Genomic DNA, 57,671 nt, shown 5'->3' with positions numbered 1-57,671 from the left:
AGAAATTCTGCAAAAAAATCATGAAGTAGCACAGATGAGTCCGTTTCAGCCTCCCCGGATTTACCAGCATATTTATTGCAGAATTGAGACATGAGCCGAACCTAAAAAATTTTCTCTAATACGACAGCGGGTAATGCACTGTTACGCGGCGCCAGAACGCGACGCCGAAGCAATGGTATCACTGATGGCGATGGAATTGCCGATGTATTTGCGAGGCATAGCCACAGTCGGTCGCAGCGCTTCCAGCCACGTGTCAATCTTGACAAGATGCTCTTCCCAAGTCGGCGCACGAAAGCTGTGCATGGCCTTGAGCTGGCGCCGGCGTTCCGGGCAATCCTTCATGAAATCCGTGACCATGTTCGCCCAGCCGCGAGCGTCGAGCGGGTCGATCAAAGTCGGGATTCCCTGTCCAATTTCGCGAAAGGTGGGGATGTCGCTGGCAATAACCGGCGTGCCCAGTTCAAGGGCTTCTACAAGAGGCAAGCCGAAGCCTTCTGCGAAAGACGGAAACAGCAGTGCGCGGGCACCGGCTACCCAATCTCCCAATTCAACATCCGGGCAGCGCGGCACAACAGCCACGCGCGACCTGATGACGTCGCACTGCTCGAGCATGTTCTGCACATGCCAGGATTGCGCGCCCTTTTGGCCAATGATCTTGAGATGCGGCGCAGCAGCCCCCATGCGCTCGACCAGTTGCCGCCATATCTGGAGCAGCATGAAGTGGTTTTTACGCCCCTCCATAGTACTGACAAACACAAAGTAGTTTTCGGGCCGAGATATATTGGAGGCACCCTTGATCAGTTTCGCGCCCGCTAGCCAGTTGCCCATTACCGACGGCAGTCGATGCCCGCCTTCCTTCGCATAGGTTTGAATTTCGTGTGCGGTGCTGTCTGAATTGGCGATGATGCCCATTGCATGACCCAAGGCATTCTTGAGTCGGCGGGCGTGCCGCTTGCTGGCATAAGGGGTGCAATATTCAGCGTGGCTTATAGGGATAAGATCATGGATCATGTAAATCGGGTTCAGCTCGCAATCGCGAACCCAATCCGCAAGGTCTGCGCGATCCAGATCCGTATGGGCGAGGTTGAGGTAAAACGCTCCGTTGCACTTGGTTCGCCGCGCGCCAGGCGGGATCGCTCGGAGCGCGAGCCAGAGTGCTTTCCGGCGATAATCCTTTCCAGGATTAAGCAATAAATTAAATAATTCTTGTGAATGCCGCGCAGAGAAAATGCGACGCACACCCATAAATTGAACTACTGCTCGGGCTTCATGGCGATAGCGAAGAAGATAAGCGTAACAAACCCTGTCGATACCTGTGGCAGGAAGGCCACTCCAGCGATGTGCGACAAGTCGGGTCACGTCCAGTGCAATGCGGAAAGATACATAAGAATCCGACACTGCTTCACCTTCCGTCGAAACTGATTCTGAAAAAAAATTCGTTTGCAGCATCGAAATCGCCCAACGACATTGCAGCTCGCACCCTTCTTTTTGAGCACATTCAACGCATATGAAACACCCATAAGGTAACTTATGCTACCGCACAATAGCCCGCTGCTTTCAATCGCATTTCTGAAAATACAATCGTTACAGCGCGTAAACCCTGTGTCTTTTGTTAGACAAATGGGGTTACTTTGGTACGCGAACCATCCAGGTTATTCCGGAACTTCCATGTCTGAGAGGCCGGAGCCGGGATGAGCCAAATGAGGGAAAATCTGCGCCATTCCCCCTTGACCTTCCCATGATGGCAAGCCCCATCTTCACGCCAGAACCTGTTTTTCAGCGTGAGCTATCCGTCATGAACCAGCCTTCGAGCCAACCCGCTGCCGATACCACACGGCGCCATATTGCCATTGAGGGCATGAATTGCGCCTCCTGCGTGGGGCGGGTGGAAAGGGCGCTGGGCAAGGTTGCCGGGGTGCGTTCGGTCAGCGTCAATCTGGCGACGGCGGGGGCTGATATTGTGGCCGATGCCGGAGTGGGCCATGGCCTCATCGCCCGTGCGGTCGAGGAGGCGGGCTATCACATTCCCTCCGTCTCGCTGGAACTGGCCATTGAGGGCATGAGCTGCGCCTCCTGCGTGGGCCGGGTCGAGCGAGCGCTGCTGGCGGTGCCGGGGGTTGCGGCGGCGGCGGTCAATCTGGCCAACGGGCGGGCGCATGTGCGCGCCAGCGCCCCGGTCGAGGATCTGATCGCGGCGGTGGCCGGGGCGGGCTATCAGGCGCGCGAATATCGCGGCGCGGCCGCGCGCGACGAGGCGCAGGACCGCCGCGAGGCCGAGGCGCAGGAATTAAAACGCGATTTCCTGCTGGCTCTGGTGCTGGCCCTGCCGGTGTTCGTGCTGGAAATGGGGTCGCATCTGATCCCGGGCGTGCATGATCTGATCCACCGCACCATCGGTATGCAGAACAATTGGTATCTCCAATGCGCGCTGACCACGCTGGTACTGGTTTTTCCGGGGCGGCGTTTCTATCGCCATGGCATTCCGGCGCTGCTGCGGATGGCGCCTGATATGCATTCGCTGGTCGCGGTGGGCACGCTGGCGGCTTATGCCTTTTCGCTGGTGGCCACTTTCGCGCCCGCGCTGCTGCCGCCGGGCACGGTCAATGTCTATTACGAGGCCGCCTCGGTCATTGTTGCGCTGATCCTGCTGGGCCGGATGCTGGAGGCGCGGGCCAAGGGGCGTACGTCCGAGGCCATCCAAAGGCTGGTGCGGCTTCAGCCCCGAACCGTGCGGGTGCGCGGCGGCGGAGAAGTCGCCATCGATGATGTCATCGCGGGCGACATCATCGAGATCCGCCCTGGTGAGCGCATCCCCGTCGATGGCGAGGTGATCGAGGGCGAGAGTTTCGTTGACGAGGCAATGATCACCGGCGAACCGATCCCTGTCGCCAAGACCATCGGCAGCTTGCTTGTGGGCGGCACGGTCAACCAGCAGGGCGCGCTGGCTTTTCGCGCGACGGCGGTGGGGGGCGATACGGTGCTTGCCCAGATCATCGCCATGGTCGAGGCGGCGCAGGGGTCCAAACTGCCAATTCAGGCGGTGGTGGACCGGATCACCCTGTGGTTCGTTCCGGCGGTGATGGCGGCGGCCGCGCTGACCTTTGCGGGCTGGCTGGCGTTTGGGCCGTCCCATGCTCTGGGTCTGGCGCTGGTCAATGCGGTGGCGGTGCTGATCATCGCCTGCCCCTGCGCGATGGGGTTGGCCACGCCCACGGCGATCATGGTCGGCACCGGGCGCGCGGCGGAAATGGGCGTCCTGTTTCGCCGGGGCGAGGCGCTGCAAATGCTGCGCGAGGCCAAGGTGATCGCGCTGGACAAGACCGGCACGCTGACGCTGGGGCATCCGGTGCTGACCGATCTGCATCTGGCTGAAGGGTTCGAGAGGGGCGCGGTGCTTGGCGCCATTGCGGCGGTTGAGGAACGTTCCGAACACCCCATCGCCCGCGCGATTGTTGCTGCGGCGCAGGACGAAGGGCTGAACTCGGGCGCGGCGGGCGATTTTACCGCCATCCCTGGTATGGGCGCGCGCGGGGTGGTCGATGGTCATGATGTGGCCGTTGGCGCGGATCGCTATATGGAAAGTCTGGGGCTGAACACCGCGCCCTTTGCCGAAACGGCGGCGCGGCTGGGCGCGGAGGGCAAGACCCCGCTCTACGCCGCCATCGACGGCACGCTGGCGGCGGTGATCGCGGTGTCCGATCCGGTCAAGCCGGGGACGCCCGAGGCGATTGCGGGTTTTCATGCGCTGGGGTTGAAAGTGGCGATGATTACCGGCGACCATCAGGCCACCGCCGATGCCATCGCTGCTCGTCTGGGCATTGAGGAGGTGGTGGCGCAGGTCATGCCCGAGGGCAAAGTGGAGGCGGTGCGCCGGTTGCAGGGGCAATATGGCCGCCTTGCCTATGTGGGCGACGGGATCAACGATGCGCCCGCGCTGGCGCAGGCCGATGTGGGCGTGGCGGTGGGCACGGGCACCGATATCGCCATCGAGGCGGCCGATGTTGTGCTGATGTCGGGCCATCTGGGCGCGGTGGGCGATGGCATCGCGCTGTCCCGCGCGACGATGGGGGTGATCGGGCAGAACCTGTTCTGGGCCTTTGCCTATAATGTCGCGCTGATCCCGGTGGCGGCAGGCGTGCTTTATCCCGTGCTGCTCTCGCCGGTGTTTGCGGCGGGCGCGATGGCGATGTCCTCGGTCTTTGTGCTGGGCAATTCGCTGCGCTTGCGGCAATTTCGCGCGAAGGGAGGCGCACGATGAATATTGGCGAGGCGGCAAAGGCATCGGGCGTTTCGGCCAAGATGATCCGTTACTATGAGGCGACCGGACTGATCCCCAAGGCCGAGCGGCGCACATCGGGATACCGCGATTACTCGCCCGCCGATGTCCACAACCTGCGCTTTATCCGCCGCGCGCGCGACATGGGCTTTGCCGTGGCGGAGATCCACGAATTGCTGGGCCTGTGGCGGGACCGTTCGCGCCACAGCGCGGACGTCAAACGCATCGCGGCGGCCCATGTCGAGGAATTGAGCGTGCGCATCGCCGCGATGGAGGAAATGCGCAGCACGCTTCAGACCCTGATCGGGTGCTGCGCGGGGGATGATCGGCCCGATTGCCCGATTCTGGCCGATCTGGAGGAGCCGGGGGTTGCGGTTCGCCCCGATGCTCAGGCCCGGCTGCGCGAGAGGGCGATTGCCAACCGGCGCGGATAGGGCGATTTCCTTTTCCCCTTGCTACCGCTACCATAGTTTAATAGAACTATGGTTCTAAAATAGACCGAGGGGATGACATGGTTACGCGACGTTCTGCATTGGAAAGCCTTGCCGCCGGCCCGCTTGGGGTCGCCATGGGGGCCGCGCTGCCCGCCGTTCCCGTGCTGGCCGCCCCGTCGATGACCAAACTGCGCCCCGCCACCCGCGCCACCGGCCCCGAGGGCGAACGCCGCGCCGATCTGGGCAATGGCTGGTATCGCAATCCGATCATGCCGGGCGATTATGCCGATCCCGCGATCCTCAAGGACGGCGAGGATTATTACATGACCCATTCCAGCTTTGACGCGGCCCCCGGCCTCATCATCTGGCATTCGCGCGATCTGGTGAACTGGCGCCCGGTCGGTCCCGCGCTGGAAAAGCCGCTGGGCACGGTCTTTGCCGTGGACATCGCCAAGCATAATGGCCGCTACTATATCTACATCCCCTTCATGAAGGCCCCGTGGGCCAAGGATCTGCACAGTTTCGCCAATATCTATGTCATTCATGCCGACAGCATGGCCGGGCCGTGGAGCGATCCGGTTGATCTGAAAATCTATGGCCTGATCGATCCGGGCCATGTGGTGGGCGAGGATGGCAAGCGTTACCTTTACCTTTCGGGGGTGAACCGGGTGGCGCTGGCTGACGATGGCCTGTCCACCATCGGCCCGGTCGAGCCGGCCTATGATGGCTGGCATTACCCCGATGAATGGGTGACCGAGGGCTATTCGCTGGAGGGGCCGAAATTGTTTCGGCGGGGCGAATGGTTCTATCTGGTCTCGGCGGTGGGCGGCACGGCGGGCCCGGCCACCAGCCATATGGTCATCATCGCCCGCTCGAAATCGGCCAAGGGGCCTTGGGTCAATTGCCCGCATAACCCCATTGTCCGCACGCATAGCGACAAGGAGGCATGGTGGTCGCGCGGTCATGCCACGATGATAGAGGGGCCAAAAGGCGCATGGTACATGGTCTATCACGGCTATGAGAAGGACTACCGCTCGCTGGGCCGTCAGACCTTGCTGGAGCCTTTGGCATGGGACGCCGATGGCTGGCCGCGCGCGTTGGGAGGCGATCTGTCGCTGGCCATGCCGATGCCGACGGGCCGGGCGGGCGCGCATGGCGGTTTTACCCGCAGCGATGATTTCACGCGGCCTGCCTTTGGCACGCGCTGGAGCTTTTACGGCGCCGCGCCGGGGGAGCAGCGCCGGGCGAAAGTGGGCGCCAATAGTTCAGGGCAGGGCGTGTTGACGCTGGAGGCCAAGGGCACCGGCCCGGCCGATTGCTCGCCGCTGACCCAGACGGTGGGCGACCATGCCTATGAGATCAGCGTGATCGTGGATGTGGCACCCGGCGCGCAGGGCGGCCTGCTGCTGTTCTATGATGACCGGCTGTTTCTGGGCATGGGCATTGATGGGCAAAGTATGATCTCGTGGCGCGGCGGGCGCGCCAGCTATTGGCAGGAACCGGCGCCCAAGGTGAGCAAGCTGCATCTCAAAATCGTCAATGATCGCCAGATCGTCACGTTCTATTACAGCGTGGATGGCAAGAACTGGACCCGCCACGGCGTCCGCAGCGAAGTGTCGGGCTATCAGGCCAATACGGTTGATGATCTTTCATCGCTGCGCCCGGCGCTCTATGCCAGCGGCAAGGGGGCGGTGCGGTTTACGGATTATCGCTTCCGCGCCATGGGCTAGGAGGGCAACTCCGCCCTAGGCCCTCTAATTCCTCCGCAGGCAAGGATCTGGTGCAGCGCCAGCCAGCGACCGCTGGCGCTTTGCCCTCTAATCCCCATAGACGCAAAAGAAGCGTGATGCGGGAGAAGAGAATGAAACGGAGCCTGTTTGGCGCGATGGTCAGCGTGTTGGCCATTACCGCGGCCAATGCTCTTGCTCAAACGGGCGAGGACTGGATCGCGCGCCTGCCGCAGGGGCCGGGCCGCGCCGAATTTGCCGCCAATTGCAGCAAATGCCACGCCATCGGCACCGTGACCGCCAAGCCGAAATCGGCTGCTGATTGGGACGAAACGCTGGCCAAGATGAAGAAGCAGGGGCTGATCATCACCCCTGCGGACGAGACGGCGGTGCGCTCCTATCTGCTGGCCCATTATCAGGCCAAGGAGGGCGGCATGGGCGCCCCTATGCCCGTGGCGACTGGCGAGGCCAAAGTGCTTTATCCCCGGCCCACCGGGGCCAACCAATGGCCTGCCTATGGCGGCGGCGGGGACAATGGCAATTTCTCGGCTCTTGCCCAGATCAACACGAAGAATGTGGGCAAGCTGCAACCGGCATGGACCTTCCGCTATGGCACCGGCCCCAGCAAGGCGGGCGATCAGGGGCTGGATTCGCGGTTCGAGGTGACGCCGCTGCTGATCGGCGGGGTGATGTATATTTCGACGCCCGCCACGCCCTTGAAGCCCGACCTCAAGGCCAGCATCACCGCCATCCGCCCCGAAACCGGCGAGGTGATCTGGAAATATGAAAGCCCCAAGGGCATCCACGGGCGCGGCATCGCCTATTGGCCCGGCGACGCCAAGACCGCCCCGCGCCTGATCTTCGGCACCGATGAGGGCTATCTGATGGCGGTGGACGTCACCACCGGTCAGAGCGCGAAGGGCTTTGGCCGGAGCGGGGTGATCGACGCCTATATTGGTGTCGCCTCGGAAATCGTGGGCGAATCGCGCCGGTCCACCTTCACCATTCCCAATCCCGTCACGATCTGGCGCGACCTCATCATCACCGGCGCGCGTCCGGGCGAGGGCGGCCCGCCCCAGCCGCGCGGCGACATCCGCGCCTTTGACGCGCGCACCGGGCGTCAGGTCTGGGCGTTCCATGTCATCCCCGAACCGGGCGAGGCCAATCACGAGACTTGGGTTGGGGATGAATGGCGCGACACATCGGGGGCCAATGTATGGTCCACCATGGCGATCGACGAGGAGCGCGGCATTCTTTACGCGCCCACAGGCGATGCCAATTCGGGCGCGAAGGGGCCTCAGCTTTATTCCGACACGCTGCTGGCGCTGGACGCGGCCACGGGCAAGCTGCTGTGGCATCACCAATTGACCCATCACGACATCTGGGACTGGGATTCGCCCACGCCGCCGCTGCTGGCCGATGTGATGCAGGGGGGCAAGAAGGTGCCCGCCGTGATGCTGACGGGCAAGCATGGGCTGTTCTACATGTTCGACCGGGTGACGGGCGAGCCGCTCAACGGCTTTACCGAAAAACCTACGCCCCGCGCGGATGAGCCGACCGATGAAGTCTGGCCGACCCAGCCTTTCCCCGATGCGCCCGGCCCGATTGCGCGGATCACGATGAAGCGTGAGGAGATCCCCGACCTGCTCCCCGGCATGAAGGCCGCCTGCACCGATTTCTGGGACAAGAACGGCATCGTGGTGGGCGACCTCTATGCCCCGCGCCAGAGCAGCGCGCATGCCACGCTGACCTATCCCAGCCCGGTGGGCGGGCCGAATTGGGGCGGGGGCAGCTATTCGGCGCCGCTGGGCTATTATTTCGTCAATGTGCAGAACCGTCCCGTTTATCGCCCCAAGGTTGCGGCCGGGGCCGGTGTGGCGATGATGAACCGCAATGTGCCCGCCGGCCCTCCCCCGCCACGCCCCACCGGCCCGCGCCCGCCTCAGGGTTTCACCTATACGGCCAATGGCGTGAACCTGACCTGCGGCGCAACGCCTTGGGGTGAATTGGTGGCGGTTGATGTGGCCAAACGCAGCATCGCATGGCGCGTGCCTTTGGGCATCACCGAGGCGCTGGGCAAGGCGGGGCTGAACACGGGCGCGCCCAACATTGGCGGCAATATCGTCACGGCGGGCGGGGTGGTCTTTATCGGCGCCACCAATGACCACCGTTTCCGCGCCTTCGACGCCAAAACCGGCAAGCTGCTGTGGCAGACTGTGCTGGAGGCCTCGGCCCATTCGACGCCGATCACCTATATGGGCGCGGATGGAAAGCAATATGTCGTGGTGGCCGCGGGAGGCGGCACAGCGGTGGGCGGGCCGGAAATGTCCGACACGCTGGTGGCGTATCGGTTGCCGTAAGGGGGCCAAGAAGGGAAGAATCGATGATGCGTAAGATGTTGTTGCTGGCGGGTTTGCTTCCCGCCGTGGCGCTGGCCCAAACGCCGATGCCCGCGCCTGCCCCGCCGCCGATGATGCCGCCCTCCTCGACGGTCAACGATCCTTGGCCGGGGATGAAGAAGCTGCTGATCATCGCGGACGTTCAGACCGGGTGGCATCACGATTCGATCAACCACGCGATGGGCGTGATCGAGCAGATGGGGCGCGAGCATGGCGAATGGGCCACCGTGATCCGCACCGACAGCCAGCTCATCACCAAATCCCCGATTGTCGGGCAAGGCACGCGCTATGCGGGCAAATTCGTCAACGCCCGCAATCTCGATCAATTCGACGCGGTGTTCTATCTGGGCAGCGGGGCAGGAGCGCTGAGCGATCAGCAGAAGGCCGATCTGCTGTCTTTCGTGAAGCAGGACGGCAAGGGCTTTATCGCAGGCCATGCCGCCACGGTCGCTTATTACGAATGGCCCGAATTCACCCAGATGATCGGCGCCTTCATGGAAAGCGAGTTTCGCGTCGATACGATGCAGATCATCAATGAGGACCCCGCCTTCCCCGGCGCGGGCGTTTTTCCCAAGAGCTTTGCCTATACCGATCAGTTCCCGGTGATGCGAATGCCCTTCACCAGCAAGGACGCGCATGTGATCCTGCGGCTGGACCCGGCCAAGATGACGCCGCAGCAGCGCAAGACGCGGAGCGACGATGATTTCCCGCTGGTCTGGGCCAAGTCCTATGGCAAGGGCCGCGTCTATAATCTGACCATCGGCCATCAGGAACAGGTTTGGGACGACCCCAAATTCCGCGAGATGGCGCATCAGGGCATCCGCTGGGCGCTGGGGCTGGTGGATGCGAAAGTGGACCCGCCTGCGCCGCCAGCGATTAAACCCAAAGGCAAATAATCTCCTCCTCTCACCCGCGCCCGGCTCCCCAAAGCCGGGCGTTTTGCTGTCCGCTGCCCGGTCCTTGCCTGTGCAGTCTCAGTCCAGAGATTGGGGCCTTCGCAGCTAGGGGCGGGGCGGACGGGCGGGCGTATGCCGGGATCATAATCCGGCAAAGCAACCGGACATCAACAAGGGGGACAGGATGAAGATCGGGCAATTAGGCCGCGTGGCCTTTGGCGTTTCATGCATCGCTCTGGCAACCGCCGGCGCGGCTCACGCTCAGGATATCAGCGGCAGGGGCGGCGCTGAATCCTCGGTCAAGCAGGATGCCGAAATCATCGTGACCGGCACCGCGATCAAGGGCGTGGCCCCGGTGGGGTCCGCCACGGTGACGATGGACCGCGCGAGCCTTGTGGCCGGCGGGGTGCGCGACACCGCGCAATTGATTGCCCAATTGCCGCAAGGTTCCAGCCTTGGCACCAGCCAGAATTCGACCGGCGGGCGGCAACAGGGCGTCAACCTGCGCGGCCTTGGCAACAATGCCACGCTTCTGCTGTTCGATGGCCATCGCTGGGCGCCGCAGGGGGTGATTTCGCAGATCCCCGATCCTTCGGTCATCCCCTTTGCCGCGATCGAGCGGGTGGAAGTCGTCACCGACGGCGCCTCGGCCATTTACGGGTCGGACGCGGTGGCGGGCGTGGTCAATTATGTGCTGCGCAAGGATTATGAAGGGCTGGAGATCACGGGCCGCTATAATCACACGCTCTATGACCAGCGCGCATTTGAAGGCGTGCTGGGCCACCGCTGGAGCGAGGGTGGCTTTATGCTGGGCTTCAGCTATACCGACCGCGACCCGGTGAAGCGCGCCGCGCGCGATTACCTGCGCAATGATCTGCGCAGCTTTGGCGGCAATAACAACAATCTGATCGGCACCACGGTTTTCCCCGGCACGCCGGGCGCGCTGATTATCGGCAGCACGGTCTATGGCCTGCCCGCCACCAATGGCGCGGTGCCCACCGCCGCGCAGGTCACGGCGCTGAAAGGCAATCCCACACTGGCCGATCCGGCCGACATGTATGATTACTTTTCCAGCCGCAAACAGATCAGCGTGCTGCTCAAGGCCCATCAGACCATCGGGGCCGGGGAATTGAGCGGCACGGTCAATTACAACCGCCGCGAAAATTCGGCGCGCGCGCAGGAAGCCCTGCCCAACATCTCGATCAACCTGACCCCCAGCAGCCCCTGGTACATTCCCGGCCTGACCACGGGCAATGAGACGCTGGTCTATAATCTTGGCCTCAATTACGCCAATTATGACCTTACCCAGCGCAACAAGGAAGAGACGTTCAACTCCACGCTGGAATATAAGACCCGCGTGTTCAAGAGCTTCGACTGGACGACCTATGCCTCCTATGGCTTCTCGTCCGGGTGCAACGTGTGTCAGCCGCAGGCCAACACCACCATCGCCGCCGTCATCGCCAACAATCCCAGCTATTATTCCAGCTTCAACCCCTATCAGGCGGGCCAGCAAAGCGGGGCCGACATGCTGATCGGCGGCTTCCTGCAAGAGGCCAAGTTCCGCACCGCCGATTTCGGCACCAAGATCAGCGGTGCGCTGTTCGATCTGCCCGCCGGCTCGGTCAAGGTGGCCGTGGGCGGGGAATATACCGAATATTGGTTCTGGCTCTTGGCGCAAAACAAGCTCAACCTGCAAAACGCGTGGCAGGTTTCGCGCAGCACCAAGAGCGGGCGCCATGTTTCCTCGGCCTATGGCGAGGCGTTCATTCCGGTGTTCGGTTCGGCCAACCGCATCCCCGGCTTTGACCGGCTGGATCTGAGCGCGGCGGTGCGTTGGGACAAATATTCCGATTTCGGCACCACGGCCAATCCCAAATTCGGCCTGACATGGCAGCCGACCGGCGGCGTCAAGCTGCGCGGCAGTTGGGGCACATCCTTCCGCGCGCCCACGCTGATCGAGAGCAATCCGGCCACGGTGGGCCAGACCAACCGCGTCTATATCGCCAATGGTGCCAATGATCCCGCCGTGCCCGTAACGCTGTCCAGCACGGGCCAGAGCGCGGTCTTGAACCGTACGGGCAATACGGCGGGCCTGCGGCCTGAATCGGCGACGGTCTGGTCATTGGGGCTGGATCTGACGCCTTCCTTCACGCCCAATCTGAAATTCGGCGTCACCTATTACAACGTCAATTACAAGAACCGCATCGAAAGCCTGCCCAACCAGACGGCCACCAATGCGCTGGTGCTCTCCAGCCCGGCCAACCGTGAATTGTTCAAGGATTACTTCATCGTCGCGCCCCAGCCCAGCACCTGCGTCAACGGCAATTATGCGACCTATAATCCGGCCTATCTGCCCTTCCTGAACGACAAGAACGCGGTGTTCACCCCCAGCACGATCAATGACTGCACACTGACCGGCATCGTCAATGGCGGCACACAGAACCTTGGCAATGTGAAGCAGAGCGGGCTGGACTTTACGCTCAACTATCGTCTGGAGACCAAGGCGGGCGTGTTTGCCTTTGACGGCAGCTTTACCAAGATCCTGAACCTCCAAAAGAGCCTGACGCCGACGGGGGCGCTGTTCAACGCGCTCGATACGTTTGGTTTTCAGGTGTCCTCGCGCGGGCGGGCATCGGTGTCCTGGCGCAAGGACGGGTTTAACGCCAATGTCGCAGCCACCTATGTCGGGGCCTATCTCAACAATGCCACGATCACCGTGGCGGGCGTGAAATTGCCCGATACGCCGATCCCGGCATGGACCACCTTTGACGGCAATCTGGGCTATGAATTTGGCGAAGGTCATCGCTGGCTGAGCGGCACGCGATTGGCGCTGGGGGTGCAGAACCTGACCGACAAGGCCCCGCCCATCGTGCTGTCGGGCACCAATGCGGTCGACACCAACAATCACAATGTCTGGGGCCGGATCTGGACCTTTGAAATCAGCCACAAGTTCTGAGTCCGGCAATAATCCACCCTTGGCCCCGGCAGCATGTCTGTCGGGGTCATTTTGTGTACCAATGTGAACATATATTGTCAGAAGATCCGGCCTGCGTTAGGCTCGGTCGTAGAGGATAGAGGCAAAAATGCCGGAAAATTGCGGGAGAAATGCCATGCGTTCATGGTCCACCGACACCCATGCCGAAGTGAACCATCTGGTTTACTGGCGCGAGGCGATCTGTGAGGCGATCTTTGAGCTGGACTTTACCAGCAAGGACGAGGGCGTGGCCGCCAGCATGCAGCAGCATGATCTTGGCCCGCTCAAACTCAGCACAATTTCCATCGGCAGCGCCCATAGCGTGGTGCGTTCGCAAGGGGCGGCGGCGCGTGAACGCCAGCCCCATCTCAACCTCAACTGGATACGCAGCGGTGCGTGGCAGGTCGATCATTATGGCCGCCGGGTCGATCTGGGGCCGGGCGACATGGTGCTGCTCGACAATCGCCAGCCCTACAGCGTGACGGCCGAGCATGGGTCCGAGCATATCGTCGCGCGCCTACCGATCGAATGGGTGCGCTGCTGGCTGCCCTCGCCAGAGGCGGCGGTGGCGCGGCCGGTGCGGGCGGGCGATCCGTGGCACGGCGTGCTGGAGGCGACCTTGACCGAGGCGATCCGCGATGAACGCGGCGATGAGGCATGGCGCAGGCTCTGCACGCAACAGATCGGCGGGGCGCTGGCGCTGATGCTGGGGGCCAATGAAAGCCGCCTGTCGAACCACACGCGCCAGCTTTATCGCCGCATCCGCACCGCGATCCAGAACCGCTTTTTTGAACATGAACTCGACGCCGCCTGTGTTGCGGCCGAGGTGGCGATCTCGCCGCGATATCTGCACAAGATTCTGGCGCAGGAGGGCACGACCTATGTGCAGGAACTCTTCGCCGTGCGCCTGCAACACGCCTGCGCCTTGCTGAAGGACCCGCGCTTTGCCGAATTGTCAGTGTCGGAAATCGGGTGGCGTTCGGGCTTTTGCGACCCCAGCCATTTTTCCCGCCGTTTCAAGGCCCATGTCGGCCAGACGCCCGGCCAATGGCGTCTCGGCCTCGAACAGCCTTTGCACTGACAGCCAAGCATTTGTTCGCCCCCAAACAGCGTCGAGGAGCCGCCTTGCTGATAGAGCGGAAAACAACAAGGCAAGCATAACGGGGGAGACTATGGCGCTTAAAGGTCGCGCATTCATCATCATGTGGCATGACATCGCGGCGCAGGGCGATGATGATTACCACCAGTGGCACACGCACCAGCATATGCCCGAGCGGTTGGACCACGCCGGGTTTCGCCGGTCGCGCCGGGGGGTGAACCGGGGGCTGGAGCGCCAGACCTATTTCACCCTGTATGAAGGCGCCGATCTGGCCGGTTTCGTGGCCGAGGATTATGCCCATAGCCTGAATTTCCCGACGCCGTGGACCCAGTCCATCGCGCCCCATTTCCGCAATTTCCTGCGCATGGCGTGCGAAGTGCTTGAAACCGGCGGGCGCGGGGTGGGCGGCGCGCTGGTTTCGCTGCGCCTGCGCCTGCCCGCCGGGATGGAAGAGGGCGAGGGGCATCGCGCGCTGGCCCCCGCGCTGGCCGTGATCGAGGCCATGCCGCAGGTGACCTCGGTGCATCTGGCCGCCGCCCGGCCCGATTATTCCGAAATCCGCACCTCCGAAACCGAATTGCGCCCGCCGATGAGCGAGCCGCTCTTCGATCTGGTGATCGTGGCCGAATGCATGGGATTGGCCGAGGCGAGCGCGGCGCAGGGCGCGATGGTCGCTGCCGTCGAGCAGGCCGGTTTTGCCGAGCCTTTGGCGCAGGCCTATGACGTGGCCTACACGCTGGAAAAGCGGGACGCGCAATGAAGGCGCAGGTGACGAAACCCACCCGCAAGCGCCATGCCATGCTGGCGCTGGTCGCGCTGGCCACCGCGCTCAATTATCTCGACCGCACGCTGATGGGCGTGGCCGCCCCCGCGATGAGCCGCGAGCTGGGCCTTGGGCCGGAAATGATGGGGCTGGTTTTTGCCGCCTTTTCGTGGAGCTATGCGCTGGCGCAGGTGCCGGGGGGCATTTTCCTTGATCGCTTTGGTACGCGGCTGACCTATGCGCTCTCGCTCTCTGTCTGGTCGGCCTGCACGGTGATGCAGGGCATGGTGCGCGGCGGATGGGCGCTGATCGCGGTACGGCTGGGGTTGGGCGCGGCCGAAGCACCGTGCTTTCCCGCCAACAGCCGCGTGTTGATCGCATGGTTTCCGCGCGCAGAGCGGGCGCGGGCCAATTCGATCTATTCGGTGGGCATGTATTTCGGCATCGCCTTTTGCAGCCCGGTGCTGTTCTGGATGGCCGGCCATTGGGGCTGGCGCGCCTTGTTCTGGATCGTGGGCGGGATCGGGATCGGTTATGGTCTGGTGTGGCACCGGCTCTATCGCGATCCGGCGGACCACGCGGGGGTCAACGAGGCCGAACTCGCCCTCATCCGCGCCGATGGCGGCGTGACGCAGGCCGAGGCCCCGCGCCCCTTCCGCTGGAGCGATGTCGCCTATCTCCTGCGTCAGCGCAGCATCATCGGCGCCTCGATCGGCCAATTCGCCACCAATTCCACGCTGGTCTTTTTCCTCACCTGGTTTCCCACCTATCTGGCCAGCGAGCGGCATATGGATTGGCTGAAAGCGGGTGTTTACGCGATGGTGCCGTTTATGGCGGCCTCGCTGGGCGTGCTGGCGGGGGGGCAGGCTTCGGACCGGCTGCTGCGTTCCGGCGTCTCGCTGGCGGCGGCACGCAAGGCTCCGGTGATTACCGGTCTCATGCTCTCCACCCTCATCATTCTGGCGATCTGGCTGGAAAGCGATGCCGCCGTCATCGCGGTGATGAGCATCGCCTTCTTCGGTCAGGGCATGTCCAATCTGGGCTGGACGCTGGTGTCGGAAATCGCACCCACGCGATTGGCGGGTCTCACGGGGGGATTGTTCAACCTTTGCACCAATCTGGCCGGGATCGTCACGCCGATCATCATCGGCATGACGGTGGGGCGGACGGGATCGTTCTTCATCGGCCTGATCTTTATCGGGGCGATGGCCTGCCTTGGCGCGGCCTCCTATGCCTTTGTGGTCAACCGGGTGGAGCGCCTGCCCAATCCGGCCTGAACCTCTTTCCATCGGGGCTGGACAGTTTTTGAATAGGGCGCGCGCGTGAATTTCCCCTAAGACCCGTGGCGGGATCATAAGCAGGGAGAAACCCATGCGCGTGCTGGTGGGCGAGGATGACGGGCAATTGGCGCATGAACTGGCCCATGTGCTGCGCGCCGATAATTTCGTGGTCGATGTGGCCGATAATGGCGTGGACATCGGCCATCTGGGCAGCACCGAGCATTATGATGCGGTGGTGCTCGACCTTGGCCTGCCGGGCGAGGACGGGCTGAGCGTATTGGAAAAGTGGCGCGCGGACGCCTGCGCGGTGCCGGTGCTGGTGCTGACCGCGCGCTCGACATGGTCGGACAAGGCGGCCGGGTTTCAGGCCGGGGCCGATGATTATCTGACCAAGCCTTTCCTGCCCGAGGAAGTGGTGACGCGGCTGCGCGCGCTGATCCGCCGGTCGCAGGGCCATGCCTCCTCGCGCATCCGCTGCGGCGCGCTGGTCTATGACACGCACAGCGGGGCCTTCACCTTTCACGGCGAGCAATGCCGCCTGACCGCCTTTGAGGCGCGGGTGCTTTCCTCGCTGATCCTGCGCAAAAATCTGGTGGTGCCGCGCATGGAATTGGCCGAGCATGTCTATGAATTCGATGCCGAGGTGAATTTCCAGTCGCTTGAGGTCATCATCGGGCGCATCCGGCGCAAGATCGGCAATGAGATGATCGAAACCGTGCGCGGGCTGGGCTATCGGCTGGTGGGCGCCGATCAGTGAAATCCAGCCTGCCGCTGCGTGCGCGTTTCATCATTGCCGCGGGCGTGATGATCGTGGCGGTGATCGCGCTGACGCTGCTGGTCAACCGGGCGATCCTGTCGAACACGGTGACGCAGAATCTGGACGTGCGCATCGATACGCAGATCGACCTGCTGCAAAATGCGATCCGGCCCGATGGGCGGGTCGAAAACGCCAATCTGCGCCTGCTGCCGCATTTCCAGAACGCGCCCTTGCAATGGGGGTGGCGGGTGGAATCGGACGGGGCGCTTCAGGCCTATGGTGCGGCGCTTGATCCGGCGGGGGTGACTTGGAAATCTGGTGATGGCGCGGCGATCCACACCGGCATCGGCCGTTCGCGCGCCGGGGTGGAGATGCATGTGCGGCGCAAGGATGTGGTGCTGCACAATCACCTCTATCGCATCACCGTTTTCGCGCCCCGGCAATTGGTGGTCGAGGCGATGGACGCCGCGATCACCCCGACCCAGGTGGCGCTGGCGCTGATGAGCGTGGCGCTGCTGGTGGTGGCCTATCTGCAATTGTTCTACAGCCTTCAGCCGGTGTTCCGCCTGCGCGATGCGGTGGGGCTGGTGCGCGAGGGGCGCCTGCGCCGCCTGCCGGGGGGGCAGCCGCGCGAACTGGCGCCCTTTGCGGCGGAATTGAACGCCTTGCTGGATCAGAACGAGGCGGGGCTGGAACATGCGCGCCACCATGTCGGCAATCTGGCCCATGGGCTGAAAACGCCTTTGGCCACGCTGACGCTGAAACTGGCGCGCGAGGGGGCGAGCGCGGAGAGCCGCGCGCTGGTGGCCGAAATGGCGCGGCGGATCGACCATCACTTGAACCGCGCAAGGGCGGCGGCCCGCTCAACCGGTGATCGCGCCGGCGCCGATCTGGGCGCGGTGGCGGGCGTGCTGGGTGATGCGCTGCACCATCTGCATGAGGGCAAGGCGATTGCCGTGGAGGAAAGCGCGGCGCAAATGCTGGCGGTGGACCCGGAGGATCTGGACGAGATGCTGGGCAATCTGCTCGACAATGCCTGCCGCTTTGCCCGCGCCCATGTGCGGCTTAGCGCGCAGGCGCAGGGCGCGATGGTGGCGGTGATGGTCGAGGATGACGGGCCGGGCATCCCGCCCGATGCCATCGCGCAGGCCCTGACGCTGGGGACGCGGCTGGATGAGAGCGGGCAGGGCTATGGGCTGGGTCTGGGCATCGTAGGCGAACTGGCGCAGCTCTATGGCGGGCATCTGGGGCTGGAGCCTGCGGGGGCGATGGGCGGATTGCGGGCGATATTGACTCTGCCGCGCCGGATATAATCGCGCTTTTCCAACGGTTTTCCGTAAAATTTCGCGCTCCGCTCCGCCATTTGGGTTCGGTTTGGTCCCTTACGCTAATCCCCTTTTCACCAACCGGCCGCGCATCGCGCAGGCACGTGAAAAGGGAGAGATATGGGATTTCGCGCAAGTCTGGCGGCCGCCTTGCTGGCAAGCTGCGTTGGGGCCGCGCCGGTCATGGCCGCCGACGCCAATGTGCCCGTACCCTTCGAGCCGATGAATCCGGGCGGCCATATCGACCATCTGGGCGAGGCGCGCCGTCTGGCCGCCGCGATTGTCGCCGCCGATGGGGCAAGCCCCAAATCGGTGGTCGATGTCGGATCGTTCACCGGTGAATTTCTCGAAGCCTTCATGGCGCAATTCCCGGCGGCCCATGGCCAGTGGACCGAGCCGGTCGACAATAACCAGATCAACGCCCAGCACCGCTTTGCCCGCTATGGTGACCGGTTGTCCTATCGCATCGGCTGCGCCTCGCGCGATCTTTCGCTGGGCTGTGTGGCCGATGGGGTCGATGTGCTGCTGTCCTCGTGGCTGACCATTCATCAGAATCTGGATGGCATCAAAGCCTTTCACCGCCGCGCCTATGCGATGCTGCCCCATGGCGGCTGGATCGCGGTGATCGACCACACCCGCGCCGATCCGCGCTGGGCCGACCGGCTGGGCAAGGCGCGCGAGACGATGATCACGCTGGACCTTGCCGCCAAACAGGAAGGGCCGCCGGTCCACCACCCCGATTTCATCACGCCCAGCCTGGAAGAACAGATAGCCGCCATGCGCGAGGCCGGTTTCGGCTCGGTGCGCGTGGTGTGGAGCCGATTGGACACCGTGCTGATGATGGCGCGCAAAGACTGATTTTACAGAATAAACAAGGAAGGGGAGAGACATGAATTCCACCATTCGAAGGACGCTGAAGGCAAGCGCCGCGCTGGCGGTGCTGGCGCTGGCCGCGCCCGCTATGGCGGCTGAACAGAACACTGGCGATCAGAACGCCGGCGAGATCATCGTCACCGCCCAGAAAACCGCCAGCGTGGCCTCCAAAGTGCCGATCGCGCTCAGCGTCTTTTCGGGCGAGCAGTTGAAGGAAAAGGGCGTCACCAATGTGTCCAACCTGTCGGCGGTGACGCCGGGGCTGGAAATCGGTTCGGCCGCGCATGGCGTGTCGATCTCGGTGCGCGGCGTGACCACCACCGACATCACATCCAAGGGCGAACAGGATATCGTCTTCAGCACCGACGGCATCCCGGTGGGGCGCCCGCAATTGATGGGGTTGGCCTTCTTCGATCTGGACCGGGTCGAGGTGCTGCGCGGGCCGCAGGGCACGCTCTATGGCAAAAGCGCGACGGGCGGCGCGATCAATGTGATCACCGCCAAGCCCACGCATGATTTCGCCGCCGCGGCTTCGGCGGAGCTGGGCAATTATAACACGCGCCGGTTTGACGCGATGGTCAACCTGCCCGTCACCGACACATTCGCCCTGCGCGCCGCGGTCACCTCGAACAGCCGCGAAGGGTTTATCCAGCCGGTGCTGGGCGCGAACACTTTTGCCGGTTCGATGCGTCAGGCGCCGCTGGGCGCGGAGAACAACTGGGCTGCGCGCATCACCGGCAAGTATGATTTCGGCAACAATGGTTCGCTGGTGCTGACCGGCACGTTCGGCCATGTGGGCGGGGCCGACAGCAGCGGCACGGTGATCTATTCGCGCGTGACGCAGGCCTCGGGCGCCGACCGGTTCAAGGTCTATTACAACCCCTTTGCCGGGGCGCAGGGCGCCAATGACAATTTCGCGGGCGTGAATGCGGAACTGGGCTTTGATCTTGGCCCGGTGCGCGTGACCTATGACGGCGCGCATATGTGGTGGCATGGCGAGGATAACACCGATCCTTCGGTCAATGGCTCGGCGGATTCGGGGGCCTATAGGTGGACGCAATATTCCTCGCATCTGACCACGGACAGCCATGAATTGCGCCTCTCGAATGCGGCGCCGGGGCGGCTGGACTATGTGCTGGGCGCCAATTATTTCCACGAATATAACAATGAAAGTGACCTCAACTGGCAAACGCAGGCCAGCGGGACCTGTGTGGCCCAGCCCACCACGACCGGCTGCAACGCCCCCAATCCGCATATCGTCGGCCCCAATATCCACACCTCCAAGGGCGTGTTCGGCCAGATCAACTATCATGTGAATGACAAGTTGAAGCTGACCTTTGGCGGGCGTTATTCCAAGGATGACATGGCGCGCTATGCGCTGCTCTCGGCCGGGCCTGCGCCTGCCGGTGGCTGGCTGACGGCGACGGGCGCCCCTTGCGCCCCGCCCGCGCCCTGCGTCAGCGCCGCCCAGTCGCAGCCCGACACCGGCGTCAATTCAACCAGCGCCTTCACATGGCGCGTGGGGGCCGACTATCAGATCACCCCGCGCATGATGGCCTATGCCTCGGTGGCCACCGGATATAAGGGCGGCGGTTTCAACGATATCGACCCCACCGCCACCACCAAGACCACCGGCACCTATGGCGCCGAGCGCGTCACCGCCTATGAGGCTGGTTTCAAGGGGCGGATCACCCCCACGCTCAGCTATAATACCAGCGCCTATTACTACGATTATTCGAAATATCAGCTGACCGGCGCAACCTTCCTGGCGCTGACCAGCATCGGGGCGGTGGGCGTGGTGATCTACACCTCGCTGGCGCCCGCCACGATGTATGGCTGGGAAAACGAGCTGACCTGGAAGCCGAGCGCGAATGACACGTTCAACCTCTCGCTCAGCCTGGAAAAGGCCAAGTTCAACAATGGGCCGGACGCCGCCCGCGTGGGCTTTGTGTTTTCCAATCAGGTCAACTGGGGCGGGCGTTCGCTCGACCGCGTGCCGGGCGTTTCGGGCACGGTGGCCTATGACCACAAGTTCCAGTTGGCCGATGGCGGCTTCATCAAGGCGGGCTTCAACACCAAGTTTTCCGACGGCTACTGGCTGAGCGATCTGGGCGGCACGGGCAATCCGTTTACCGGCGCCTATACCGCTTTGCCCCAGCAATATCGCCAGCGCGCCTATACGCGCACCGATCTGACGCTGGGCTATACCGCCAATGGCGGCAAGTTCTCGCTCGATGCCTATGTGCGCAATCTGGAAAACAAGGTGCAGCTGCAAAGCGCGCCCACCACGCCGCAGCCGGGCTGGGGCGCCGATGGCCAGTGGGTTCGCGTGAACCTGCCGCGCACCTTTGGCATGCGGGCCACGGTCCGGTTCTGACCCTTGCCTCCTCGGCCGCCCCGTATTGAACGGGGCGGCCCTTTTTTCCTGCCGAACGGATCTGCTCGAACATGAAGCCCATTCACCGCATTCTGGCGATCATCGTGGCCCCGCTGATGCTGTTCATCGCCGCCACGGGCAGCCTGATGGAAATCCTTGATCTGGGGGCGGTGGCGGGCGGCGCGCCCGAAACCGATGCCACGATGCAGTCGATCAACGAGGGAAAATTCGGCAATGGCCCGTATAATGCGGTGATTGCGCGGGATTTTGGCGGCGACGCCCTGCCTGCGGGCCTTGATATTCCCCACGCCTTTGCCACGGTTCAGGCCGGATTGGCGCGCCAGATGCCGGGGCGCGATCCTGTTGCCATCGACCTGCGCGTGGATAATGGGCGGGTGATCGGTCAGGGGCAATATGGCAAGGAATGGCGTGCGGTCGATGCGTTGAGCGGGGCCGATGCCGCGCCCATCGATATGAAGCCTTTCAACCCGCCCCCTTCGCTGCGCCAGATGATGAAGGAATGGCATCGCTTCTGGGGCCCTTCGGTCAGGATCTGGCGCGGGGACAAGCCGGCGGTCTATATCGAATTTGCCGCCGGTATCGCGCTTTGCGTGCTGATCTACACCGGGCTGACCTATTACATCCGCCTGTATCGGCAACGGCGCAAGATCAAGCGGCCCAATCCCTTCTGGATGGCGGGGGGCAAGTGGCGCGCGCTGCACCGGGTGATTGCTACGGGATCGGCGGTTTTCGTGATCGTGATGGCGGTTTCGGGCATGCTGATCGGGTTTGAAAGCACATGGCACACATTCGTGCCGCGCCCGCCGCGCCATGAAACCGCCCCCTTGCCCGCCGCAGCGGTTCAGCCGATGCTGGCGGCCACGCTGACGGCTTTTGCCAAGGGCGAGCCGGGGGTGACGATGCGCTCGATCCGGCTGCGCGATTATTACGGCTATCGTCAGGGCGTGATTGTCACACGTGAAACTGTCACACGCCAGATCGTCTATGACACCGCCACGGGCCGTGCACAAAATCTGGAAGAGCCCGGCTATCCCAGCAGCCAGTTCCCCTTCGGCATGGATATGCATGAGGCGATCAAGCATTTCCATTCGGGCTATATGTTTGGAATTCCGGCGCGTTTGATGGCGCTGATCTCGGGTTTTGCGCTGATCTATCTCTCGATTTCGGGGGCGTGGATGTATTTTGAAATGTGGTTGCAGCGGCGCGGTAGCGGTCGGCCCGGCTTTTTCTGGAAAGGTTGAGCGATATGCAGATCAAGGCTCTGGCTTTGGCCGCGCTGGCGATGGCTTCGATGGCGGGGGCGCAGGAAACCGCCCCTACGGCGATGCCCGATGATATGCCGCCCCCGTCGATGGCCGCGATGCTGCGCCCTCCGCGCCCCGACAGCGCCCGCCCGCCCGAACCACCGCGTGAGGATATTGCCGCGCCCTCGCGCGCTTTGGCGCTGATCGCGGCGGAAGCGGCACTGGCGCAATGCGCGCGCGATGCGCATGAGGTCGGCGTGGCGGTGTCGGATGCGGGCGGCCATCTGCTGCTGGGCATGACCATGGATGGGGCGCGACCGGGGCGGATTTACTCCGGATCGCGCAAGAATGCCGCTGCCGTCGCCTTTGCCATGCCGACCTCGGCGGTGCAGGCGCGGCTGCAGCAGGGTGATGCGGCGATGGCGGCGCGGGTTAAGCCATGGATGGTGGTGTTTCCCGGCGCGGTTCCATTGATGGCGGGCGACAGGCTGGTGGGCGCGATCGGCGTCAGCGGCGCGACCGCGCAGCAGGATGAGGTTTGCGCGGCCGCAGGCGCAGCGGCGGTGAAGGGGCGGCTGTGAGGAGGCTCTTTGCGCTGATCGCCGCGCTCTGGGCAATGCCCGTCGCGGCGCAGGATATGGGCGATTGTGCGGCACTGGCGGCGGTTGCCTTGCCCGATGCGGCGGGTCTTACCGCGCAGCCGGTCGATCCGGGCGCTTTTGCCCTGCCGCCGCGCGCATCCTCGGGCATGAGCATCACCGGCGAGCTGCCTTCGGCTCCTAATCCCGGTTTCTGCCGCATCCGCGCCACGCTCAAACCCTCAGCCGTTTCGGCCATCCGGGTCGAGGTCTGGCTACCCCTGCGCGGGTGGAACGGCAAGATGATCGGGGTGGGCAATTTCGGCTGGGGCGGCGATCTGCCTTTTGCCAATATGCTGGCGGGCCTTGCGCGTGGCTATGCGGTGGCGGGCAATGATACCGGGCATGAGGGCGGCGAGGGTGGAGAGTTCCTTCTCGGCAAGCCCGAGGTGCTGGTCGATTACGCATGGCGGGCTAACCATCTGATGACGGTGATGGCCAAGGATCTGATCACGCGGGCCTATGGCGCCCGGCCAAAGCGTTCCTATTGGATCGGTTGCTCGCTGGGCGGCCTTCAGGGCTTGATCGAGGCGCGGCGGTTTCCGCAGGATTACGATGGCGTGGTGGCGGGCGCGCCGCCCAATCCGCTGACCCTGTTCAACGCCGCGCAATTGTGGCCGAACTGGCTGATCGCGCAGGACCCCCGGCGAGCGCTCCCCCCGCAAAAGCTGGCCGCGCTGCATGGCGCGGTGCTGCGGGCTTGCGCCAAGGAGGCGGGCGCGCTCTATGGCTATGTCGAGGACCCCGCGCATTGCGCCTTCGATCCGGCCGCCATCGCCTGCGCCAAAACTGATGGCGCCGATTGCCTGGCCGCGCGGCAGGTCGATTTCGTGCGCATGGTCTATCGCGGGCCGGTTGAGCCCAAGACCGGCAAGGTCATCTTTCCCGGCCCGGCGCGGGGTTCGGAGATGGAGTGGAGTCCCTTCATCAACGGGCGCGAATTCATCAATGCCGCCGACCTGTTCCGCTATGCCGCGTTTCAGGATCCGTCATGGCGGGCCTCGACGATGGTTTGGGCGCGAGACGTAATGGCCGCCTCGGACCGGCTGGCTCCGCTGATCCATGTCGATGATGACTTTACCGCTTTTGCCGCGCGCGGGGGGCGGTTGCTGCTCTATGTCGGGGGCAATGATTATCACAATCCGGCCGAGCTGGCCGATTATCTGCATCGCATTCATGCCCGGCTGGGCGAAAAGGCCGATCATTATGCGCGGATGTTCGTGATCCCCGGCATGGGCCATTGCGCCGGATCGGATGGCTGCGATGCGTGGGACAAGGTTGACGCCATCGACGCATGGGTGGACCGCAAGGCGGGCCGCGCCCCGCGCGAAGTGGGCGGACATGGGCGTACCCAGCCCTTGTGCTATTATCCCGATGTGCCGACCTATCGCGGGGCCGGTGATCCGGCGCTTGCGGCTTCCTACCAATGCGCCGCGCCAAAGAATTGATCGCCATTTGCCCTCGCGCCGGGGCATGATCGCGCGATACCGGATGAGGAAAGGCAAGAGAGATGAATTTTACCCGTCGCGTGCTGCTGGGCGCCGGCCTTTGTCTGGCGCTGGCCAGCGGGGCACAGGCGCAAAAGCCAAATGGCCAGTTGGTCTATATCGGCATGCATGGCGACAAGATCACCGCCGCGCGTTTCGATTCCGCCAAGGGCACGCTGGAGAGCATCGGCCCGATGGCGGGCAATGCGCGCCCGACCTGGGGCCTGCGCCTGCCGGGCCGGGCCGTTATCTTCTTCAACGAGGAAGCGGGCAATGGCGGCGATGCGCAAGGGGGCGTGCAGGCCTATCGCGTCAACACCGCCACCGGCGCGCTGGACAAGATTTCCGATGTGCGCGCAGGCGGCGGGGGCACGACGCATCTGTGGTATGATGCGCCGTCCCGCACGCTGCTGATGGCCAATTATGGCGGCGGTTCGCTGGCCACGATCCCGGTCGCGGCCGATGGCACGCTGGGGGCGGTGGCCTCGCTTACCAAATTCATCGGTTCCGGCCCGCACAAGCGGCAGGGCAGCCCTCATGCTCACGGCGTTTCGGTCGATCCTTCGGGCAAATGGGCGCTGGTGAGCGATCTGGGTTCGGACCGGGTCTGGGTGCTGCCGTTTGATCGCAAGAGTGGCAAGGTGGGCGCCTATGACGCCACCTCGCCCCAGCATTATGTCGCCCCCTTTGGCACCGGCCCGCGCCATATGGCGTGGAGCCCGGTGCGCCCCGTCCTCTATGTGGCCGATGAATTGACCGCCGATGTCGATACTTTGGCATGGGATGCGGCCAAGGGGCGGCTGACGCTGGTGCAGAGCCTTTCGACCAATGCCGACGGGTTCAAGGGCGAGGCCAGCGCATCGGAAGTGGCCGTCAGCCGCGACGGGCGCTTCGTCTATGTGGCCAACCGGGGCGACAGTACGATCGTCGTCCACAAGGTCGATCCGAAAACCGGCGCGCTGACCCGGATCCAGCGTCTGTCGAGCGGGGGCAGCATGCCATGGCATTTCACGTTGGACGGCACGGGGCGCTGGCTCTTGGCGGCCAATCGCGACAGCAACCGGATCAATGTTCTGGCGATCAATCCGGCGACGGGGATGCTGAGCGACAGCGGCCATGCGATGGAGACGAAACAGCCGGTCCATGTGTTGATGAGCGGGCTTTAACCTCCCTCCGTTTGGTCTGGATTTGGGGTCCGTGGTGCATAGCGCCGCGGGCCCCATTGTTTTGGCGGGCATCAGAAAAGGATTATGCGGGGATGAAGCGGATGAAGGCAATCGCATCGGCATTGGCGCTGGTATTGGCCGGGACCGGCAGCGCGCAGGCGCAGATGGGGCCGCAGGCGCCGTGGTCGCCCGATAATGCCCGTTTCGTGCGGCTGGCCTCGGGCGTGCCGGGGGTGCTGTTTTCGCCCACCGCCGTCAGTCCGCGCAACCAGATCGCCTTTTTCGTGATGCATGCCAATGGTGATTACACCGCTTTCCCGGCCTGCACCGAACTGGCGCGGCGCGGTTATCAGGTGCTTTGCGCCAACAATTCGACCAGCAAGGATGGATTGTTCGACGATGGCGCGCTCGACCGTATCCTGATCGAGGCCAAGGCGGGGGTGGCGTGGCTGCGCGCCCAGCCGGGGGTGAAGAAGGTGGTACTGTTCGGCCATTCGGGCGGCAATACGGTGATGACCGCCTATCAGATGATCGCCGAGGGCGGGGTGGCCTCGTGTCAGGGGGCGGAAAAGATCCATGCCTGTCCCAATGATCTGGCCGGTTTGCCCGCCGCCGATGGGATGGTGATGGCCGATTCCAATTGGGGCCAATCGGCCATGACCCTGTTCAGCGTCGACCCGGCGGTCAAAGGCATCGCCAAGGGCACCGATCTGAACCCCGCGCTGGACATGTTCAACCCGGCCAATGGGTTTAAAATCACCGGATCGACCTATGGCGAAGAGTTCCGCAAAAAGTTCCTTGCCGCGGCCAGCGCGCGCAACATGGCGATCCTGAAAGCCGCGCAGGCGCGCAAGGAAGCGATTAAGGCGGGCAAGGGCGATTTCACCGATGACGAGATCTTCGTCGTCGCCGGCTCCTCCTATATCGGTTTCAACAACAAGCTCTATTCGCAGGACACGCGCCTGCTCGAACATTCCAAGGCGCCATGGCCGCTGATCCGCGCCGACGGCAGCGTGGTGACCCAGATCATCCATTCGGTCCGCCCGCCGATGAGCCGCGAGAATCTCTCGCCTTCCTTCATGCGCGGGGCGCTGCGCACGACGGTGGAAAATTACCTGTCATCCTATGCCACGCGCACCACGCCGGACTTCTCCTATGGCGAAACCAGCGAGATCAAGGGCGTGGACTGGCAGTCGAATTATGCCAATCCGGTGGGCAATGTGGAAAAGATCCATGTGCCGGTGCTGGCCATGGGCATGACCGGGGGCTGGGAAGGATTGGCCGCCGAGACGATCTATGAACATGCCGCCAGCAAGGACAAGGCCATCGCCTTTGTCGAGGGGGCCACCCATGGCTATGCCCCGTGCAAGCCTTGCGAGAAAACACCGGGCCAGTTTGGCGATACGGTGAAGAACCTGTTCGATTATGTCGATCAATGGGTCAGCGCACCTGGGCGTTTCCTGCCTTGATCGGGCCGGGGCGGCCATGATCTCGCCGCCCCGTTCCCTCTTATTTTGGCATCTTGATCGACATCAGCACCAGCCGCCCGTCGATCCGGTCGAACCAATGCGCGACCCCGGCGGGCACCATCACCCAGTCGCCCTTGGCCAGATCCCGTCCCGCGCCGCCTTCGATTGCGCTGCCGCCGGAATTGCGCGGGTTACTCTCCTTTTCATTCACCAGCTTGCCCCCCGTCACCAGATGGCCGCTGCCCTCGATGGCATAGAAGAATTCGTTCTCCTCGCGGTGGGTCGAGGCGCCGCCCACGCTGGTGCGATATTCGATATTGGCGCGATAGGGGGCAAGGGCGAGCAGTTCCATCGGCGGCATCGGCTTGCCCCCGGCCACGGCGGCCTGCGCAGCGGCGATTTTGGCCTGAACATCGGCGGCGGGTACGGTAATTGCGGCGGGTTCCTGCGCCGTGGCCGAAACGGGCAGGGCGATCAGCATCAGGGCGATCAGGGGCAATCTCATCGGGCATCTCTCCTTGGGCATGATCTTTGGCGGCGAATGTGTCGCAGCCCGCCCCCCGCTTGTCGATTGGAATGAGCGCGCCGCCGATTGATTGGCGGGCGGGCATGGTTCTGCGCCCGAGGGAAAGCGGCGATGCAGCAGGGCGGGCGTTCGGTTTCGGTTTGGGTGCCTCGCCTATCGCCAAAGGACCCGGCGAAAGCGGGACAGGGGAGAGGACAGGCATGCAAGGAAAACTCGCTCTATCGACCGGCGCGCTGCTGCTGGCGACGGCGGCCCATGCGGGACAGGCGCGGCGCGTCGATTTCGGCGCCATGCCCGATGGCGCGCGGGTCGAGGCGATCACGCTTTCCAATGCGCGGGGCTTTTCCGCGCGCATCCTGTCCTATGGCGCGATCCTGCAATCGCTGGTGGTGCCCGATGCGCGGGGGCGCCGGGCCGATGTGGTCGAGGGCTATGCCACGCTGGCGGGCTATCTGATCCGGCCCAATTATTTCGGATCGTCGGTGGGGCGCTATGCCAACCGGATCGGCGGCGCGCGCTTTACGCTGGATGGCCATGCCTATGCTCTGGCCAAAAACGATGGCCCCAACAGCCTGCATGGCGGCGTAGCGGGTTTCGACCGGCATCTGTGGGATATAGTCTCGCTCTCCTCCGGCCCGCAGGCCAGCGTCACCCTGCGCCGCACCAGCCCCGACGGCGAGGAGGGCTATCCCGGCGCGCTGACCGTCACGGCCACCTATACGCTCGATGACAAAGGCGCGCTCTCGATCACCTATCGCGCCACCACCGACGCGCCCACCATCGTCAATCTGACGGACCACGCCTATTTCAACCTTGGCGGCGAGGCATCGGGCCGCTCGATCATGGATCATCGCATCATGATCCCGGCCGATGCCTATACGCCGATCGATGCCACGCTGATCCCCACCGGAGAGATCGCCCCGGTGGCGGGCACACCCTTTGATTTGCGCAAATCCACCGCGATGGGCGCGCATATTCGCGATGGCGATCCGCAACTGGCGCTGGCGCGCGGCTATGACCACAATTGGGCGATCACCCGCGCCCCCACCAAAGACCAGCACCTGATGGCGCGTATCACCGATCCGGCCAGCGGCCGCACGATGGAGGTGTGGAGCGACCAGCCGGGCCTGCAATTCTACACCGGCAATTTCCTTGAAGGCACGATTCAAGGCAAAGGCGGCAAGCTCTATCGCCAGGGCGATGCTTTCTGCGTCGAGCCGCAACTGTTCCCTGACACGCCCAACAAGCCCGCCTTTGGCAGCGCCCGCCTCGATCCGGGCCAGACCTATGTCCACCGCATCACCTATCGCTTCTCGGCGCGCTGAACCGGAGACCGCCCCCATGAAAACCGCTCTTTCGCTCGCTCTGGCCGCATCGCTGGCCGCCACCCCTGCCATCGCCGGCGATTTGCGCGTGGGCGCGGCGCGGGCCTCGATCACCCCGCCCGCCGATGCCTTTCCCTATGCCTCGCCCTCATCGCCCAATGACAAGCCTTTCGTCGGCGTCCATGATGATATCTTCGCCCGCGCGCTGGTGCTCGATGACGGCGGCAAACAGGTCGTGCTGGTCAGCATCGAGAATGTGAATGTGCCCGAGCCCGCCGCGATGGTGTCTGCGCTGGCGCAGGCCGCCCATGTGCCGCCCGCGCAGGTGATGGTCTTTGCCACCCACACCCATTCCAACCCGCTGGTCTTCTTCCACGGCCATACGCCCAGCCCGCGTCAGGCGCAGGAATTGGAGCGCACCCAAAAGGCGGCGGTGGCGGCGGTGGGGCAGGCCATCGCGAGCCTTGCCCCTGCGCGGATCGCCTTTGCGCGCGGGCGCGGCTGGGTCAATGTCAACAATGGCGAGGCCAGCACCGGCGTCAAAACCGGCGACCCTGCCGCTCCTTCGGATAAATCGCTCGACGTGGTGCGGGTTGTGGGCGCGGACGGGCGGCCTGTCGCGCTGCTGGTCGATTATGCCAGCCATGCCGAGGTGATGTTCCGCAGCATGACCCGCCCCGATGGGCTGGAGGTGACCGGCGATCTGCCCGGCGCCGTCTCGCGCCTGCTGGAAGGCAGTGGCGCCGCGCCCGTGGTTCTCTATGCCGCAGGGGCCGAGGGCGATCAGCTCTCGCAGTATAAGTCGCTTCAGGCCGATGCGGGCGGCCTGCCCGCTAAGGACGAGGGCGCGGGGGGCTGGGCCATCCTTGATGTGCAGGCGCGCTCGCTGGCCGCCTCGGTGGTCGATGCGTTGAAATCCGCCCCCGCCCCGGCGGCGCAGGTCAGCCTTGGCGCGGCAGCCGGACAGGCGGTCTGTCCCGGCGTAAAACGCGCGCGCGACGCCAATAATGGCGTGGTCGAAAGCCCCGCCGGGGATGTGGTGATCCCGCTCTCGCTGGTGCGCCTTGGCCCGGTGACGCTGGCGGGCGTGGGGGCCGATCTTGGCACCGTGCTGGGCCAGGGGGTCAAGGACGCCTTTGCCCAGCCCACCAGCCCCCATCCCACCACCGTGGTGACCATGACCGCAGGCGCGGTGGGCTATGTGCTGCATGACGGCGCCTATGCGCGTGCCACCCATGCGGTGATGGGGTCGCCCGTCCGGCCGGGATGCGCGGGCGAGGCCATTATCGGCGGGCTGAAAACTTTGGCAAAGGGGCTTTAAAACCGCACCCGCAAACCGACCGACGCGGTGGTGCTGTTGCCCGCCACCGCGCCCATGGTGCGCGCCACCTGCGTGTCCAGCCAGAGCCGGGGCCGGATCTGCCACATGCCCGACAGAGCCACTTCCTCAAACCCGTCGGGGGTGCGCACCGGCTGCGGCCCGGTGGTGTCGGGCGGGGGGGCAAGGCGCCATGTGGTCATGCCATTGTCGGTGACGTAATGCGAATAGGACAGGCCCAGATAATGCTGTCCCCGCCGCCCCAGCGCGCGGTCCACCCGCACCGAGGCGATCCCCGTCAGCGCCCTTTCGCGCAATTCAAAATCCGACCATGACAGGGTGGAAAAATCGAAACGCTGATGCAGCGAGCGGGTATAGACATATTGCCCGGCAATCGTTGGCGTGATGTACCAGCGCGCCCATGGCTGAAACACCCGGCCCACCCGCAGCCCCGCCGCAATATAATCGGCCCCCGATGCCACCTCGCTTTGTCGCGCGGTGCCCTGCGCCTGAATCGCGCCGTAAACCTGTCGACCATAGCTGGCATAGGCATCGGCAACCCAGCCGTGCCAATTGCCCCCCGCGCCCACCGAGCCGATGTGATAGGTGGACGGGATCGCCGCATCGGCCTGTTGCAGGGTGCCGCCAAACAAGGTGTAGGCCGCGCGCAGATAGGTCGACCCCTTGTAACGGGTGATGGCCAGCGCGCCATAGGGGCTGGAGGATGTGGTGTCGCGGTCAACCACGCCGCCGGTGGCCCCGGCGATCCAGACAGCCTTGGGATTGGCGGGGGCAACCTCGACCGCGGCCGCAGGCGCAGCGGCGGGGATTTCCAGCCTTTCGCTCTGGGCCTCCTGCGGGGCTTCCGCCTGCTGGGCCTGCGCCACGCCGCCCGTCATCGCCCATGCGGCGGCGCCAAGGATCATCCGTTTCATCACGCGGCCTTGGGCATGATGTCGTCATAGAGCGTGGGCAGCACCAGCTTGGCGACAAAGCCTTCCTCGCGCTGTTCCAGCAGAACGTCGCCGCCATGCGCCCGCGCGATCGAACGGCACACGGCAAGGCCCAAGCCGCTGCCCGGCTTGTCCGATTCGATGGCCTGTTCACAGCGGAAGAAGGGTTCAAAGGCGCGCTCGCGGTCCTCTTGCGGGATGCCCGGCCCATTATCGACGATTTCGGCCACGGCCCCTTGCTCATTCACCAACACACGTACCCGCGCCTGCTGGCCATATTTCAGGGCATTTTCAAGCAGATTTCCCAAGAGGCGGCGAATGCCCAGCGGATCGACCTCGACCCGGATCGGGGTGGTGATATCCAGCCGCACCCGGTCGCCCATCACGCGCGCATCCTCGACCGCATCGGCCACCAGCGTCGCCAGATCCAGCCTTTGCCGCGCGCCGGGGGTCGATGCCTCGCGGATGAAGGCAATGACCTGGCTGATCATCATCTCCATCTCGTCCACCTCGGCCAGCAAGGCGTCGCGCTGTTCGTCCGGCACATCCTCCAGCCGGAAACGCAGGCGCGTCAAAGGCGTGCGCAGATCGTGGCTGATTGCGCCGACCATCGCGGTGCGATCATCGACAAAGGCGCGCAGCCGGTCGCGCATCTGGTTGAACGCGCGCGCCGCCCGGCCCACCTCGGCAGGGCCCGAAAGCGGCACGACATTGGCCGAAGGATCGCGCCCCAGCACCTCGGCGGCGCGGGCAAAACCTTCGAGCGGCTTGACGATGCGCCGGGCAAACAGCAACGCCAAAGGCACCGTAATCAGCATCGAGAGCACGAACCACAGCATCACCCGCTTTTGCCAGCGGTTGGGAAAGGGTTCGGCGCGGGGGGCGACCGCGATCCATGTGCCATCGCCCTGGCGCATCGCGGCGACGAAATCGCCTTCGATAAAGGGCGGCGTGGTGAAGGAAAGCACGCCGGTGCCTTCGCGGAAAGGGATCGGTTGCGGCACACCCAGCGGCGCCGGGTCAAGCCATGCCGCCGATACGGAGGATTCGGCCGGCGTGGCGGAGGAGGCATGGGAGGAGGCTGCGACTTCGGCCTGCGGAGCGTCCTCATGGGGCAGGGGCGATGGATGGGTGGGTGCCTCGTCGTTGAGCGGCGTTGCCGCGCGCGGCATGACGGCGGGTTGGGCCGAAGCGGGGCCGGGATTGGCCAGCGACGCCATCGGCGCCACCATCGAAGGGGCCATCGCGCCGCCATTTGCGCCCGGTCCGCCGGGGCCTTGTGCGGCGATGGCCGGGCCGGTGATGCGCGAGGCGCCGCTGGTCTGGGGCTGCTGGCTGGTCCCGACCACACTGGGCGCGGCGGCGCGGGGCCCAATGTTGGTGCCTATGTTGGCGGGCGTTCCGGTTGGCGCATTGCCGCCGACAGGCCCCGTGCCACCGGGCGTTCCACCGCCCGGAACACCGCCACGGGGATGCCCTCCGCCCGGAGCGCCGCCGCCGGGAACACCCCCTCCGGGAGCGCCGCCGCCGGGGACGCCCCCACCCGGAACGCCACCCCCGGGAACACCGCCCCCGGGGACACCGCCCCCGGGATGGCCGCCGCCCGGAAAGCCGCCGCCGGGGAACCCTCCGCCCGGAAATCCGCCGCCGGGAAAGCCACCACCAGGGAAACCATTGCCTGGCGCGCCGCCGCCCAGCGGTCCGCCGCGCATTCCTTGCGCATGGGCCGTACCAACAAGGCCCGAAAGCAGCCCCGAGCCTTCAGGATCGCTCATCGCCATCGGCCCGCGCGATCCGGCCGCAGGCACCGTCACCCCGCCCACCGGCAATTGCGTGTAAAAGGCCAGCACAACGTGATCCACCCGTTGCCCCAGCCGCCGCGCCAATGCCTCACGCGAGGTTTCCGACACCAGCCAGCCCGAACCGCTGATGTCGGGCGGGCCTTTCATCGCCCGGATTTCCAGATTGTCGTTTTCAACATGGCCCAGCAGCATCCGCGCCACCGCCTCCAGATCCCAGCGTTGCGGGCTGGCAGGGGGGATCAGCACGGTCAGCGCCAGTGTCGCGCATTGCGCCACGATCAGGACGCCGACCAGCAGCCCGAGCATTTGCAACCCCAGCGGCAGAGCCAGCCTGCGGCGAAAAGAATATGCGGCCATATCCCGCCAATTGCCATAAATCGCGGGGGAAAGCGATGGCTCATCGCCGGTTGGGCCGGGCCGGTTCGGCGCAAAGATCGAGGAGGCCGCGCGCGCGGATTCGGCATCCGATTTGGGCAACCATATGGGGGATCGGGCGGACATGGCCGGCCTATCCCCGCAGAACGGGGGGAGGCGTCAAAGGCCAATGCCGCCGCCCTGACCAGGGACCGAGCGAAAGCGGGGGGGCGATGGTGCTTTCGAGCGGGATCAGGGCGGCGGACGGAAGGGCGGTCAGGCCGGGGAATGCACCAGTGGGGGCGGATACATTTCCGTCGGTCAGGCCGCTCGCCGTTCGTTTATGGCTTTGGCCGATGCCATGACTCTCGATGGCCTGCGTCATGGCTGGGGGGCGGACACAGGGAAAGAGGGCGATGCATCGGACATGGGCTCAAGCTGGTCCCCTTCGATTGCGTGGTGATTTCGGCCAGATTTCACCATGCGGGGCAATCCGGGGCGGGTTTTGCAAAATTTGTGAAATTCGCGGGCCAGAAAAATGTGGAAATGGCGCGTGATGCAGGCCAAACACAACGCCATGGATCTGGCGACCAAAATCCTGATCGTGGATGATGACAAGGGCATCAGGACGGTCGTGTCCGAATTTCTGGGCAAGCACGGCTATCAGACGGCCACGGCGGCCAATCCGGTCGAAATGCGCCGGATGCTGGAAATCGGCTCGTTCGATCTGATCGTGCTGGATGTGATGATGCCCAAGGAGGACGGGCTGACCGCGCTGCGCAGCCTTGGGCCCAATGCGCCGCCGGTGATTATGCTCAGCGCCGTGGGGTCGGATATTGACCGTGTGGTCGGGCTGGAAATGGGCGCCGACGATTATCTGGCCAAGCCGTGCAACCCGCGCGAATTGCTGGCCCGCATCCGCGCTGTTTTGCGGCGCAAGGCGGCGGCGCAGGCGGTGCTGGATCAGGCGATGGAAATCCGCGCCGAGGCGCGCCAGACCGGCGCGGGCGAGGCAGTGGCCGAGGGCGAGGCGCAGGACGTTTCGGCGGTCAGGTCCGGTTCGGTGGGCAATGGGCTCTATTTCGAAGGCTGGCGGATGGATCTGGACATGCGTTTGCTGTTCGATCCCGATGGGCGGATGATTACGCTGACCGAGGGCGAGTTTCGCCTGCTGCTGGCCTTTGCCCAACATCCGCGCCGGGTGGTCACGCGCGATCAGTTGCTGGAATGGTCACGCGGGGGCGATGCCGATCATTTCGACCGTGCGATTGATGTGCAGCTCTCGCGCCTGCGTCGCAAGATGACCGATGCGGGCAGCAGCGGCGTGTCCGAACTGATCCGTACCGTGCGCAATGAGGGCTATGTTTTTGTGCCCCATGTCACACGAAGCTGATCAGGCCATATAAGGTTAGGCCAGCCCAATCACATCCCCGGCCAGCGCCAGATAGAAGCGCGCGATTTCGGCCAGCGCCCCGTCATCCAGCACAAAGGGCTGGCCCGCGGCCTGTTTGCCCCCTGCAAGCCCCAGCGAGGCAATGGCCAGATCGCGGGCGGTGATCGCGCAATGGTTGCGCACCGGCCCGTCGCAGGCCGCCACCTGAAGCCGCCGGATCGCGCGCAGGCGCGGGCGATGTTTGTCGAGCGGGTGGAGATCGACCGGGGTGGGCCGCATATGGGGCGCCATCGCGCGCAGGAAGGCGCGATATTCGCCGATCAGCAGCGAAAAGAAGCGTTCGAGTTCCTTGAGATGGTTGCCCGATACGCGCATCAGCACTTTGGGTCGGGGGGCGCCGTTCGTGGCCGCCGCCGGGCCGGAGCCGCGCGCGATCAGATAGTTGCACCCGGCCTGAAGCGTTTCAAACGAGCTTTGCAAGGCCGGCGAACTGGGATGGTCGAACCATGGCCGGACTGTGTCAGGTTGCCGATATTCGCCCTGTCTGATCATAGGCATGTTCCCAAGGCAAGCGGGAGCATGGCAACTCTCAGCCGGCAGCGCTTGAGGATGGAGATGCTGCCGGTGGAAATGGCCTACAGAATGCGGGCGGTTTCGTCCAACGCAAATGGTATCGTTTGCGGAAAAGGCGGGCGGCCTGAAAAATACCATCGCTGGTATTTTTCCTTGCCTCTTGCGCAGCGCAGGTAAAATGGCGCATCAGCCCATGCGGAAAAAGGGATAGGCCATGGCGACGATCAAGGATGTGGCACAGCATTCGGGCATTTCGATCAAGACGGTTTCGCGCGTCATCAACGGCGCGCAGACGGTGCGGCCCGGTGTGCGCGAAAAGGTCGAGCGCGCCATCCGCGAGCTGCACTATCGCCCTGCTCTGGCCGCGCGGCAATTGGCCAGCGGGCGCAGTTTCATCATCGCGATGATCGCCCCGCGCCTGACCTACAGTTATTTTTCGCGGATCATGGTGGCCACGGCCGATGCCTGCCGCAAGGTGGGCTATCATCTGGTGCTGGAGGTGATGGATGGCGAGGATCTCTCCATCACGCTTTCGTGCGAGCCGGATGCGGTGATCGTGGTGCCGCCTTTTGCCGATAACCGCCAAGTGCTGGCGGCATTGATGGAACTGGGCAAGCCGGTGGTGCGTATCGCGGGCAAGGATGACGGGATCGGGCGCAGCGTCGAGGTGCACGACCACGCGATTGCGCGCGAGATGGCGCAATATCTGGCGGGGCGGGGGCATAGCGTGCTGGCGATGATCGCGCCGCCGCGCCCGGATATGGCCGCCGAGGAGCGGCTGACCGGATTTCGCGCGGGGCTGGCCGAAAACGGGCTGGATCTGTCCGACAGCCATGTGGTGCGCGCCGGTATGACCTTTGCCGAGGGCGAGCGGGCATTTCGCGATCTGATGGCCTTGCCGCAGCGGCCGACCGCGATCTTTGCCGCCAATGACCAGATGGCGCTGGGGGCGATGGCCTGCGCACTGCGTCTGGGGTTTCGCGTACCGCAGGATGTGGCCATTGCCGGGTTCGACAATTCGGTCGAGGGCCAGATGTGCTATCCCGCGCTGACCAGCGTTCATCAGCCGGTAGAGGAAATCGCGCGGATTGCGGTGGATCTGGCGCTGGACCGGGGGGATGGCGATGCCAGCTTTGCGCATCATCTGGTGATCCGCGAATCCGCATGAAAGTACTAGCGCTGGTATTTTCTTGACTTCGCCCCATCGCCGCGTCATGTCTGATGGCATAAAGGCGATTGTGAATCGGGATGAGGTCTATGGCGAATCTGCGTAAGGTGATCTTTGGTGGCGCGGCCTGCTTTGCTGCCATGGCGTTTTCCGGAGGGCCGGCGCAGGCCAAAACCCCCGATGCGCCCGACCAGCCGCGCCCGCGCAACATCATCTTTGTGCTGGTCGACGATCTGCGCTTTGACGGCATGGGCTTTCTTCAGCCCGGCCTGCTCCAGACCCCCAATATCGACCGCATGGCGCGCGAGGGCACCTACTTCCCCAATGGCGTGACCACTTCCTCGCTGTGCAGCCCCAGCCGCGCGACGATCCTGACGGGCATGACCGCGCGCAACCATGGCGTGGTGGACAATAACAATTCGTCGGAGGACGGGCTGACCTTCTTCCCCGCCTATCTGCAACAGGCCGGGTATCAGACCGCCTTCATCGGCAAATGGCATATGGGCAATGACACCGATGCCCCGCGCCCCGGTTTCGACAAATGGCTCAGCTTCAAGGGGCAGGGGCATTATTACCCCAAGGGCGACCTGCCCGCCGCCGCCTTGGCCGCGGGCAAGAGCAATATGTTCAACGTCGACGGCAAGGAAGTGCCTCAGACCGGCTATATCACCGACGAGCTGACGCAATATGCGATGAACTGGCTGGAAAAGGAGCGCGATCCGAAAAAGCCCTTCTTCCTCTACCTGTCGCACAAGGCGGTGCATTCCGATCCCTTGCCCCCGCCGCGCTATGCCCATCAATATGACAAGGCGCAATTCACCCTGCCCGCCAGCGCGGAAAACACGCCGGAAAATTACAAGGGCAAACCGCGCTGGGTCTATGATCAGCGTAATACCTGGCATGGGATTGATTTTTTTTACAATTCCGACATGAAAATGACGGAATACCTGAAATACTACTATGGCACGCTCTCGGCGGTGGATGACTCGCTGGGGCGGATCATGGCCTATCTGAAAAAGAACCATCTGGAAAAGGACACGCTGGTCGTCTTCACCAGCGACAATGGTTTCCAGATCGGCGACCATGGCTTGATCGACAAGCGCACCGCCTATGAGGCCTCGGTGCGCGTGCCGCTGGTGATGTGGGAGCCGGGGACGGTGCCGGCGGGCACGGTCAATACCGGCCGTGTGCGCGGCCTTGATTTCGCGCCGACTTTTCTGAGCGCGGCGGGCGTGAAAACCATGCCGCAACAGTTCGAAGGCCAGAACGCATGGGGCCTCATCACCGGTGCGCAAAAGCCCGCGCAGTGGAACCCGAGCGACTTCATCTACGAATATTACTGGGAATGGAGCTTCCCCGAAACCCCGACCACCTTTGCCATCACGCGCGGCAATCTGAAGTATATTCAGTATCACGGCATCTATGACCGCGAGGAACTGTATGACATCGGCGCCGATCCCACCGAGATGACCAATCTGATCGACGATCCGGCGCATCTGAACGACAAGATCACGCTGCGCGCCGCGCTCTATCAGCAGATGGCGAATAATAAGGGCAAGCACATGATCCCCTATACCGCGCGCCAGTCGATCGGTTCGGTGCGGCGCAACAAGACGGGGACCGGCGCGGCGCCTTTCCCGGCCGAATGGCTGGTCGAACCCAACCGGGCCGACCGCATGGATGACATCATGGCCGACAGCCCGGCCAAGCAGGCCGCCAAGGCGGCGGGCAAGCCTTTCATCAATTCGCCCACTGTCAATCAGCAGTTCAAGCAGATCCCGGAAAAATAAGCCCCCTGTTGCAAGTTGCATGATCGGTCATACAAACAAGCGATGAGCAGCACCCCGTCATCCAACCCGCCCAACATGCAACTTGTCCCCGGCGGGGTCTTCATGATGGGATCGTCGGCCTTCTATCCAGAGGAAGCGCCGCGCCGAAAGGTGCGCGTGGCTTCCTTCTGGGTCGATCAAACACCGGTGGCGAATGCGCAATTCGCCGAATTTGTCGATGCCACCGGATACAGGACCTTTGCCGAAACCGCGCCCGATCCGCGCGATTATCCGGGCATGGACCCGGCGCTGGCGGTGGCCGGGTCGCTGGTCTTCACGATGACGGACCGGCCGGTGGATCTGGATGATCCCTCGCAATGGTGGCGCTGGGTGGCGGGGGCGTGCTGGCGCCATCCGCTGGGGCCGGACAGCGGGATTGACGACATTCTCGACCACCCGGCCGTGCATGTGACGCATCACGATGCCGCCGCCTATGCCGCATGGGCGGGCAAGCGTCTGCCCACCGAGGCGGAGTTTGAATTTGCCGCGCGGGGCGGATTGGTCGATGCCGAATATGCGTGGGGGGATGAACTGACTCCTGGCGGCGAGCATCGCGCCAATACGTGGCAGGGCCTATTCCCCTTTGCCAATACCGCCGCCGACGGCTGGGTGCGGACCAGCCCGGTGCGCGCCTTTCCCGCCAATGGCTATGGCATCCATGACATGATCGGCAATGTCTGGGAAATCTGCGAGGATTGGTGGAGCCTGCCCAGCGATGCGCGGCCCCGCAAGAAAAGCGCGTGCTGCGCCATCGACAATCCGCGCGGCGGTTTTCGCGCTAAAAGCCACGACCTATCCGAGCCGATCGCGAAAATCCCGCGCAAGGTCATCAAGGGCGGATCGCATCTTTGCGCGCCCACCTATTGCCAGCGCTATCGCCCCGCCGCGCGCCATCCCCAGAGCATCGACAGTTCGACCAGCCATATCGGCTTTCGCTGCGTGATGGACGTGGCATGACAGAAGCGTCTGGGGGCTGATTTTCCCTTACGCCGGATGGTTGGCCCCGGATTCCCCCTGATGACAGGCTTGTCAGGAATAAAAATCATCTATACCGCCTGCCAATCCCCCGCTTGCCCAATAGGTTCGGCATGCGAAATGGCCTTGGCACGTATGAGAGTACTGCATGACCGACACTTCCCAGGTGGCTGACCAGACGGCTGATTCTTCTGAAAACTCCTCGCCTTCGCCTGCGCGCAAGGTGCTGCCCTTTGTCGGGCTGGCGCTTTTGCTGGGCGGCGGCTGGTGGGGTTGGGATTATTTCACCCATGGCCGCTATATCGAAGAAACCAATGACGCGCAGATCGCCGCTGATACTTTGGCGGTCGCCCCGCGCATTTCGGGCTATGTTGCGCAGGTTCTGGTTACTGACAATCAGGACGTGAAGGCGGGCACGCCGCTGCTCACGCTCGACCCGCGCGATTATAAGGCCAAGACCGCGCAGGCCTCCGCACAGGTGGCCATTGCCGATGCGTTGCAGGCCAATGCGCAGGCCGCCATTGCCGAGCAGCGCGCCGGGATCGAACAGGCCCGCGCCCAATTGGCCGCGGCGCAGGCCAAGGCGCAATTCGATGCCGATCAGGTCAAGCGTTTCGCCCCCTTGGTGGCCAGCGGCGCCGAGCAGGCGCAGCAGCTTTCGCAATTGAAATCCGCCGCCGATCAGTCCGCCGCGCAGGTCCGCGCCCAGAGCGCCGCCATCGAGGCGCAGCAGCGCCGCATTGCCACCATCGAGGCGCAGGCCAAGCAGGCGGTGGCACAGGGGCTGGGCGGCAAGGCGCAGTTTGACGCGGCCAATGTCGATCTGGACGCCACCACCATTCGCGCCACGATCGACGGACGCATCGGCGACAAGAATGTCACGCCGGGCCAGTTTGTTTCGGCCGGCACGCGGCTGATGACGCTGGTGCCGCTCTCCAAGATCTATGTCGTGGCCAATTTCAAGGAAACGCAATTGGCCCATATGCGCCCCGGACAGGATGTGGCGATCAAGGTCGATGCGCTGGACGGCCATACGATCAAGGGCAAGATCGAGAGCATGGCGCCCGGCACCGGGGCCAGCTTCAGCCTGATCGCGCCCAGCAATGCGACCGGCAATTTCACCAAGATCGTCCAGCGCGTTCCGGTGCGCATCGCCATTGACGCCAATGCCGATACGCGCCGCCTGCTGGTGCCGGGCCTGTCGGTGACGGCGATGGTGGACACGAAAACGGCGCATTGATCATGGTCGATGCGCCTCCGGTAAAGGCCGATCTGTCGGCATGGCTGGCGGTGGCGGCGGGAACGCTGGGCGCGCTGATGGCGACGCTCGACATTTCCATCGTCAATTCCGCCCTGCCTACGATTCAGGGCGAAATCGGCGCATCGGGCACCGAGGGGACGTGGGTGGCCACCTCCTATCTGGTGGCCGAAATCGTCATCATCCCGCTGGCCGCGTGGCTTCAGCGGGTGCTGGGCCTGCGCACATTCCTGCTGATCGCGGCCAGCCTGTTCACCTTTTTCTCGATGATCTGCGGCTGGGCCGACAGTCTGACGATGATGATCGTCGGGCGCGTGGGCCAGGGCTTTACCGGGGGGGCGCTGATCCCCACGGCGCAGACCATCATCGCCATGCGATTGCCGCGCGAACAGCAACCGATCGGCATTGCCGCCTTTGGCGTGACGGCGGTGATGGGGCCGGTGATGGGGCCGCTGGTGGGGGGCTGGCTGACGGAGAATGTCAGCTGGCACTATGCTTTCTTTCTCAACCTGCCGGTCTGTATCGCGCTTTTGCTGCTGCTGATCCTTGGTCTGCCGCATGAAAAAAGCCATCTGGGCGAATTCGCCAAGGCGGACTGGTTCGGTATTGTCGGGCTGGCGCTGGGGCTGGGCGGGCTGACGGTGTTGCTGGAGGAAGGGCAGAGGGAGCAGTGGTTCTCCTCCGATCTGATCCGGCAAATGGCGTTGGTCAGCGCTTTTGGCTTTGTCTGTATCGGCATTGGCCAGAAATATGCGGTCAGGCCGGTGATTCAGCTCAAGCTGCTGCTCGACCGGCAATTTGGCGCGGTGGCGGTGATGGGGCTGGTGCTGGGCATGGTGCTTTACGGCACCTCCTATGTGATCCCTCAGTTCCTTGCCTCGGTGGCCAATTACAACGCGCTGCAATCGGGCAAGATCGTGCTGATTTCCGGCGTGCCCAGCCTGTTCATGATGGCCATCGTGCCCATCCTGCTGAAACGCATCGACGTGCGCGTGGCGGTGTTTTTCGGCCTGCTGATCATGGGCGTGTCGTCGTTGATCGACACGGGCATGACGATGGGGTCGGATGGCGCCGATTTCGTCGATTCCCAGTTGATGCGGGGCGTGGGCCAGATTCTGGGGATGCTCTTCCTCAGCCAGGCCTGTGTCCGCTCGGTCCCACGTGAACTGGCGGGCGATGCTTCGGGCCTGTTCAATTCGGTGCGTAATCTGGGGGGCAGCATCGCGCTGGCCGGGATCGCCATCATTCAGGACAACCGCCTGTGGCTGCACACCCGCCGGCTGGAGGAAACGCTCCATGCCAACAGCGTGCTGGTGCAGGAGAAGGTGCGCGCGCTGGGCGGCCTTGTCCGCGCCGCGCCGCAGCTAGAGGCCCAGCTTCAGCTTCAGGCGCTGGTGATGACCTATAACGACATTTTCCGGATCATGGGTTATGGCACGTTGATCGTGCTGCCTCTGGTCCTGTTGCTGCGTCCGTTTTCGAACGAAGCGGCCCCTGACGTTCCCATGCATTGACGAGAGCCATGATGACCCGTTTGCCGCTGATGATTGCTGTGGGATTGCCGCTGGCGCTGCCTTTGGCGTTGGGGGCCTGCGCGATGGGGCCCAATTATGCCGGGCCGCCTAAGGTGGCTGGCGGCAGTGGTTTCGCGCGCGGGGCCAAGGTGGCCGAGGCGGGGCCGGTGTTGGCGCGCTGGTGGGAAGTGCTGGGGGATGAGCAGCTCAATGCGCTGGTCGTCGATGCCCTGGCCCACAGCCCCAGCGTCGAGGATGCGCAGGCCAAGGTGCGCGAAGCGGGCGCGGTGCTGCGGCAGAAGCAGGCCGGCGATCTGCCCTCGGTCTCGCCCACGCTGATTGCGGCCAAGGCGGATCTGCCTCCTTTCAGCGCAGGGGGCAAACGGACCTCGCTGGAAATTTACAACCTTGGCGCCACCGCCTCGTGGGAGCCCGATTTCTGGGGCATCAACAAGCGCACCAATGAAGCCTCGCGCGCCAGTGTTGATCGGGCCAAGGCGCAACTGGCCGATGCGCAGGTCAGCCTTTCGGCGCAGGTGGCGCAGGCCTATGTGAATCTGCGCGATGCACAAAGCAGGCAGGCGATGGTGGCGCAGGTGGTGACCTTGCGCGAGCAGGCGCTCGATCTGGTGCGTCAGCGTCATGGCGCGGGTGTGGCCACGCTGGCTGATGTGGCGCGCTATGAGGGCGATATGCGCAGTGCCATGGCGCAGGCCGCGCCTTTGCGCGCGCAGGTCGAGGTGGCGATGAATCAGCTGGCCGTGCTGACCGGCAAGGCGCCGGGCGATCTGGATGCGGCGCTGGCCTCGGCCAAGCCCTTGCCGGTGTTGCCCGCCAAGGTGGCGGTGGGCGATCCGGCCGAGCTGATCGCGCGGCGGCCCGATGTGCGCGCGGCCGAGCGCCTGCTGGCGGGCAACACCGCCCAGATCGGCGTGACGCGGGGCAAGCTGATGCCGCGTCTGAGCTTTACCGGCATTTTGGGCATGGGCAGCGCCTCGCTCTCCAGCATCGTCGATCCCTCGACGGCGGCCTATGGCATCCTGCCGCAGTTGAAATGGTCGGGCCTCGATTGGGGCAAGGGCAAGGCCACCGTAGCGCAGGCCAAGGCTCAGCGTGATGGGGCCGAGGCGCAATATCGCCGTGCGGTCCTTTCCGCGCTGGAGGATGCCGAGAGCAGCCTGTCGCGCTTTGGCGCGGCGCGCGAGCGACTGATGCAGCTTGAGGCGGGCGAGGGAACCGCGCAGGCCAGCGCCCGCCTTGGCGCGCAAAGGGTGAGCGCGGGGACATCCTCCAAGCTGGAGCAGACCGAGCGCGATGCGCAGGTGCTTCAGGCCGCGATCACCAGCGCGCAGGGCCGCGCCGAAGTGGTGGTGGATTATATCGCCATTGCCAAGGCGCTGGGCTTGGGCTGGCAGGGCTGATCGCGCTATAGGCGCGGCCATGGATGAAACGCTCTGGCTGGCCCGCCGCGAAAACTGGACCCCGCAGAATGAGGACGCCCGCGATGGGGGCGACATCGACTATGCCCGCGTGATCCACTCCGCCTCGTTCCGGCGGCTTCAGGGCAAGACGCAGATCCTCAATCTGGGCGACAGCGATTTCTATCGCACCCGGCTGACGCATTCGCTGGAGGTGGCGCAGATCGCGGGCGGCATTGCGCGGCAATTGGAGCGCGACGCGCCCGATCATCCCGCCACCGCGATCCTGCCGGGGCGCAGCATGATCCACGCCATCGGCTGCACCCATGATTTCGGCCATCCGCCCTTCGGCCATGGGGGCGAGGTGGCGCTCAATTACTGTATGCGCGAGGATGGCGGGTTCGAAGGCAATGGCCAGACGCTGCGCATCCTCTCGCGGCTGGAGACTTTCTCGCAAGGGGCGGGGGCCAATTTGGCGCGGCGGACCTTGCTGGGGGTGCTGAAATATCCGGTGGCCTATGCCGATGTGCGCAATCCGGCGATCGCGCCGCGCCTTGCGCCGGGGCCGACCACCCTGCGGATCATCGACGCGGCCAGCGCCAAGCCGCCCAAATGCTATCTCGACACCGAGCGCGATGTGGTGGACTGGATCCTCGATCCGCTGAGCGCGGGGGATCGAGCGCTGTTGCAGAGCTTTGAAGAAAAGCCCGGAAAGCACGCCAAATCACACCACAAATCGCTCGATTGCAGCATCATGGACGTGGCCGACGACATTGCCTACGGCGTCCACGACCTTGAGGACGCCATCGCGCTCGACCTGATCCACCGCGAGACATTCGCCGCCGCCGTGACGGATCGCTGCCCGACCTTCCTTGATGCGCTGAAGGCCAAATATCCCGGCGAGAGTGCCAATGATGTGATGCGTCAATTCGTCGATGGGCTTTATGGTGGCGAGAACAGCCGCAAGCGCTTCATCGGACGGCTGGTGCATCATTTCCTGACCGCGGTGCATTATGTCGAGATGGAGGAATTCGACGCTCCCCTGCTGCGCTGGAGGGTGGGGATGGCGCCGGGGCAGAAGGCGTTTCTGGAGGTGCTGAAGGATCTGGTCGTGCGCGAGGTCATTACCAGCCCGGCGGTTCAGCATCTGGAGTTCAAGGGTCAGACCATGGTGGTGGCCGTGTTCGAGGCGATGCAGGCCGACCCGGAACGCCTGCTGCCGCGCGACCGCTTGCCCGCCTATGCGCAATATGGGGTCCGCGCGATTTGCGATTATGTGGCGGCGATGACCGACACTAGCCTGCTCAAAACCTATGAGCGGCTGTTTGCCCCGCGCATGGGCTCGGTGTTCGACCGGCTCTGAGGGCGATAGGCAAAAAAATGGCCAGCCCGGAGGCTGGCCTTTGGAAAGTTTGGGAGAGGATGCCTGAAAGGCCTGTCCCTTATGCGGATCGGCGGTGTTCTTCGCAAGTGCAAAATCACGCGGTTTGGTGCAAAGAATGCAACTGCCGATTACGTAAACGCAAATATCAGCATTTCCAGTCGGTTTTGCGCTAACCTTTATTGTACCAAAGGCTCATTTGCACCGCGCGCAATTATTGCGCCGCAGCATTTTGACGCAGGCACAGCGCCACGCGATAGGTCGCGCGGCCCCCTTGCGAATCGAATCGCTCGATCACCCGCCGCAATTGCCCCGCCGACAAGGGGCGGTGGCCCGCGCGCGGCACATCCGCGCCAATCCCGCGCAGGTGGCGCAAAAAGCCCCGCCCGCCGCCTTCGACCGTCAATTCGACCTCTCTTACGGCAAAGTCCATCGCACGCAGATCCGCGCCATCGGGATAATCGGCCAGCCCGCAGGGCGCATCCTCATGGGCCGCGCGCCATTGCGCAAAACTGCCCGCGATCATTGTTGTGAAAGCCAGCAGGCCGCCCGGAGCCAGCAAAGAATCCAGCCGTGCCGTCGCCGCGCCCAGATCGTCGAACCACTGAAACGCCAGACTCGACACGATCAGGTCAAAGGGGCCGTTCACATCGGGCGCCTGTCCATCCATCACGCGATAATCCACCCGGTCATGTCCGGCAAAACGCGCCCGCGCCCGTGCCAGCATCGCGGGCGAAAGGTCGCTCATCACCCATCGCGCATCGGGCAGGAGCGGCATCAGCGCCGCCCCCAGAAACCCCGTGCCGCAACCGATCTCCAGCACGCGCGGGGTGGGGGGCAATGCCTGCATCGCCACCGCATGGGCCAGCATCGCGGCGACCTGTTGCTGGACCCCGGCATGGGCGTCATAATCATCGGCGCGGCCAAAGGCTTCGGAAACAAGACGTTGGGCCATCATTGCGCAAAATCCGCAATCTGTACTGCGCACCATGCCGCCTGCGTCAGGGGCAACAGATGCCCGCCATCGCCGCAAACCGAGCAAGCGCCGCCAAAGGCCCCCATGCGCAGCGCGGGCGGCAATAGCGGATCATCCTCCGCCTGAAGCACCAGCAAGCGCGCGCGATGGGCCGGGGCCAGGGCCTGATCCGCCAGCAGCGCCAGATCCTCGCCCAGTCGTTCACGGGAAACCATCGCCGGGGCGGGGCTGCCGTTGATGCTGGCGCGGAAGTCTTCCAGCACCTTGGCCGGGTTCTCGCCAAAACGCTTCACCATCCGCTGAACCACGCGCGGGGCCACCGCGTCGACGCCGCAGAACCGGTCAAACCCATTGATCGCCACCAGAGGCACATCTGGCCAGCGCCGCGCCAGCAGCATCGCGCCCAGCGAATGGCCGATCATCAGATCGGGCCGCTCGCTCTCAACGGTTGGGCCAAAATAGCCGCGATCCATCCGTGTAACATTGCCTGACAGCATGGGTGCCAGCGCGTCCCACACGCCTGCATCAAACCCCCAGCCATGCAGCAGCGCGATCTTCACCGTTCCAGAACTCACTGGCCGATCCGCGCAGCAATCGCCTGGGCCAGCGCGGCGACATCGGCGCGCGCATGATTGGCATGCAGCGCCACGCGCAACCGACTGGTGCCGGGCGGCACGGTGGGCGGGCGGATCGCCACGGCCAGCATGCCTGCCGCCGCCAGATCCTGCGCCAGAGCGAGCGCAGCCCCGGCATCGCCCACGATGACCGGCACGATCTGGGTGCTGCTTTCGGCCGTGGCGATGCCCGCGCTGTTCAGGCTGTCGCGGAAAAATGCGCCGTGATCGGCCAGAGTCGCGCGCTCTGCCTCCATCCCCGGCGCCAGATCGAGCGCGGCATCAATCGCCCCCAGCATCGCGGGCGAGGGCGCGGTGGAAAAGATGAAACCTCCACAGGCATTGACCAGATAGTCGATCAGCAACCGGCTGCCCGCGACATAGGCGCCCATACAGCCCAGCGCCTTGCTGAAGGTGCCCATCGCCAGATCGACATCTAGGCCATAGGTCAGCCCGCGTCCCTCATGGCCCAGCACTCCGGTGGCATGGGCCTCGTCGACATAGAGAAACGCATCATGCGCGCGGGCCAGCGCCGCCAGCGCGGCCACATCGGCCTGGTCGCCGTCCATGCTGAACACGCTTTCGGTAACGATGATCTTCGGTCCCTCGGCGCGCTCCAGCAATTGGGCCAGATGGTCCAGATCATTGTGGCGAAAGCGGATTTGGCGTGTGGTGGATGCGCCCGCATGCAGGCTGCCATGGATCAGCCGGTCGGTGAACAGCGCGGCCCCCGGCGCGGCGCGCAGCAAGGCCGCCAGCACCGCCGCATTGCAATGCCACCCGCTGGGAAACAGCAGCGCGGCCTCCTTGCCTTTGAAGCGGGCAATCTTTTCCTCGACCGCCAGATGCAGCGGCTGGGTGCCCGTCACCAGCCGCGAGGCCGCCGAGCCCGCGCCATGGGCCAGCGCCCACTGCGCCGATCTTTGCGCCAGCAACGGATGGCGCGAGAGGCCGAGGTAATCATTGCTGGAAAAATCGACCAGCATGGTCCCGTCGCGCAATAATCGCCCTGCATCCTGCGGCATGCTGGCGCGCAGGATGCGCCGCTCGTCGCGCTGGTCTATGCGTTCCAGCGCGGCGGCAAGCTGAGATTCTAAGGCCTTCAGATCATCTGCTCCAGCTTGACGCAGCCCTTGGGCATGGCTTCGGCGGCGATCTCGGCCTCGGTGCGGGTCACGGCCATGGGCTTCAGGCCGAGACGTGCAAACATCGCCATGTCATTGTCATCGCCCGCATTGGGCGCGGTCAGCAGCTTGTCGCCGGTGAAAATGCTGTTGGCCCCGGCAAGAAAACACATCGCCTGCGTCATTTCCGACATCGATTCGCGCCCCGCCGACAGGCGCACCATCGAGCCGGGCATGGTGATCCGCGCCACCGCCACGGTGCGTACAAATTCCACATCGTCAATCTTGGCCAGCGGCGTATCGGCCAGCATATTGCCCAGCACGGTGCCCTTGACCGGCACCAGCGCGTTGATCGGCACGCTCTGCGGATGCGACGGCAGCGTGGCCAGCGTATGGACAAAGCCCACCCGGTCGGCGCGCGTTTCGCCCATGCCCACGATCCCGCCGCTGCACACATTGATCCCGGCGCGGCGCACCTGGCCCAGCGTGTCGAGGCGGTCGCCCATCGTGCGGGTGCTGGTGATTTCCTCGTATTTTTCCGGCGAAGTGTCGATATTGTGGTTGTAATAGTCGAGACCCGCATCGGCCAGCATGTCGGCCTGATGGTCCGACAGCATGCCCAGCGTCATGCAGGTTTCAAGGCCCATCGACCGCACGCCCTTCACCATTTCGATGATCGCGGGCATGTCGCGGTCCTTGGGGTTGCGCCATGCCGCGCCCATGCAGAAGCGGCTGCTGCCCTGATCCTTGGCGCGCGCGGCGGCCTGCAAAACCGACTGCACTTCCATCAGCTTGGTGGCCTTGACCCCGCTGTCGGCCTTGACGCTCTGGCTGCAATAGCCGCAATCCTCGACGCAGCCGCCGGTCTTGATCGAGAGCAGCGTGGAGAGCTGCACTTCATTGGCCGGGTGGCTGGCGCGGTGGATTTCGGCGGCGCGATAGACCAGCTCGGTGAAGGGCAGGTCGAACAGGGCCGCGATCTCTTCGCGCGTCCAGTCGGTGCGGGCCGAGAGAGAACTGGCCGGGGTGTCGAGAGGGGGCACGGTCATAGGGTATTCTCCATTCGGCGCAGTCCGGCGCGGGCCTTGGGCATCGTTACGCGGTCGCGATAGGCGCGCAAGGGCCAAGGCTCAAGTCATCAAGCGGTGAAACGACCATCCCGAAGGGCAATATCATGGCGCGTTTCACACGGTGATGCGTCAGGATGGGGATGGCGTCCACGGTAATCTTGCAAATTTGCAAAGAGCGTCTTTGCAAAACCGGCTGATCACCCATTGATCGCGCGCACCGCCAAGGCCGCCGCCGCCGCGCGCGTTTCCACGCCCAGTTTGACGAAAACCTGCTCCAGATGCTTGTTCACCGTGCGCGGAGAGATCGACAATATCTCGCTGATGACGCGGTTGGGTTTGCCATAGCTGATCCACAGCAGCACCTCGGCCTCGCGGCTGGTCAGGCCGTGGCGGGCCTGAAGCAGGGCGATGTCGCCCGCCGGGTTGACGTCATTGAGCCGCACCAGCCATTCGGCCCCGCGCATCCGCGCCACCAGCACCAGTTCGAGCGTTGAATGGGCAAGGTCGAGCCGGACGCTGGCCCCGCTCTCATCGGCCCGCGCCAGACGGGCAAGCGCAGGGCGCAGCGCGGCCGGGGCCGGGCCGGGGATGACGCTCCATTCCGGGCAGCTTTCGGCCAGCAGGCTGCCGGCCTGCGGGGTCCACCAGAGCAATTGCTCGTCGCGGCCCATGGCGACCAGATGGCGCCCGCTGGCGTCGAGCGCGGCCTGGCTGTCCTGTGCAAGGCGCGCATTGGCCATATGCACCCGCACCCGCGCGATCAGCTCGTTGATGACCAGAGGCTTGCGCACATAATCGACCCCGCCCGCCTCAAGGGCTGCCAGCACATGCTCGCTCTCGGTCAGGCCGGTCATGAAGATGACGGGCACGCGGGCGCTGGCCGGATTGCGTTTGAGGATGCGCGTGGCCTCGAACCCGCCGATGCCGGGCATCACCGCATCCATCAGGATCAGATCGGGTACGATATGCGACAGCAGCGAGAGCGCCGCCTCGCCGCTGGTGGCGATCAGCACGCGGATGCCCTCGACCTCCAGCGTATCGGCCAGAAAACGCAGGGATTCGGGCGTATCGTCAACCACCAGCACGGTATCGACATGGGGCTGGGGATCCTGCGCCACCAGCGGATCGTGGCGCATCATTGATCCCCTTGCCGGTTGGCGGCCAGTTCGGCGGCCAGTTCGCCCAGATCGAACCGGTCGAGAGAGGCCAGCAGCCGCCGCGCCAAGGGGGCGGCCTGCGGCACGGCAGCCTCCATCGCGCGGATCGCTTTTTCCACGCCCCGCACATGGCCGATGCGCAGATCGTTTTCTATATCGGTCAGAAAGGGCCGCGCTTCATCGGGCAGGGCCTCGCGCTCGGGGGCAGCTTCGGGGGCCTCGGCCTCCTCGGCCCGACCGCGCCAATGCAGGCCCAGCAGGCCGCCCACCGCATCGATCAGCGCGTCCAGATCGACCGGTTTGATGAGGAACTGGTCATGGGCGATGAAGCCCGCGCTGCCCTGCCGGATTTCATGCGCGTCGCCCGAGACCATGATGATGCGTATGTCGCCCCCGCGCATTGCGCGCAGCCGCCGCGCCACCTCCCAGCCCGACAGGCCCGGCATGGTGACATCGAGCAGCACCAGTTCGGGCCGATGCTTGCGCGCCAGTTCCAGCCCGGCATCCCCATCATGCGCGATATGCAGGATAAAGCCCATGGGTTCGAGCAGCCCGCGCAGCAGCGAGGTCTGATCCGGGTCGTCGTCGATCAGCAGGATATGGCGCGGCGGCCCGTCGAAACCGGTGATCGCGCGGGTGCTTTTCACCTCCTGCACACTGGCCTGCACCGGGCTGAGCATCAGGCGCACGGTAAAGGTCGTGCCCACGCCCGGCTCGCTGGTCACGGCCAGATCGCCGCCGAGGATATGCACCAGCGCCTGGGTGATCGCCAGACCAAGGCCGATGCCCTTTTGCCGCTGCGCCTCGGGATGGGTGCCGCGTTCAAAGGGGGCGAAGATGCGCGCCAGATCGTTTGGTTCAATGCCGATGCCGGTGTCGGCGATGGTGAAGCTCATCACCTGAGAGCGATAGGTGACCCCGAAAGTAACCTGCCCCGCCTTGGTGAACTTGATCGCGTTGGAGAGCAGGTTGATCAGGATCTGGCGCAGGCGTTTCTGATCCGTGCGCACGAATTCGGGCAGGCCGCTCTGCTTTTCATAGGCCAGCGTCAGGCCGCGCGATTGGGCCTGCGGGCGGAACATGCTGGCGACCTGGTCGAGAAAGCTGTTGAGACGCACCGTGTCGTTGGACAGGCGCAGCACCCCGCTTTCGACATGGCTGATATCGAGCAGTCCCTCGACCAGATTGGTCAGGTGCTCGGACGACCGGCGGATGATGCGCGCGGCTTCGATGGGGGCGATGTCATGCCCGCGCTCCAGCAATTGCGCATAGCCATAGATCGAATTGAGCGGTGAACGGATTTCATGGCTGACCGAAACGAGATAGCGGCTCTTGGCGCTGTTGGCGGCCTCGGCCACCTCCTTGGCCAGATGCAGTTCCTCCAGCGTGGCATTATGCGCGGCCACCTCGGCGCGCAGGTCTGCCACATGGCGGCGCGCTTCAGCCAGAGCGGCGCGGCGGCTGTCATAGGCGCGCAGGATCAGCCCGCCCAGCACCCCGCCCAGCGCCAGCAGCGCCCCCAGCGTGGCCAGCAGAATCGCGCGCACCATCGGCAGGCTCTGCGCCGGAAGGCTCTGCCCCAGCGCCCAATAGGCCGCGGCGATGATGGCCGTCATCATCACCGCCATGGCCGCCATCACCAGCATGAACCGCCCCGGTGCAGACTTGATTCTGTCCATCAGGCGCAAGGTTTCGATCATCCGGCGCGCCTCTGCGCTATAGGGCGGCTCAGGAGCCTGTCGGTCACATCGCTTGTCGCCATCTCTCGACCCCCCGCCAGTCGGTTCTCGCAGACATGGTGTAGCGCGCATTCGGGCTGCATCATCCTACGTCAAATGACGAATGGCTGGCGCGGGGCCGGACAAGGATATTTTGCCAGAACCTTATGATCCTGTTGCCTTTACGGACAAGGTCTGCAAGCGTTGACAGCAATAGGTGCAATGGCTCGATATGTTGCCGGCGACTTGGGGGGCAAGTCGTTAGCTGCAACAGGGGGCGCGCGATCTGTCCATGCCGTTTGGCGGGGCTTGTCGCGTTCCCGAATGGCCGGGTGGTGGTGTGGCGCTGGGGGCAGCTTGCCGCGCGCCACCCGGCCGTTCATGGGGGCGGGTTGTATGAAATTATGCCTCCGGCGGGCAAAGGGATTCAATCCCTTTGCAATCCCGTTCATGGGGTGGTGCCGGGTTGGCGAGGTTGTGGGCGGATTGGTAAAGCCTGCGGCACCGGGCCGCGCTGATTGGCGCCGCTGGCTTTAAAATTCCAAGGCTGCGTCCGACACCCATCGGCCGAACCCATGGCGCCACGCAGACAGTAATGGGAGCGCGAGGGTCTAGACCCTCGCATCTTACCCTTTTCTAACTCGTATACTTATCACACGTCATGCGCGTCGCCGCCGGGCTGGGATTATAGATCTGCGCATAATCGCGCAGGTCGCGCACCACGAAGCTGGCGCTGTAATGGATCTGTCGGTTGGGCACGAACATCGTGCCGAAAAAGGGCTGGTAGGTATAGTTGACCTCGACGAACATCACCCCGGCGCCGGAGGGGGCGCTGACCTTGTATCCGGTGTCGCCCATGCCGGTGGCGGCGGTGGCGCCGGCGTTGGCCGGCGTGGCGTCTGTGCCGGCGGTGGGGGTGGTGGTGCCATAGGAGGAATCGAAGCTGCTCCCGCTTTTCATCCCGATGCAGCGTTGCCAGTGGATGCGCTGGACGGGCACCGTGTCATAGGATTGCTGGACCATTTCGAGGCTGGAGATGATGACCCGCCCGTTGGTGGTCAGGCCCAGCCCGTTGCCCTGCAATCGCGCGCCCGCCAGCACATCGTTCATGTCGGTTTCGCGGATCTGGGTCGCGGCCAGATTGCTGGCGAGGCCCACACGGCTGGCATTGTCGGCCAGATCGAGCGTGATCTGGCTGATCTGCATCTGGACGCGGGCCATATTGGTATATTCGATGCCTGCCCCGCCCATGTAGAACACGATGGGCAGCGCCAGCGCGAATTCGATCAGCGAGGCGCCCGAGGAATCGCGGATCAGGCGGCGCATCATGTGCATACTGTTGCCGCCGCCGCCGTGGTCTGGGTCGCCCATGGCTGGTTCTTCAGGATCGTGCTGGCCGAAAGCGTGGCATTCCTGCCCCAGCCCAGCCAGAGGCCCAGCGGAAACAGGCGGGTATAGGTGATGGAAACGGTATAGAGCACCGTGTCGCCCGCGCCGCCATTGCCCGACACGCCCGGATCGGCGTCCCAGATGCCATTGCCGTTCACATCGGTAAAACACTCGCCCGCATCGCGCGCGCCGTTGCCGTTGCTGTCCACGAAACTTTCGGGCGAGATATAGCCGAAGGAGGCATAGGATTTGCGCGTGGGATAGCCCGAGATGAAGGCGGCATTGCCGTTGATGTTCTTCACCGCCTGCAGCACGGCATTGTCGATGGTGGTGGTGTTGGCGCTTTCGACCGTGCTGTCGCGGCCGGCCTTTTGCACCGCGCCCGTCAGGATCGCCTGCATATAGGCCTGATAGGCCATTTCGCACAGGCCCATCCCCATCAGCAGCATCACCGGCAGCACCAGTGCAAATTCAACCAGCGCCGCCCCGCCGCAATCACGCCACAGCCGCCTCATTTCGAAATCCGCAGCTTGGCGATTTTGCTGGCGATGGTGGCGAATTGCGCGGCAAGGCCCGATCCCGATGTGGTGGAGAGCGCCTGCGAGGGCGAGGTCGCGCATTGGGTCAGCTCATTGGTGCTGCTCATGCCAAGGGCCACGGTCCACACGCTGATATTCTTGGCCTTGGCCGCCGCGCAGGAGGCAAGGAAGCGGGCATTGTGGTAATTCTTCAGATTGCCCAGATCGCCCCCCGAAACCCGCTGGTCGTAATATTCCACGCCGTATGCGCCATAGACATTCTGGCTGGGTGACATGTCGCCATCGGTCAGAAAGACGATAATCCGCTTGGGCGCGTCGCGCCCCGTGGCGGCGGCGGTGTCGGCGGCAAAGATGCCGTCGGGCGAAACCAGCCGCGTGCCCCAGATCATGCCGATATCGTGATAGGTGCCGCCAATCGCGCGAAAATCACTGGCGTTGACGTAATTGGACACTTGCGTGCGCGTCATCACCGCCAGACGCGAGACCGGCTTGCCGCAGCTGATATAGCCCAGCTTGTAATAGGAGGCCTGATCGAGGTTGGGGCTGTTGCTGGTGTCGCCGCTCGATGTGGCGTTGGCGGTGCTGGTGTAATTGTTGCGGGCATAGGTGACGGCGGTCCACATCGGTTTCCACTGCGTGCGGATATCCGTTCCCGGCTTCAGATCGGGGTTCAGGTCATTGGGCAGGCTGGTGGTGGAAAAGCTGGTGACGCCGGGCGTGGTATAGGCTTCCTCGATGCACCCGTCCCATGTGTCGGTGGTGTTGACGAATTTGGTGGTGTCGACCGTGGGCGCGCCGGTGACATAGGTGGTCAGCAATTGCGGGCTCTGTTTATATTGCCAGTTGGGCAGGGTACAGAAGCAGGAAAAGGAAAAGCCCGTGCCGGTCAGCACGCGGGTCTGATAATTCCAGCTTGTGTTCACATTGCCGACCCCGCCCGCCATATAGGCCGGGTGGATATCCATGATCGCGCGGCCCGAATTGACCGTGGACGTATAGGTGACAAAGCCATAGCGCACCCGCGTGTTGACATCGATCGAGGCGGCCATCGTGTCATAGAAGGACAGCACGGCAGCGCGCAGCGCGCTGATGCGCGATCCTGATTTTTCCGGGACATAATAGGCGGTCGATCCGGGGTATCCGGCGGTGCTGGTGTTGCCGCTGCCACTGCCGTCGGCGGGGCGGGAATAGGCGGTGGCCGTGACCGAATTGACGTAATTGGTGCAGGTGTTGGTGTCGTCCGAGGGCAGGCAGGCCATCGAGCCGGTGGTGTCCAGCACAAAGATCACATCGGTGTCGCTGATCTGATAGGTGGCCTGGCAGACGGCGTTGAGCGTGATCGAGCTGTAGCCGAACACGCGCATCAGCGTCATGGGCATGGTTGCGCTGGCGCTGGCGCTGACCTGGGCGTCGGTGGTCTTGGCGGGGGTGAAGTTCAGCGCGGTGATGCCGTACCAGCCGGTGCGGATATTGTTGGCGAAAAAGGCGTTGGCGGCCGCGGTGGCGGTCGAATCCAGCGTGGTGTTGCCGGTGGTGGTGTCGGTCATCGCCTTGCGCCCGGCCAGAACCCCGGCGTCGCAGGCCTGCTGCAGCCGCGCATTGACCATATACATCCGCGCCCCGTCCACCGCGCAGCCGACAAAGGCCATCAGCAGCGACAGGATCAGCGCCAGCATCGGCAGGGCATTGCCCCGCCGGTTGGCGATCAGGCGCGACAGGAAGGGGCCGTGTTTCACCATGCCATTATGGCGTGCAAACATTTGCCTTTGGCCAAGCGCCCATCCGGGCTCTTACGGATTATGGCCGGAAAACAGTCCGTCCAGCTCCTTGGCGGGCACCGGGCGCGAGACAAGGAAGCCCTGAAACGTGTTGCAGCCGCAGGCGGCCAGACGCTCGCGCTGATGTTCGGTTTCCACGCCTTCGGCCACGACATCCAGTTTCAGCGCACGGCCCAGCTTGACGATGGCGTCGACCAACCCTTCGGCCTCATCATTGGCCTCCAGATTATGAACGAAGCTGCGGTCGATCTTGATTTTGTCGACCGAGAAGCGCTTGAGCGAATTGAGGCTGGAATAGCCGGTGCCGAAATCGTCCAGCGCGATGGAAAAGCCTTCCTGTTTCAGCATGGTGATATTGTCGCGCGTGATGCCGTCATCGCCCAGCAAGGCGGTTTCGGTGATCTCGATTTCATAGCGTTCGGGATTGACCCGGAATTCGGCCACCAGCCGCGTCAGCGTGGCCATGAACATGGGCGAGCGCAATTGCAGCGCCGAGACATTGATCGCCACCCGGATGTCGCCCCATCCGGCGGTTTCCTGAAACACGCGGCGGAACACGAATTCGCCCAGATCGAGGATCAGCCCGCTTTCCTCGCATAGAGGCACGAAGATCGAGGGGGCGATGGCGCCGCGCTCGGGATGGTTCCAGCGCACCAGCGCCTCCATCGCGTCGATCGACCCGCGCCCGTTCATCTGGGGCTGATAGACCATGGTCAGGCTGCCGTCGGCCAGTGCCTTGCGCAGATCGCTTTCCAGACTGCGCCGCATGCGCAGCGCGGCATCCATGTCGGGTTCGAAAAAGGTTACCCGGTTGCGCCCGTTTTCCTTGGAACCATACAGCGCCAGATCGGCCTGACGCAGCGCCTCGGCCGGTTCTATTTCCGGGTTGGACACCAGCGTGACGCCGATTGAAACCCCCACTTCAACCACGCCCGCTTCCAGTTCAAAGGGCGTTTCAAACAATTTGAGCACGCGCTGGGCCAGATGCGAGGCGCCTGAACCGTCGGCCTCGGGTTGCAGGATCACGAATTCATCGCCGCCCAGCCGCGCCACCGTATCGGAATCGCGGCACAATTCGGTCAGCCGCCGCGCCACCTGCTGGATCAGCTCGTCGCCCGCATGGTGGCCCAGCGTGTCATTGACCTCCTTGAACCGGTCCAGATCAAGGCAATGGACCGCCATTTCGCCCGCATAACGGCGCGACATGGCCAGACTCTGGCCCAACCGGTCGAACATCATCGCGCGGTTGGGCAATCCGGTCAGCGTGTCGTGAAAGGCCAGATGGCGCGCGCGCGCCTCGCTGGCGATCAGGTCGCTGGCGATGGTGTTGCTGCGCCGCATGAAGAACCATGCCGCCGCCACCAGCAGCGAGAACAGCGCCAGCAGCGCAATCGGCAGGTCGAAGCGCACCGCGCTATAGGGATCGAGCGCGGGCCATGCCAGCACCGCCACCGCGCCGCCCCTGGGATCGCGCAGCGGCAGGACCATGTGATTGGGCGGCAGCTTGCCCCCCAGCTGAAGAATGGCCGCGTTCTGGCCATGCTGGGCGCTGAAGCTGGTGACCATGCCCTCATCAAGCGTGGCCTGAATCATATAGGGGCCAACGCCCGAAAGCACCAAGGGCAGATTGAGCCTTGCCTGATTGTCGATAATCCACAGGCCCGCCATCCCATCGACCCCGCGCGCAGGGACCAGCCGGACCGAGCGTGACCCGGTGACCGCGCGCATCGGGGCGAGTATCGCCTCATCTATCCAGCGCGTGTCATTGGCGGCAAGGTGCGCGCGGGCCTGTTCCTGATGGGCCAGAGCGCGGACGGTCTCCTGCCAGATCTCCACGTCATGATCCCAGCTTCTGGCGATGATATCCTCGCTGAAACGATGGGCGCTCAGGTTGATCTTGGAAAGGGTGACCTGCGCGGCGATGGCCAGCAACAGTAACGTGCCCACCAGCAATCCGCTGATGGGGCGCAGCAGCCCCTTGCGCTGGGCATCCTGCGGCGAACTTTTGCTGTCCATTCCTGTTCCTACCCATGCGGCTCGCCAGCGCTTTGTTGCAATCGGGGTCTTTCAGCCTATCCTGATCCCCGGCGAGCTTCGATCATGGTTGACGTTTACGCGCCGGGCCTTGCGGAAGGTTTTGGGCGGCAACAGGTCATTAGCCCTAGTTTTGGCTAACGGAGTCTTCACCAACACGGCTGCGTGCGGGGCGCCTGAATGACCGTCTGTGGACGCCCCAAAAGAAGCAAGCGTTAAATGAGATCTGGCACGTAGTCAGGTGCTCTCGTCTGTCCGGCCTCTGGATGCAGCATTATGC

Annotated in this window: 45 protein-coding genes (1 of these 45 running past the window's edge); 29 read left to right on the top strand and 16 right to left on the bottom strand. The window is 64.1% G+C overall.

Annotation, left to right across the window (positions count from 1 at the left end; all coding sequences use genetic code 11):
- Together FHW96_RS22570 and FHW96_RS22565 are read right to left on the bottom strand one after the other, a co-directional pair.
- Window positions 1-92, bottom strand: partial view of a glycosyltransferase family 9 protein gene (locus FHW96_RS22570; protein WP_172342826.1) — the start only. The gene continues 1,705 nt to the left of window position 1, outside the view; the window shows 92 of its 1,797 coding nt (coding positions 1-92); the start codon lies at window positions 90-92; the stop codon falls past the left edge of the window.
- Window positions 93-141: 49 nt separating this feature from the next.
- Complete coding sequence (locus FHW96_RS22565) at window positions 142-1,449, bottom strand: glycosyltransferase family 1 protein (protein ID WP_172342825.1); 1,308 nt, start codon at window positions 1,447-1,449, stop codon at window positions 142-144.
- 346 nt (window positions 1,450-1,795) lie between these two features.
- Between FHW96_RS22565 and FHW96_RS22560 the strand changes: the two genes are divergently transcribed.
- The 18 genes from FHW96_RS22560 to FHW96_RS22475 all read left to right on the top strand — a co-directional run bounded on the left by FHW96_RS22560 (window position 1,796) and on the right by FHW96_RS22475 (window position 27,205).
- Window positions 1,796-4,258, top strand: coding sequence for a heavy metal translocating P-type ATPase (locus tag FHW96_RS22560; RefSeq protein WP_172342824.1), 2,463 nt, complete (start codon window positions 1,796-1,798; stop codon window positions 4,256-4,258).
- Window positions 4,255-4,710, top strand: coding sequence for a Cu(I)-responsive transcriptional regulator (gene cueR / locus FHW96_RS22555; protein WP_172342823.1), 456 nt, complete (start codon window positions 4,255-4,257; stop codon window positions 4,708-4,710). Before FHW96_RS22560 ends, cueR begins: the two co-directional genes overlap by 4 nt.
- A 77-nt stretch (window positions 4,711-4,787) precedes the next feature.
- Entirely contained in the window at window positions 4,788-6,440 is a 1,653-nt protein-coding gene (locus tag FHW96_RS22550) for a family 43 glycosylhydrolase (RefSeq protein ID WP_172342822.1), read from the top strand.
- A gap of 131 nt (window positions 6,441-6,571) precedes the next feature.
- A complete protein-coding gene (locus tag FHW96_RS22545; RefSeq protein WP_172342821.1) occupies window positions 6,572-8,797 on the top strand; it encodes a PQQ-binding-like beta-propeller repeat protein in 2,226 nt (741 codons plus the stop codon).
- A gap of 23 nt (window positions 8,798-8,820) precedes the next feature.
- Window positions 8,821-9,732, top strand: a complete 912-nt coding sequence (locus FHW96_RS22540; RefSeq protein WP_172342820.1) for a ThuA domain-containing protein — start codon at window positions 8,821-8,823, stop codon at window positions 9,730-9,732.
- 184 nt (window positions 9,733-9,916) lie between these two features.
- Window positions 9,917-12,688, top strand: coding sequence for a TonB-dependent receptor domain-containing protein (locus FHW96_RS22535; protein WP_172342819.1), 2,772 nt, complete (start codon window positions 9,917-9,919; stop codon window positions 12,686-12,688).
- A gap of 154 nt (window positions 12,689-12,842) precedes the next feature.
- Window positions 12,843-13,787 (top strand): helix-turn-helix domain-containing protein, encoded by a 945-nt coding sequence (locus FHW96_RS22530; RefSeq protein ID WP_172342818.1) that lies wholly within the window; start codon window positions 12,843-12,845, stop codon window positions 13,785-13,787.
- 91 nt (window positions 13,788-13,878) lie between these two features.
- Window positions 13,879-14,565, top strand: coding sequence for a hypothetical protein (locus tag FHW96_RS22525; protein WP_172342817.1), 687 nt, complete (start codon window positions 13,879-13,881; stop codon window positions 14,563-14,565).
- Between the two features lie 8 nt (window positions 14,566-14,573).
- Complete coding sequence (locus FHW96_RS22520) at window positions 14,574-15,845, top strand: MFS transporter (RefSeq protein ID WP_216651014.1); 1,272 nt, start codon at window positions 14,574-14,576, stop codon at window positions 15,843-15,845.
- A 94-nt stretch (window positions 15,846-15,939) separates the two neighbouring features.
- Complete coding sequence (locus tag FHW96_RS22515; protein ID WP_172342815.1) at window positions 15,940-16,605, top strand: response regulator transcription factor; 666 nt, start codon at window positions 15,940-15,942, stop codon at window positions 16,603-16,605.
- Window positions 16,602-17,918 (top strand): HAMP domain-containing sensor histidine kinase, encoded by a 1,317-nt coding sequence (locus FHW96_RS26820; RefSeq protein WP_172342814.1) that lies wholly within the window; start codon window positions 16,602-16,604, stop codon window positions 17,916-17,918. Before FHW96_RS22515 ends, FHW96_RS26820 begins: the two co-directional genes overlap by 4 nt.
- 132 nt (window positions 17,919-18,050) lie before the next feature.
- Window positions 18,051-18,788: a hypothetical protein gene (locus tag FHW96_RS22505; RefSeq protein ID WP_172342813.1), complete on the top strand. Its 738-nt coding sequence runs from the start codon at window positions 18,051-18,053 to the stop codon at window positions 18,786-18,788.
- Window positions 18,789-18,819: 31 nt separating this feature from the next.
- Window positions 18,820-21,180: a TonB-dependent receptor gene (locus FHW96_RS22500; RefSeq protein WP_172342812.1), complete on the top strand. Its 2,361-nt coding sequence runs from the start codon at window positions 18,820-18,822 to the stop codon at window positions 21,178-21,180.
- A 71-nt stretch (window positions 21,181-21,251) separates the two neighbouring features.
- On the top strand, window positions 21,252-22,442 hold the full coding sequence (locus FHW96_RS22495) for a PepSY-associated TM helix domain-containing protein (RefSeq protein WP_172342811.1): 1,191 nt from the start codon (window positions 21,252-21,254) through the stop codon (window positions 22,440-22,442).
- 5 nt (window positions 22,443-22,447) lie between these two features.
- The gene (locus tag FHW96_RS22490; RefSeq protein ID WP_172342810.1) at window positions 22,448-23,026 is read left to right on the top strand and encodes a heme-binding protein; all 579 of its coding nucleotides are present in this window, start codon (window positions 22,448-22,450) and stop codon (window positions 23,024-23,026) included.
- Window positions 23,023-24,531, top strand: coding sequence for a tannase/feruloyl esterase family alpha/beta hydrolase (locus FHW96_RS22485; RefSeq protein ID WP_172342809.1), 1,509 nt, complete (start codon window positions 23,023-23,025; stop codon window positions 24,529-24,531). Before FHW96_RS22490 ends, FHW96_RS22485 begins: the two co-directional genes overlap by 4 nt.
- Window positions 24,532-24,593: 62 nt before the next feature.
- Window positions 24,594-25,736: a lactonase family protein gene (locus FHW96_RS22480; protein WP_172342808.1), complete on the top strand. Its 1,143-nt coding sequence runs from the start codon at window positions 24,594-24,596 to the stop codon at window positions 25,734-25,736.
- 101 nt (window positions 25,737-25,837) lie between these two features.
- Window positions 25,838-27,205 (top strand): hypothetical protein, encoded by a 1,368-nt coding sequence (locus FHW96_RS22475; RefSeq protein WP_216651013.1) that lies wholly within the window; start codon window positions 25,838-25,840, stop codon window positions 27,203-27,205.
- A 40-nt stretch (window positions 27,206-27,245) separates the two neighbouring features.
- Here FHW96_RS22475 and FHW96_RS22470 read toward each other — a convergent pair whose 3' ends face one another.
- Window positions 27,246-27,710: a cupin domain-containing protein gene (locus tag FHW96_RS22470; RefSeq protein WP_172342807.1), complete on the bottom strand. Its 465-nt coding sequence runs from the start codon at window positions 27,708-27,710 to the stop codon at window positions 27,246-27,248.
- Window positions 27,711-27,931: 221 nt separating this feature from the next.
- Between FHW96_RS22470 and FHW96_RS22465 the strand changes: the two genes are divergently transcribed.
- Window positions 27,932-29,056 (top strand): aldose epimerase family protein, encoded by a 1,125-nt coding sequence (locus FHW96_RS22465; RefSeq protein WP_172342806.1) that lies wholly within the window; start codon window positions 27,932-27,934, stop codon window positions 29,054-29,056.
- A 16-nt stretch (window positions 29,057-29,072) separates the two neighbouring features.
- A complete protein-coding gene (locus tag FHW96_RS22460; RefSeq protein WP_172342805.1) occupies window positions 29,073-30,377 on the top strand; it encodes a hypothetical protein in 1,305 nt (434 codons plus the stop codon).
- Here FHW96_RS22460 and FHW96_RS22455 read toward each other — a convergent pair.
- Together FHW96_RS22455 and FHW96_RS22450 are read right to left on the bottom strand one after the other, a co-directional pair.
- On the bottom strand, window positions 30,374-31,309 hold the full coding sequence (locus FHW96_RS22455) for a hypothetical protein (RefSeq protein WP_172342804.1): 936 nt from the start codon (window positions 31,307-31,309) through the stop codon (window positions 30,374-30,376). The two genes, FHW96_RS22460 and FHW96_RS22455, sit on opposite strands and share 4 nt — an antisense overlap.
- Window positions 31,309-33,486 (bottom strand): ATP-binding protein, encoded by a 2,178-nt coding sequence (locus tag FHW96_RS22450; RefSeq protein WP_172342803.1) that lies wholly within the window; start codon window positions 33,484-33,486, stop codon window positions 31,309-31,311. The genes FHW96_RS22455 and FHW96_RS22450 overlap by 1 nt, the downstream gene beginning before the upstream one ends.
- Before the next feature lie 535 nt (window positions 33,487-34,021).
- Between FHW96_RS22450 and FHW96_RS22445 the strand changes: the two genes are divergently transcribed.
- Entirely contained in the window at window positions 34,022-34,876 is an 855-nt protein-coding gene (locus FHW96_RS22445; RefSeq protein WP_253951165.1) for a response regulator, read from the top strand.
- Between the two features lie 15 nt (window positions 34,877-34,891).
- Here FHW96_RS22445 and FHW96_RS22440 read toward each other — a convergent pair whose 3' ends face one another.
- The gene (locus tag FHW96_RS22440) at window positions 34,892-35,434 is read right to left on the bottom strand and encodes a hypothetical protein (RefSeq protein ID WP_172342802.1); all 543 of its coding nucleotides are present in this window, start codon (window positions 35,432-35,434) and stop codon (window positions 34,892-34,894) included.
- Between the two features lie 21 nt (window positions 35,435-35,455).
- On the opposite strand from FHW96_RS22440, the gene FHW96_RS22435 reads away from it, so the two are divergent.
- The 8 genes from FHW96_RS22435 (at window position 35,456) to FHW96_RS22400 (ending at window position 44,974) form a co-directional block, all read left to right on the top strand.
- Window positions 35,456-35,626 carry a hypothetical protein gene (locus tag FHW96_RS22435; protein ID WP_172342801.1) on the top strand — a complete coding sequence of 57 codons (171 nt, stop codon included), beginning with the start codon at window positions 35,456-35,458 and terminating at the stop codon, window positions 35,624-35,626.
- A gap of 37 nt (window positions 35,627-35,663) precedes the next feature.
- On the top strand, window positions 35,664-36,617 hold the full coding sequence (locus FHW96_RS22430; protein WP_172342800.1) for a LacI family DNA-binding transcriptional regulator: 954 nt from the start codon (window positions 35,664-35,666) through the stop codon (window positions 36,615-36,617).
- 80 nt (window positions 36,618-36,697) lie between these two features.
- The gene (locus FHW96_RS22425; protein ID WP_172342799.1) at window positions 36,698-38,407 is read left to right on the top strand and encodes a sulfatase; all 1,710 of its coding nucleotides are present in this window, start codon (window positions 36,698-36,700) and stop codon (window positions 38,405-38,407) included.
- A gap of 75 nt (window positions 38,408-38,482) precedes the next feature.
- On the top strand, window positions 38,483-39,403 hold the full coding sequence (locus FHW96_RS22420) for a formylglycine-generating enzyme family protein (RefSeq protein ID WP_172342839.1): 921 nt from the start codon (window positions 38,483-38,485) through the stop codon (window positions 39,401-39,403).
- Between the two features lie 166 nt (window positions 39,404-39,569).
- Complete coding sequence (locus FHW96_RS22415) at window positions 39,570-40,661, top strand: HlyD family secretion protein (protein WP_172342798.1); 1,092 nt, start codon at window positions 39,570-39,572, stop codon at window positions 40,659-40,661.
- Window positions 40,662-40,663: 2 nt separating this feature from the next.
- The gene (locus tag FHW96_RS22410; protein WP_172342797.1) at window positions 40,664-42,193 is read left to right on the top strand and encodes an MDR family MFS transporter; all 1,530 of its coding nucleotides are present in this window, start codon (window positions 40,664-40,666) and stop codon (window positions 42,191-42,193) included.
- 8 nt (window positions 42,194-42,201) lie between these two features.
- A complete protein-coding gene (locus FHW96_RS22405) occupies window positions 42,202-43,614 on the top strand; it encodes an efflux transporter outer membrane subunit (RefSeq protein ID WP_253951164.1) in 1,413 nt (470 codons plus the stop codon).
- A gap of 19 nt (window positions 43,615-43,633) precedes the next feature.
- Window positions 43,634-44,974 carry an anti-phage deoxyguanosine triphosphatase gene (locus tag FHW96_RS22400; protein ID WP_172342796.1) on the top strand — a complete coding sequence of 447 codons (1,341 nt, stop codon included), beginning with the start codon at window positions 43,634-43,636 and terminating at the stop codon, window positions 44,972-44,974.
- A gap of 232 nt (window positions 44,975-45,206) precedes the next feature.
- On the opposite strand, the gene FHW96_RS22395 is transcribed toward FHW96_RS22400, so the two are convergent.
- From FHW96_RS22395 to FHW96_RS22350, 10 genes are all read right to left on the bottom strand, one after another.
- Window positions 45,207-45,950, bottom strand: coding sequence for a methyltransferase (locus FHW96_RS22395; RefSeq protein WP_172342795.1), 744 nt, complete (start codon window positions 45,948-45,950; stop codon window positions 45,207-45,209).
- Entirely contained in the window at window positions 45,947-46,543 is a 597-nt protein-coding gene (locus FHW96_RS22390; RefSeq protein ID WP_172342794.1) for an alpha/beta fold hydrolase, read from the bottom strand. Before FHW96_RS22390 ends, FHW96_RS22395 begins: the two co-directional genes overlap by 4 nt.
- Window positions 46,540-47,688: an aminotransferase class I/II-fold pyridoxal phosphate-dependent enzyme gene (locus tag FHW96_RS22385; protein WP_172342837.1), complete on the bottom strand. Its 1,149-nt coding sequence runs from the start codon at window positions 47,686-47,688 to the stop codon at window positions 46,540-46,542. Before FHW96_RS22385 ends, FHW96_RS22390 begins: the two co-directional genes overlap by 4 nt.
- Window positions 47,685-48,755 carry a biotin synthase BioB gene (bioB, locus tag FHW96_RS22380; RefSeq protein ID WP_172342793.1) on the bottom strand — a complete coding sequence of 357 codons (1,071 nt, stop codon included), beginning with the start codon at window positions 48,753-48,755 and terminating at the stop codon, window positions 47,685-47,687. Before bioB ends, FHW96_RS22385 begins: the two co-directional genes overlap by 4 nt.
- A gap of 218 nt (window positions 48,756-48,973) precedes the next feature.
- Window positions 48,974-49,915, bottom strand: coding sequence for a response regulator (locus FHW96_RS22375; protein WP_253951162.1), 942 nt, complete (start codon window positions 49,913-49,915; stop codon window positions 48,974-48,976).
- Window positions 49,912-51,633: an ATP-binding protein gene (locus FHW96_RS22370; RefSeq protein WP_253951161.1), complete on the bottom strand. Its 1,722-nt coding sequence runs from the start codon at window positions 51,631-51,633 to the stop codon at window positions 49,912-49,914. The genes FHW96_RS22375 and FHW96_RS22370 overlap by 4 nt, the downstream gene beginning before the upstream one ends.
- 654 nt (window positions 51,634-52,287) lie before the next feature.
- Window positions 52,288-53,022 (bottom strand): TadE/TadG family type IV pilus assembly protein, encoded by a 735-nt coding sequence (locus tag FHW96_RS22365; RefSeq protein WP_253951160.1) that lies wholly within the window; start codon window positions 53,020-53,022, stop codon window positions 52,288-52,290.
- Window positions 52,977-53,555, bottom strand: coding sequence for a TadE/TadG family type IV pilus assembly protein (locus FHW96_RS22360; protein WP_172342791.1), 579 nt, complete (start codon window positions 53,553-53,555; stop codon window positions 52,977-52,979). The genes FHW96_RS22365 and FHW96_RS22360 overlap by 46 nt, the downstream gene beginning before the upstream one ends.
- The gene (locus FHW96_RS22355; protein ID WP_253951159.1) at window positions 53,552-55,318 is read right to left on the bottom strand and encodes a TadE/TadG family type IV pilus assembly protein; all 1,767 of its coding nucleotides are present in this window, start codon (window positions 55,316-55,318) and stop codon (window positions 53,552-53,554) included. Before FHW96_RS22355 ends, FHW96_RS22360 begins: the two co-directional genes overlap by 4 nt.
- 51 nt (window positions 55,319-55,369) lie before the next feature.
- Window positions 55,370-57,373, bottom strand: a complete 2,004-nt coding sequence (locus tag FHW96_RS22350) for a bifunctional diguanylate cyclase/phosphodiesterase (protein ID WP_172342789.1) — start codon at window positions 57,371-57,373, stop codon at window positions 55,370-55,372.
- Window positions 57,374-57,671 lie beyond the last annotated feature (298 nt).

Origin of the sequence: Novosphingobium sp. SG751A, from assembly GCF_013149295.1 — a bacterium.
Lineage (GTDB): Bacteria > Pseudomonadota > Alphaproteobacteria > Sphingomonadales > Sphingomonadaceae > Novosphingobium.
The sequence above is the reverse complement of the archived record's forward strand: the minus strand, read 5'-3'. Positions and strand labels throughout refer to the sequence as shown.

Excerpts from the sequence above, each read along its gene's own strand:
- FHW96_RS22400 (WP_172342796.1), top strand. The coding sequence starts at position 43,634 with ATGGATGAAACGCTCTGGCTGGCCCGCCGCGAAAACTGGACCCCGCAG.
- FHW96_RS22565 (WP_172342825.1), bottom strand. The coding sequence starts at position 1,449 with ATGCTGCAAACGAATTTTTTTTCAGAATCAGTTTCGACGGAAGGTGAA.
- FHW96_RS22455 (WP_172342804.1), bottom strand. The coding sequence starts at position 31,309 with ATGAAACGGATGATCCTTGGCGCCGCCGCATGGGCGATGACGGGCGGC.
- FHW96_RS22445 (WP_253951165.1), top strand. The coding sequence starts at position 34,022 with ATGTGGAAATGGCGCGTGATGCAGGCCAAACACAACGCCATGGATCTG.
- FHW96_RS22365 (WP_253951160.1), bottom strand. The coding sequence starts at position 53,022 with ATGGGCGACCCAGACCACGGCGGCGGCGGCAACAGTATGCACATGATG.
- FHW96_RS22435 (WP_172342801.1), top strand. The coding sequence starts at position 35,456 with ATGGCAACTCTCAGCCGGCAGCGCTTGAGGATGGAGATGCTGCCGGTG.
- FHW96_RS22425 (WP_172342799.1), top strand. The coding sequence starts at position 36,698 with ATGAGGTCTATGGCGAATCTGCGTAAGGTGATCTTTGGTGGCGCGGCC.
- FHW96_RS22395 (WP_172342795.1), bottom strand. The coding sequence starts at position 45,950 with ATGATGGCCCAACGTCTTGTTTCCGAAGCCTTTGGCCGCGCCGATGAT.
- FHW96_RS22430 (WP_172342800.1), top strand. The coding sequence starts at position 35,664 with ATGGCGACGATCAAGGATGTGGCACAGCATTCGGGCATTTCGATCAAG.
- FHW96_RS22460 (WP_172342805.1), top strand. The coding sequence starts at position 29,073 with ATGAAAACCGCTCTTTCGCTCGCTCTGGCCGCATCGCTGGCCGCCACC.
- FHW96_RS22560 (WP_172342824.1), top strand. The coding sequence starts at position 1,796 with ATGAACCAGCCTTCGAGCCAACCCGCTGCCGATACCACACGGCGCCAT.
- FHW96_RS22530 (WP_172342818.1), top strand. The coding sequence starts at position 12,843 with ATGCGTTCATGGTCCACCGACACCCATGCCGAAGTGAACCATCTGGTT.
- FHW96_RS22355 (WP_253951159.1), bottom strand. The coding sequence starts at position 55,318 with ATGGTGAAACACGGCCCCTTCCTGTCGCGCCTGATCGCCAACCGGCGG.
- FHW96_RS22490 (WP_172342810.1), top strand. The coding sequence starts at position 22,448 with ATGCAGATCAAGGCTCTGGCTTTGGCCGCGCTGGCGATGGCTTCGATG.
- FHW96_RS22550 (WP_172342822.1), top strand. The coding sequence starts at position 4,788 with ATGGTTACGCGACGTTCTGCATTGGAAAGCCTTGCCGCCGGCCCGCTT.
- FHW96_RS22515 (WP_172342815.1), top strand. The coding sequence starts at position 15,940 with ATGCGCGTGCTGGTGGGCGAGGATGACGGGCAATTGGCGCATGAACTG.
- FHW96_RS22465 (WP_172342806.1), top strand. The coding sequence starts at position 27,932 with ATGCAAGGAAAACTCGCTCTATCGACCGGCGCGCTGCTGCTGGCGACG.
- FHW96_RS22405 (WP_253951164.1), top strand. The coding sequence starts at position 42,202 with ATGATGACCCGTTTGCCGCTGATGATTGCTGTGGGATTGCCGCTGGCG.
- bioB (WP_172342793.1), bottom strand. The coding sequence starts at position 48,755 with ATGACCGTGCCCCCTCTCGACACCCCGGCCAGTTCTCTCTCGGCCCGC.
- FHW96_RS22415 (WP_172342798.1), top strand. The coding sequence starts at position 39,570 with ATGACCGACACTTCCCAGGTGGCTGACCAGACGGCTGATTCTTCTGAA.
- FHW96_RS22525 (WP_172342817.1), top strand. The coding sequence starts at position 13,879 with ATGGCGCTTAAAGGTCGCGCATTCATCATCATGTGGCATGACATCGCG.
- FHW96_RS22475 (WP_216651013.1), top strand. The coding sequence starts at position 25,838 with ATGAAGGCAATCGCATCGGCATTGGCGCTGGTATTGGCCGGGACCGGC.
- FHW96_RS22450 (WP_172342803.1), bottom strand. The coding sequence starts at position 33,486 with ATGGCCGCATATTCTTTTCGCCGCAGGCTGGCTCTGCCGCTGGGGTTG.
- FHW96_RS22470 (WP_172342807.1), bottom strand. The coding sequence starts at position 27,710 with ATGAGATTGCCCCTGATCGCCCTGATGCTGATCGCCCTGCCCGTTTCG.
- FHW96_RS22500 (WP_172342812.1), top strand. The coding sequence starts at position 18,820 with ATGAATTCCACCATTCGAAGGACGCTGAAGGCAAGCGCCGCGCTGGCG.
- FHW96_RS22535 (WP_172342819.1), top strand. The coding sequence starts at position 9,917 with ATGAAGATCGGGCAATTAGGCCGCGTGGCCTTTGGCGTTTCATGCATC.
- FHW96_RS22505 (WP_172342813.1), top strand. The coding sequence starts at position 18,051 with ATGGGATTTCGCGCAAGTCTGGCGGCCGCCTTGCTGGCAAGCTGCGTT.
- FHW96_RS22360 (WP_172342791.1), bottom strand. The coding sequence starts at position 53,555 with ATGAGGCGGCTGTGGCGTGATTGCGGCGGGGCGGCGCTGGTTGAATTT.
- FHW96_RS22375 (WP_253951162.1), bottom strand. The coding sequence starts at position 49,915 with ATGATGCGCCACGATCCGCTGGTGGCGCAGGATCCCCAGCCCCATGTC.
- FHW96_RS22540 (WP_172342820.1), top strand. The coding sequence starts at position 8,821 with ATGATGCGTAAGATGTTGTTGCTGGCGGGTTTGCTTCCCGCCGTGGCG.
- FHW96_RS22480 (WP_172342808.1), top strand. The coding sequence starts at position 24,594 with ATGAATTTTACCCGTCGCGTGCTGCTGGGCGCCGGCCTTTGTCTGGCG.
- FHW96_RS22545 (WP_172342821.1), top strand. The coding sequence starts at position 6,572 with ATGAAACGGAGCCTGTTTGGCGCGATGGTCAGCGTGTTGGCCATTACC.
- FHW96_RS22350 (WP_172342789.1), bottom strand. The coding sequence starts at position 57,373 with ATGGACAGCAAAAGTTCGCCGCAGGATGCCCAGCGCAAGGGGCTGCTG.
- FHW96_RS22440 (WP_172342802.1), bottom strand. The coding sequence starts at position 35,434 with ATGCCTATGATCAGACAGGGCGAATATCGGCAACCTGACACAGTCCGG.
- FHW96_RS22495 (WP_172342811.1), top strand. The coding sequence starts at position 21,252 with ATGAAGCCCATTCACCGCATTCTGGCGATCATCGTGGCCCCGCTGATG.
- FHW96_RS22420 (WP_172342839.1), top strand. The coding sequence starts at position 38,483 with ATGCAACTTGTCCCCGGCGGGGTCTTCATGATGGGATCGTCGGCCTTC.
- cueR (WP_172342823.1), top strand. The coding sequence starts at position 4,255 with ATGAATATTGGCGAGGCGGCAAAGGCATCGGGCGTTTCGGCCAAGATG.
- FHW96_RS22370 (WP_253951161.1), bottom strand. The coding sequence starts at position 51,633 with ATGATCGAAACCTTGCGCCTGATGGACAGAATCAAGTCTGCACCGGGG.
- FHW96_RS22410 (WP_172342797.1), top strand. The coding sequence starts at position 40,664 with ATGGTCGATGCGCCTCCGGTAAAGGCCGATCTGTCGGCATGGCTGGCG.